Genomic DNA, 55,165 nt, shown 5'->3' with positions numbered 1-55,165 from the left:
GCGGGTGGTCGGCAACCTGCCCTACAATATCTCGACGCCGCTGATCTTCCATCTGCTCGGTGCCCGCGAAGCGATCGCCGACATGCACTTCATGCTGCAGAAGGAGGTCGTCGAGCGCCTCGCCGCCGAGCCGGGCGGCGCCGACTGGGGGCGGCTATCGGTGATGGCCCAGTACTACTGTCGCATCGACGCGCTGTTCACGGTGCCGCCGGAGGCCTTCGTGCCGCGGCCCAAGGTCGACTCGGCGATCGTCCGCCTGGTGCCGCACAAGGCGTTGCCTTCGCCGGCCGTCGACGAGACGCTGTTCGCCGATGTCGTGCGGCAGGCCTTCGCCCAGCGCCGCAAGACGTTGCGCAACAACCTCAAGACGCGGCTGTCCGGCGAGGCGCTCGAAGCGCTGGGCATCGATCCGGCGCGGCGTCCGCAGACCCTGAGCGTGGCCGAGCTGGTCGCCATCGCCAACCATCTGGCCGGAGAATCGCCTTGATCGATGAACTGAGCGAGGCCATCCACGTCGACGTCGAGCCACACTATCGCCTCGAGGAGTCGTCGCCGTCCGAACAGCGTTACGTGTTCAGCTACACCATCACCGTGCACAACCATTCGCCGCAGGCGGTGCAACTGCTGGCCCGCTACTGGAAGATCACCCAGGGCAGCGGCAAGGTGCAGGAGGTGCGCGGCAAGGGCGTGGTCGGCAAGCAGCCGATGATCGGCCCCGGCCAGAGTTTCCGCTATACCAGCCGTGCCGTGCTCGATGGCCCGGTCGGGGTGATGGAGGGCGCCTACACCTGTGTCGAGAGCGCCGCGCAGCGCCCCTTCGAGGTGAGCATAGCGCCGTTCCGCCTGGCCGGTCCCAACCAGGTGCATTGACGTCATCCTGGCGGCCCGTCAGGGTCGCGCCGTTCACCCATCGCTACCATGGCCAGAGCCGAGCAGGAGGCCCATGACTACCTACGCCATCGGAGATCTGCAGGGTTGCCACGCCGAATTCGTGGCACTGCTCGAGCGTCTGGCGTTCGATCCGCGCCGCGACCGGCTGTGGCTCGCCGGCGATCTGGTCAATCGCGGCCCGGGCTCGCTGGCCTGTCTGCGCGAGGTCAAGGCGCTGGGCGATGCCGCCCGGGTAGTGCTGGGCAATCACGACCTGCATCTGCTCGGCGTGGCGCGCGGCGGTGGCTCCCTGAAGCGTTCCGACACGCTCGAGGCGATCCTCGCCGCACCCGACCGCGAGGCGCTGCTCGACTGGCTGCAGTGTCAGCCGCTGCTGGTCGACGATGGCAGCGCCAGCCCCGAGCGTACGCTGATGGTGCACGCCGGGCTGCTGCCCCAGTGGTCGCTGGACCAGGCCCGGGCGCTTGCCGCCGAGGCCGAGGCCTGCCTGGCCGGCGAGCGGGCCGGGGCGTTTCTCGAGCGAATGTACGGCAATGCACCGGCGCGCTGGGACGACGCGCTCGAGGGCATCGACCGGCTGCGCATGATCGTCAACGCGTTCACCCGGATGCGTTTCATCGCCGCCGACGGCACCCTCGACTTCGCCGCCAAGGAGGGCCTGGACAGCGCCCCCGAAGGCTTCGAGCCGTGGTTCCGCTACCCGCGCGACGACGACCCGCGGGTGCTGTTCGGCCACTGGGCGGCACTCGAGGGCCGCACGCCCGGCGCCGAACTGCGGGCCGAAGCGCTGGACACCGGCTGCGTGTGGGGCAACAGCCTGACCGCGCTCGATCTCGACAGCGGCCGGCGGATCAGCGAGCCCTGCCGCTCGCGCGATTGAGCGACGAGACGCCCGCGAACGCGTCAATTATTGCAGCGAAAGCCCATGGAGAGCGCATGAGCCAGACCACTTTCGATCATCTCGATCACGCCACCCTCGAGCGCTGGCTGGACGGCGACCAGCCGCTGACGCTGGTGGATATCCGCGATCCGCTGAGCTTCTCCCGCGGGCACATCCCCGGCAGCCGCCATGTCGACAATGCCACGGTCGGCGATCTGGTCGACCAGGCGCCCAGCGACCAGCCGATGGTGGTGGTCTGCTATCACGGCCATTCCAGTCAGCAGGCTGCCGAATGGCTGGTCGGTCAGGGCTTCACGCGGGTCTACAGCCTGGACGGCGGCTTCGTCGACTGGCAGGCCAGGCATCCGCACCGCGTCGAGCGATGAGCGGCGATCGTCACACCGCGGGGTTGGCGGTCTACCGGGTCGGCGGCGCGGTGCGCGACGCGCGGCTGGGCTGGCCGGTGGTCGATCAGGACTGGGTGGTGGTCGGCGCCACCCCCGAGGCCATGCTCGAGCGCGGTTTCAAGCCGGTGGGGCGCGATTTCCCGGTCTTTCTGCATCCCGAGAGCCACGAGGAATATGCCCTGGCGCGCACCGAGCGCAAGGCGGGGCACGGCTATACCGGATTCGTCGTCCACGCCAGCCCCGAGGTGACCCTCGAGGAGGATCTCGAGCGCCGCGACCTGACCATCAATGCCATGGCCGAAGCCCCCGACGGTACGCTGGTCGATCCGTTCGGCGGTCAGCGCGACCTCGAGGCGCGGCTTCTGCGCCACGTTTCGCCGGCCTTCGTCGAGGACCCTTTACGGGTGCTGCGTACCGCGCGTTTCCTGGCGCGCTACCGCGGCCTGGGGTTCGCCGTCGCCGACGAGACACAGGGGCTCATGCGGTGGCTGGCCGAGAGCGGCGAGCTGGGGCACCTGGTCGCCGAGCGCATCTGGGTCGAGACCGAGAAGGCCCTCGGCGAGCCCCGGCCGCAGGCCTATTTCGGCTGTCTGCGTGACTGCGCGGCGCTCGCCGTCCTGATGCCCGAGCTGGCCGGCGACGCAACGCGTCTGCATGAGGCCCTGGAGCGCCTCGCCCAGGTGCCCGAGGCGCCGCCCTGGACAATGGCCCAGTGGCGCTGGGCGCGGCTGGTCGAGCACCTCGACGAGCCCGTGCGCGACGCGCTGCACGACCGGCTCAAGGTACCCAATGCCTATCGCGACCTGGCCCGCCAGGTGGCGTTGAGCCGGACGCTGTGGCTTGCCGACGCACCGCTGGACGCGCGACGTGCGCTGGACTGGCTCAACGCCATCGATGGCTGGCGGCGCAGCGATCGGGTGCCGGCTCTGCTGGCGCTGATCGGGCGCGAGTCGCCGGCGCTGGCCGATCGGCTGGAGCGCGGCTGGCGCGCGGCGGCACGGATCGAACCACGAGAATTGCTCGACGCGGGTTTTCGCGGTGGCGAGCTGGGGGCCGAACTGGCCCGGCGCCGCCAGGCGGCGATCGGCGAGGCGCTGGCTTGAGCGGCTGCCGGCCTCAATCGGCCTGCGAGATCAGCCGCCCCCGCCAGACGAAATTCACCGGCCACAGGCGCTGCGCGCCGGGCTCGAAGGCCGCCCACAGGTCGGCGTAGCGCCGCTTGGCGAGCGGATGGCGCGCGTCGGGCAGCAGCTCGGCGAGCGGCTGAAGCACGAAGGCATTGGCGATGATCTCGTCGCGCGGCAGCTCGACGCCGTCGATGCGCCCGGTCAGTTCGCCGATCGTGAGCAGGTCGATATCGAGCCGGCGCGGGCTGAACTTGGGGCTGTTGGCGCGGCGGCCATGGGCGAACTCCAGGCGTTTGCACCAGGCCTGCAATTCGCCCACCGACGCCTGGCTGTCGAAGGCGGCGACCAGATTGTAGAAGTTGCGGCCATCCTCGAAGCCCACCGGTTCGCTCTCGAAGACCCGCGAGATGCGCAGCGCCGTGAAGTCGGCGTCGAGAGCATCGAGGCAGCGGCGCACGTGGTGTTCGCGCTCGATGTTGCTGCCGATGCTGACCACCACCCGGGTCATGGCGCCTCCCCGCGCTCGATGCGTACGCCGACCGTGCTGGCCTCGGCCACCGCGCCCGGCTTGCGCACGGTCAGGCGCAGCCAGGCGATGGCGAACTCCTCGCGCAGCAAGGCGGCGAGATGCTCGGCGAAGGTTTCCACCAGTTGGAAGTGGCTGTGCGCGGCGAACTCGCCGATGCGCGCGCTGATGGCGGCATAGTCCAGGGTATGGCCCAGGTCGTCGCCGGCCGCCGCCGGACGGATGTCGGTGGCCAGTTCCAGGTCGAGCGACAGGCGCTGGCGAATGCTGCGCTCCCAGGCGTAGACGCCGATCACCGTCTCCACGGCCAGGCCTTCGATCAACACGCGATCCACGATCAAATAGTCCTTCGCTGGTAGTCGGGCTTCGATTGTACGTCAGCAAAGTGGCAGAATCCCGGGATTGCCGCGAGCGATTTTACGGAAGCCGCCATGCCCCCCAACGATGCTGTCGAACTCGCCGCGCTGATCGCGCTCGGCTATCTGTGCGGCGGCCTGCTGGGCGCGGTCTGGATTTGTCGCCTGGCCGGAGTGGCCGACCCGCGCTGGCGGGGCTCTCGCAACCCCGGCTTCTCCAACGTGTTGCGCCTCTACGGGCCGCGCCTGGCGCTGGCGACGTTGAGTGTCGACGCTGCCAAGGGCATGCCGGTGCTGTGGCTGGCTCGCGCCGGCGACCTGCCGCCCTGGGCCCAGGGCATGGTCGGGCTCGGCGTGCTGCTGGGGCACAGTTACCCGCTGTGCCATCGGCTGCGCGGCGGCAGGGCGGTGGCCAGTGCCTTCGGGGTGTTGCTGGTGCTGACGCCCTACGTGGCGCTGTTGTGCGCCGCGTGCTGGGTCCTGCTCGCCTGGCGGGTGCGTACCGCCGCCGTGGCTTCGTTGGGTGCGGCGCTGCTGGCGCCGCTGGCGAGCGTGTGGCTGGCGCGGGATTACGTGGCGGTGGTGATCGCCTTCGCCCTGCTGGTGCTGGTGCGCCACGTCTGGCATATCCGGCGCCTTACCGGCGATTCGCCCGGCGAGTAGACGGCACCGATTCCGGACGCTTCACTCGCTGGCGACGGGCGGCGTCAATTCGGCCAACGGCCAGCGGGGGACCGCGCGCATGGCCTCGCCGTCGCGCTCGCCGGCGAGCAGACGTTGTGCTCCCACATAGGCGATCATCGCGCCGTTGTCGGTGCAGAAACGCCCGCGCGGATAGTAGGCGTGTGCCCGGCGCTTGCCGACCTCGATGCCCAGGCGTTCGCGCAGCCGCCGGTTGGCGCTCACCCCGCCGGCCACCACCAGCCGCTTCAGGCCGGTCTGGTCGAGCGCGCGGCGGCACTTGATCACCAGCGTATCGACCACCGCCTCCTCGAAGGCCCGGGCTATGTCGGCGCGCCCCCTGTCGTCGAGTTCCCCGGCGTCGCGCAAGGCATTGGCGGTGGTCAGGGTATGGGTCTTGAGTCCCGAGAAACTGAAATCGAGCCCCGGACGGTCGGTCATCGGCCGGGGGAAGCGAAAGCGCGCCGGGTCGCCCGCCTCGGCGAGCTTCGCCACCTGCGGGCCGCCGGGGTAGGGCAGCCCGAGCATCTTGGCGGCCTTGTCGAAGGCTTCGCCGGCGGCGTCGTCGACCGACTCGCCGAGCAGCCGGTACTCCCCGAGGCCGCGTACTTCGACCAGCTGGGTATGGCCGCCGGAGACCAGTAGCGCGACGAACGGGAAGGCGGGGGCCTCGTCCTCGAGCATCGGCGCGAGCAGATGGCCTTCCATGTGGTGCACGCCGAGTACCGGGATGCCCAGCGCCCGGGCCAGGCCGTGGGCGGTACTGGCACCCACCATCAGTGCGCCGACCAGCCCCGGTCCGGCGGTATAGGCGATGCCGTCGAGGTCGCCGCGCACCAGCGCGGCGCTGTCGAGCACCTGCTGGATCAACGGCAGCAGCTTGCGGGTGTGATCCCGCGAGGCCAGCTCGGGGACCACGCCGCCATAGTCGGCGTGCATGGCGACCTGGCTGTAGAGGGCGTCGGCCAGCAGGCCGCGCTCGGTGTCGTAGAGGGCGACGCCGGTCTCGTCGCAGGAGGTCTCGATCCCCAGGATGCGCATGGTGTGACTCGTCGCTGGCGGGAGGAAAACGGCCATTCTACCGGCTTTGCCCCATCGGCGGCAGGGGCGCCGTCGGCGATGTTTGCAAAGCTCGTGGGCAGCGACTAGAATACCCGACTCTGCAAGACTGGGTCGTGCGCCCAATACCCGAGCTGAACGTCTTCCCCGATCGCCGGATGGTTCGTTTCCCTGTGAGCGGCGGGATGCGACGGTCGGATCGAGCGCACGTTCAAAACCGAACTCATGATTTCAAGGTAGGTGAGTGCTTAATGCCTTCTGTCAAAGTACGTGATAACGAGCCGTTCGACGTCGCCCTGCGTCGCTTCAAGCGGTCCTGCGAAAAAGCCGGCGTGCTCTCCGAAGTGCGTCGTCGCGAGAGCTATGAAAAGCCGACCGCAGTACGCAAGCGCAAGGCAGCGGCGGCCGTGAAGCGTCACGCCAAGAAGTTGCAGCGTGAGCGCAAGCGTTTCGAACGGCTGTACTGATACGTACTGGAGGCGGACGTCGTCTGCCTCAGAGGGACGCCAAGCGGCCGCCATCCGGTGGCCGTTTGTTTTTGTGGCGCCCGACGGCGACAGCCTTCATTGCCGATGGCCTTCACTAGACGGCCTTCATCGAGAGTCCTCGCATGGCCGGTCAGATTCCTCAGCGTTTCATCGATGACCTGCTCGCCCGCGCCGACGTGGTCGAGGTCGTCGGCGAACGCGTGACGCTCAAGAAAGCCGGGCGCAACTATGCGGGGCTGTGCCCCTTTCATCAGGAGAAGTCGCCGTCGTTCACCGTCAGCCAGGACAAGCAGTTCTATCACTGCTTCGGCTGCGGGGCCCACGGCAACGCGCTACGCTTTCTGATGGAGTACGACAACCTGCGCTTCCCCGAGGCGGTGGAGCAGCTGGCCGCGCGCCAGGGGCTCGAGGTGCCGCGGGAAGGCGCCGACGATCCGCATGCAAAGGCCCGCGAGAAAAAGCGTCAGGAAGGCGTCAACCTGCTCGAGCTGTCGGCGAGCTTCTTCCGCGAGCGCCTGGCGATGAGCGAAGGGAAGGCGGCGCGGGCCTACCTCGACAATCGTGGCCTGTCGTCCGAGGTGGTGCGCGATTTCGCGATCGGCTATGCCCCCGACAACTGGGAGGCGCTCAAGCGTCACCTGAGCGAACGCGGGGTCGGCGAGGCGGTGCAGGTGGAGTACGGGCTGCTGGTAAGCCGCGAGGACTCGGGGCGCAGCTACGATCGTTTCCGCGACCGGGTGATGTTCCCGATACGCGACTGGAAGGGCCGCACCATCGGCTTCGGCGGACGCGTGCTGGGGGACGCCAAGCCCAAGTATCTGAACTCCCCGGAAACGCCGGTGTTCCACAAGGGGCGCGAGCTCTATGGGCTGTTCGAGGCGCGCCAGGCCAATCGCCAGCTCGAGCGGCTGGTGATCGTCGAGGGTTACATGGATGTCGTGGCGCTGGCCCAGTTCGGCATTCGCAACGCCGTGGCGACGCTGGGCACCTCGACCAGCGAGGAGCACCTGCAGCGGTTGTTCCGTCTGGTCGGCGAGGTGGTGTTCTGCTTCGACGGCGACAATGCCGGGCGGCAGGCGGCGCGGCGGGCGCTGGACAACGTGCTGCCGCAGATGATCGACGGTCGCCAGGCGCGGTTTCTGTTCCTGCCCGAGGGCGAGGATCCGGACACGCTGGTGCGGCGCGAGGGTGCCGAGGCGTTCAACGATCGCATCACATGTGCCAGCCCGCTGTCGGAGTTCCTCTTCGAGCAGGCCGCCGAAGGGCGCGACCTGCAAAGAATCGAGGATCGGGAACGCTTTGCCAGTGGTGTGCTCAAAGCCTTGAAGCGTCTGCCCGAAGGGGTGCTCAAGTCGCTGTTGTTGAGCGAGCTGGCGACACGCACCGGAATCGATTCGTCGCGCTTCGAGGCGCTGCTCGAGCCCGGCGAGCGTGGGGCCGAGCCGCAGGCGCCTGCGGAAACGGAGACCTCCGCCCGGGGCGGCTCGGCTCGGAGCGAGCGGGCCGCGGCGCCGACGGGGTCGCTGGGACTGATGGCGCGTACGCTACAGTTGCTGGTGCACGAGCCGGCGCTGGTCGAGTGTCTGCCTGCAGATCTCGACTGGTGTGCCGATAATGACAGTGACGGCGTGCTGTGTCGCGAGGTCGTCCGGCTGTTGCGGGCCGGGCGCTATCGCAGCCCGCAGGTGCTGCTGGCGCATTTTCATGGCACCGCCGAAGGCCAGCGGCTGCAGGTCCTGGCGCGCCGCGAGCTGTTGATCCCGCGTGCGGCCAGGGCCGCCGAGCTCGATGGGCTGATCGAGCACTTTCGTCGCCGGAACTCGGTCGAGGCGCCGGAAACGGAAATCAACGACCTGCTCGCCAGGCAGCGTGACGGTGAGCGGCTATCGAGCGAGGAGCGTCAGCGGCTCATGGAGCTGTTCCAGATCGTCAAGCGATAGCCGCCGCCCGAACAGGATCGTGGCGGGGTTGAAATAACGCGAGACGCCCTTATCTAAAGGGCTAAGTAGAAAACGAGCGTAACCCGACAAACTAACACACCTGAATTGCGGCGCAAATAGAAGAGACTGGCGGATTATTGATCTGATCCGCTATACTAGCGGGCTAACTTAGTTTTTCTCCGCCTCATCGTTCAGGTGCTTCATTCTTCTTCGTCGATATAGGGTATCTATGGCTGGAAATGCGCAGCAGTCACGTCTGAAGGAGTTGATCGCGCGCGGCAAGGAACAGGGCTTCCTGACCTATGCCGAGGTCAACGACCACCTTCCCGAGGATATCGCCGACCCGGATCAAGTGGAAGACATCATCGGCATGATCAACGACATGGGGATCAACGTCGTTGAAGAGGCGCCCGATGAAGACGCGCTGATGATGTCCGATCATTCGACCGACGAATCGGCCGCCGAAGAGGCGGTCGCCGCGTTGGCCGCGGTGGAGAGCGATGTCGGTCGGACCACGGATCCGGTGCGCATGTACATGCGCGAGATGGGCACCGTCGGGCTGTTGACTCGCGAAGGCGAGATCGAGATCGCCAAGCGCATCGAGGAGGGCACCCGCGAGGTGATGTCCGCGCTGGCCTATCTGCCCGGTGCCGTGGAATCGATCCTCGAGGCCTACGATGCCACCCAGGACGAAGAGCAGCCCGGACGGCTTTCCGATCTGTTCTCCGGCTTCATCGACCCCGACGAGGGGATTCCCGGTGTTGCCGAGGCGGAAGTGCCCGAAGAAGTGCCCAGCGACGACGATGCCGAGAGCGATGGCGACGACGACGATGACACCGAGGCCGAGGAGGAGGAGAGCAGCGGTGGCCCGGATCCCGAGGAGGCACGCGCACGCTTCGAGCAGATTCGCGAGCAGAACGCGGCCGCCAAGGCGGCACTGGCCAAGCACGGCTCCGGTGCCGCCGAGACGGTCGCCGAACAGGCACGCCTCGCCGAACTCTTCTCGCCGATCAAGCTGGTGCCCAAGCATTTCGAGCGTCTGGTCAACCAGGTGCGGATCAGCGTCGAGCAGATTCGCGACCAGGAGAAGATGATTCTTCAGGTCTGCGTCAAGAAGGGCAAGGTGCCGCGCAAGACCTTCATCAAGAGCTTCCCGGGCAACGAGTCCAACAGCCAGTGGCTGGACGATTTCCTGGGCGGCAATCCCAGGTACGCCGACAAGCTTCAGGCGTTCCGCGGCGACATCCAGCGCGCTCAACGCAAGATCGCCTTCGAGGAAGAGCTGATCCAGTTGCCGGTGGGCGAGATCAAGGAGGTCAATCGTCGGCTGTCGATCGGCGAGGCCAAGGCGCGCCGGGCCAAGAAGGAAATGGTCGAGGCCAACCTGCGTCTGGTGATCTCGATCGCCAAGAAGTACACCAATCGCGGCCTGCAGTTCCTCGACCTGATTCAGGAAGGCAACATCGGCCTGATGAAGGCGGTGGACAAGTTCGAGTACCGGCGTGGCTACAAGTTCTCGACCTACGCCACCTGGTGGATTCGCCAGGCGATCACCCGCTCGATCGCCGACCAGGCGCGGACCATCCGGATCCCGGTGCACATGATCGAGACCATCAACAAGCTCAACCGCGTGTCGCGGCAGATGCTTCAGGAGATGGGCCGCGAGCCGACCCCGGAAGAGCTCGGCGAGCGTCTCGAGATGCCCGAGGACAAGGTTCGCAAGGTGCTCAAGATCGCCAAGGAGCCGATCTCGATGGAGACGCCGATCGGCGACGACGACGACTCGCACCTCGGCGACTTCATCGAGGACGGCACCATGTTGCTGCCGATCGACATGGCCACCGGCGAGGGCCTGATCGAAGCCACCCGCAACGTGCTGGGCGGCCTGACGGCGCGCGAGGCCAAGGTGCTGCGCATGCGCTTCGGTATCGACATGAACACCGACCATACCCTCGAGGAGGTCGGCAAGCAGTTCGATGTCACCCGCGAGCGTATCCGTCAGATCGAGGCCAAGGCGCTGCGCAAGTTGCGCCATCCGTCGCGTTCGGAGCCGTTGCGCTCGTTTCTCGACGAATGATCGGGGCCCTCCCGGCAGCACGGAGCCCGCGAGCCAAGCTCGCGGGCTTTTTCATGCGTGCGGCCCGGATCAGGCCGACTCGCGGGCCAGGCGCCGGGCGAACAGGGTCAGCTCGATGACCGCGAACAGCATCAATTGATAGCCGAACAGCTCGGTGATCTCCTCGGCCGCGCTCTTGAACAGATACTGGTAATGCGCCTGCATCAGCGTTTCCCAGAAGCTGCTGCGGCCATAGAGGCGCGAGAATACGTAGGTGCAGAGGAAGCCGCTGGCGAACAGGCCGAAGGCGAAGCTGTCGGCATAGCGGCCGAACTCGGCGATGAAGTGGCGCCGCCGGTAGATCGTCCAGCCCAGCGCCGGGACGACCACCAGCGTCACCAGCAGCTGCCAGGCGCCATCGAAAAGGTGTTCGTCGAGAATGCTGTCCTGCTCGCGAATCAGCGAGGCGAGCAGAAAGGCCATCAGCAGAAGCGCCACGTGGCGCAGCGGTCGCGAGCGGCGGGCCTGGAGCGCCAGCAGGCCGACGCTGATCGCCAGCAGCAGCGACTGGACCAGTTCGGTGATGCCAGACTCGGTGAAGCGACTGCCTTGCAGCTGGGTGCCTTCGTAGTAGACCGCCTGCATCAGCGCGGCGACGCCCATGATGTAGAGCGAAGCGCGAAAACAGACGGCCTTGAAGCCGATGCCGCGTCCCGGTGGTGGAATCCGTGCGTCCATGCGATCTCCCCGCTTGTTATGAAACAGTGTTTCTTAAGTCTTTATTATACCAGATGCGTCAGCGGCAGGGAGTCGCCCGGACGCTCCGCCCCGATCAGTTGGGTTGACGGCGCGCTTCCTCCACCAGCCAGTCGTGCACCGCGCGTACCCGCCGGTCGTCCAGGGCGCCGGGTGCGTGGACGATGCCATAGCGCTTGCCGGTGGCCACGCGCTGCGTGAACGGGGCCACGAGTTGCCCGGTCTTGAGTTCGCTGGTGATCAGCGTGCGTCGGGCGATGGCGACCCCCATGCCGTCGATGGCGGCTTCCATGGTCAACTGGTTGCGGTTGAAGGTGTAGCCGCGCCGCACATTGACGTGGCCGGCTTCGATCGCCGTGAGGTAGTGCTCCCACTCGGCGTAGTCGTGGCTGCCGCGCCAGGCGGTGATGTCGTGCAGCAGCGGGTAGTAGGCCAGGTCGTCGGGGCGCGAGAGTGGCGGTCGGCCGCGCATCAGCGCGGGGGCGCAGACCGGGAAGATCAGCTCGTCCATCAGCGGCGTGATCGAGAGCCCGGGGTAATGCCCGTCGTTGAGATCGATCGCCAGGTCGAAGTCGCCGTCGCGCAACGACAGGCTGCTGTCCTCGGCGGCAATGTGCAGCTCGATATCGGGAAAGCGCGCCTGCAGCCGCGGCAGGCGCGGCATCAGCCATTTGGCCAGGAACGAGGGCAGCGCGCGCAGGCGCAGGATGCCGCTCATCAGCCCCGAACGCAGCCGGTGGACCTCCAGGCCCACGGCCTGGTAGGCATCGTCGACCACGCCGGCCAGGCGCCGGCCCTCGTCGGTGAGCTCCAGGCGGCGCGGCAGGCGGCGAAACAGCTTGAAGCCCAGGCGCTCTTCCAACTGCTTGATCTGCTGGCTGACCGCCCCGGTGGTGACATGCAGTTCCTCGGCGGCGCGGGTGAACGACAGGTGCCGCGCACTGACCGCGAAGACCTTCAGCCAGGCATGTGTCTGGGCATTGAGTGTTCGGCTCATGGTTTAGCTATTCTAAAAGGTAGGCAAATTATTCTCGATTGTACCTCCTATACGCGGGGTTCAGGCTAGCGTCAAACCATCCATGCCAACCAGTTGGCTTTAGTGTTTTTGATCTTAAGCCTGTCGCAGACAGGGGGAGGCAACGTGGCCATCAGCGTGTTCGACCTGTTCAAGATCGGCATCGGTCCCTCGAGTTCGCACACCGTCGGGCCGATGCATGCCGCCAGCGATTTCATCGAGAGCCTGCGTGACGAGGATCTGCTGGAGCGCGTCGCGCGCATCGAAGTGCAGCTGTACGGGTCGCTGTCGGCCACCGGCATTGGCCACGGTACCGATCGCGCGGTGATCATGGGACTGATGGGCGAACGCCCCGAGCGCATCGACCCGGCGATCATCTCGCCGTGTATCGAGGAACTGCTCGAAGCGCAGGCCCTGCTGCTCGACGGCCGGCTGGCGATTCCCTTCGTCTGGGCACGCGACATGCAGCTTTACGAGCACAGCCTGCCGCACCATCCCAACGCCATGCGGCTGATCGCCCACGGCCATGCCGACGAGCTGTATCGCAATACCTACTACTCGGTGGGGGGCGGCTTCGTCATCGACGAGCGTCAGGCCCAGGCCGGCGAGCTGGATGGCGACACGACCCGCCTGCCCTACGATTTCAATTCGGCCGGGGAGCTCATGGCATTGTGCCGTCTGCACGGGTTGCGCATCAGCGAGCTGATGCTGGCCAACGAGCAGGCGTGGCGCGACGAGCCGGCGATTCGCGATGGGCTGTGGCGGATCTGGGAGGCGATGCGTGCCTGCGTCGACAAGGGCTTCGAGCAGGAGGGCATGCTGCCCGGCGGGCTCGACGTCAGGCGCCGCGCCAAGCGCCTGCACCAACGGCTGATCGCCGTCGAAGAAAGCCCCAGCCTGATTGCCTCGACGTTCTCGGCGATGGACTGGGTCAACGTCTTCGCCCTGGCGGTCAACGAGGAGAACGCTGCCGGCGGGCGCATGGTGACAGCGCCTACCAACGGTGCGGCGGGCATCATCCCTGCGGTGCTTCACTACTACATGAAGTTCCAGCCCGATGCCTGCGAGCGTGACGTGGTCGATTTCCTGCTCACCGCGGGGGCGGTCGGCATCCTCTGCAAGAAGAACGCCTCGATCTCGGGCGCCGAGGTCGGCTGTCAGGGCGAGGTCGGCTCGGCCTGCGCGATGGCCGCGGCCGGTCTCGCCGAGCTCATGGGTGGCTCGCCGGAGCAGGTCGAGAATGCCGCCGAGATCGGCCTCGAGCATAACCTGGGACTGACCTGCGACCCGATCGGCGGCCTGGTCCAGGTACCCTGCATCGAGCGCAACGCGATCGCCTCGGTCAAGGCGATCAACGCCGCGCAGATGGCGCTGCGCGGCGATGGCGAGCACTTCGTCTCGCTCGACAAGGCGATTCGCACCATGCGCGACACCGGTGCCGACATGCAGGACAAGTACAAGGAAACCTCGCGCGGCGGGCTGGCGGTCAACGCCATCGAGTGCTGAGGCTCGCGCAGCTGAACCTGCCAAGTGCAAAAGCGCCCCGAGGGGCGCTTTTTTGTGTAGCATGCTCAATCGCTACCCGCGAATCCCTGTCTGCTTGGCCCGGGGCGCCGTTACTGAAAGGCTTGATTAACCTGGGTTATCGGAAAAAAATGGGAAAATACGGCATCCTTGCGCTCCCGTGCCGTGCAAGACGCCTCTGCAGTGCGGTAGACGAGTAGCCATCCAGAAAAATAATGCTAGACGCTGAAGCGAGCCAACCGGAGACCTTGTCGAATGAACGTTCAGGACAGTTGCATCATTCGCCACTTCAGTCATTTCTGCCGCTTGTCGGACGATGACAAGAAGCTATTGCGGCGACTCGAAGAGAGTCCCGAGCAGGTGAAAGCCGGTACCGTGCTGTGGCAGGAGGAGGATCGCGCCAGCGAATTCTGCACCCTCAGTCGCGGCTGGGCCTATTCCTACCGCAACCTCGGCGACGGCAGCCGTCAGATCCTGGAAATCTACCTGCCCGGCGACATCATCGGCCTGCGCGAATTCGCCTTCTCCCAGCGTCTGGCAGGCGTGGCGATGATCGACGATGGCGTGGTCTGTCATTTCCCGCATCGCCGCCTGCTCGAGATCTTCAATCAGTCGAGCACCCTGACGGCGATCCTGTTCGCGATCTCCAGCCGCCAGCAGGCGCTGCTCACGGAACGGTTGATCAACCTTGCGCGGCGGACCGCGCATCAGAAGCTCGCTCACTTCATCTACGAGATGTTCCTGCGGCTGCTGCAGACCGGGGCGCTGAGCGACGGCGATTTTCGCCTGCCGCTGTCCCAGGAACAGCTTGCCGACACGCTGGGCCTGAGTGCCGTGCACGTCAGCAGGACCTTTTCCGCGTTCCGCGAGCAGGGGCTGGTGTTGCGCGAGCGTCACCACGTCAAGCTGCCCGACCCCGAAGCGCTGGCGCGGGTCGCCGAATTCGACGATTGCTACCTCAACGACAGCGTGCGGCCGATCTTCTTCGATGGCACCGAGGCGGCCATGCGCCTGACCAATGCCCATTCGGCGGATGAGGGGCCGGTACCCAAGTGAGCCGGGCGGCGCGTGGTCAGGTGGGTATCGTCAGGCGCTCGGCGAGAAAGTCGACGAACTGACGGACCTTGGCGGACAGATGACGGTGCCGTGGATAGACGGCCCACACCGCGGTATCGGTGAACTGATACTGGTCGAGCACCGAGACCAGCTCGCCGCTTCGCAGATCCGCCAGCACGTAATAGTCGGGAAGCTGCGCCAACCCCAGCCCCTTGCGTGCGGCGTCGAGCAGCGCCGGCCCCGAATTGGCCTGCCAGCGGCCGCCGATACGCACTTCGCGACGCTGGCCGTCGACGCTGAACAGCCAGCTGTCCCGCGAACCCACCAGGCAGTTGTGCGCGGCCAGTTCGGCCAGGCTGTGCGGGCGGGCTGTCTGTTCGAAATAGTTCCGCGAGCCCACCACGTACTCGCGTCGCCCGCACAGCCGGCGGGCGATCAGGCTCGAATCCTTGAGCGCGCCCATGCGAATCGCCACGTCGAAGCCTTCGTCGATCAAATCCACCTGGCGGTTGGTGAAGTGCATGTGTACCTCGAGCTGGGGATGCCGGCACTGAAAGTCGTTGACCAGTGGGGCGATATAGCGCTCGCCGAAGGTCGTGGCGCAGGTCAGCGACAGGGTGCCCTTGGGTCGGGCCTGAAAGTCGTCGAGCGCCGACTCGGCTTCGCGGAAGCCCTCGAACAGCGGTTGGCAATGCTGGTAATAGAGCCGTCCGGCATCGGTGAGCCCGATACGCCGCGTGGTGCGATAGAGCAACTGCGTATCGAGTCGGCTCTCGAGCTGGCCGATCAGTCGGCTGACATGCGAGGCGGAGACCCTGAGCTCGCGGGCGGCGGCGGAAAAACTGCCCTGACGCACCACTTCGACGAATGCTTCGATGCGATCCCAACGCTGCATTGTTGCTCCTCGGCAATAATCTTGTGACAACGATGACGTTTATCGGCGACCGCGGAGTGCCTAGACTGGGGGGAGGCCGACGCGCCGCGCTACGAATCCGGTGCGACGACGCGCCAACCGACCGAATCAGGAGAGTCTTTGATGAAATCACGCGCCGCCATTGCCTGGGAAGCCGGCAAGCCACTGGAACTCGCCGAAATCGACGTCGAGGGCCCCAGGGCCGGTGAAGTGCTGGTGCGCATCGTCGCCACCAGCGTCTGTCATACCGATGCCTACACGCTGTCGGGTGCGGATCCGGAGGGGCTGTTCCCCTCGGTGCTGGGCCACGAAGGCGCCGGTATCGTCGAGGAGGTCGGCGAGGGCGTCACCGGCCTGGCCCCGGGGGATCACGTGATTCCGCTGTATACCGCCGAGTGCGGCCAGTGCAAGTTCTGCCTGTCGGGCAAGACCAACCTGTGCAGCGCGGTGCGCGCCACCCAGGGCAAGGGGCTGATGCCTGACGGCACCTCGCGCTTCTCGCAGGGCAGCCAGTCGCTCCACCACTACATGGGCTGCTCGACGTTCTCGGAATACACCGTGCTGCCCGAGGTGTCGCTGGCCAAGGTTTCCAAGGCGGCACCGCTGGACAAGATCTGCCTGCTCGGCTGCGGAGTCACTACCGGCATCGGTGCGGTGCTCAATACCGCCAAGGTCGAACCCGGTGCCACCGTTGCGGTGTTCGGCCTCGGCGCCATCGGCCTGGCGGTGATCCAGGGCGCGCAGATGGCCAAGGCCTCGCGGATCATCGCCATCGACGTCAACCCCGACAAGTTCGAACTGGCCGGCCAGTTCGGCGCCACCGAGTTCGTCAATCCCAAGGACTACGACGATCCCATCCAGCAGGTGATCGTCGATCTCACCGACGGCGGCGTCGACTACTCCTTCGAGTGCATCGGCAACGTCAACGTCATGCGCTCGGCACTCGAGTGCTGCCACAAGGGCTGGGGGGAGTCGATCATCATCGGCGTCGCCGGGGCCGGCGAGGAGATCGCCACGCGCCCGTTCCAGCTGGTCACCGGGCGGGTCTGGAAGGGCTCGGCGTTCGGCGGCGTCAAGGGCCGCAGCGAGTTGCCCGGCTATGTCGAGCGCTACATGAACGGCGAGATCAAGATCGATGAATTCGTCACCCACGACATGCCCTTCGAGCAGATCAACGAGGCCTTCGAGCTGCTGCACGCCGGCAAGAGCATCCGCAGTGTGCTGCACTATTGATACGCCCGACACCGCGCGGGTGATACGCGCCCGACACCGCGCGAACAACGACACGCGGGCGCCGGCACCGGCGCCCGCCACGGCATGACACAAGGAGGATGCATGAGCATGTCCGAATCGCTGGAGCTGGTTTCCGCGACCAAGTCGTTCGGCGGCTGGATCAAGCGCTACAAGCATCATGCCCGCAGCCTGGACTGCGAGATGATCTTCGCGATCTACCTGCCTCCCCAGGCCGAGGAGCACAAGGTGCCGGTGCTGTGGTGGCTGTCGGGGCTGACCTGCAACGACGAGAACTTCATGCAGAAGGCCGGCGCCCAGCGGCTCGCCGCCGAGCTGGGCATGGCGATCATCTGCCCCGACACCAGCCCGCGCGGCCTCGACCTGCCCGGCGAGCATGACAGCTACGACTTTGGCTCCGGGGCGGGTTTCTACCTCAACGCCAAGCGTGAACCCTGGTCGCGTCACTATCGCATGTACGATTACGTCAACGACGAACTGCCGTCGGTGGCGCGCCAGCACTTTCCGCTCAACGGTCGCGAGGCGATCAGCGGACATTCGATGGGCGGCCATGGCGCGCTGGTGCTGGCCCTGCGCCAGCCCGGGCGCTTCGCCTCGGTATCGGCATTCGCCCCGGTGGTCAATCCGATGGATTCGCCGTGGGGGCAGAAGGCCTTCAAGAACTACCTGGGCGAGGAGCGTGGCGCCTGGCGCCAGTACGACGCCTGCGAGCTGGTGGTCCAGGGCGTCTCGCGGCAACCGTTGTTCATCGACCAGGGCGAGGCCGACGGCTTCCTCGACGAGCAGCTCAAGCCCGAACGCCTCGAGACGGTGTGCGAGAAGCACAACCACCCGCTGACGCTGCGCCGCCAGCCCGGCTACGACCACAGCTACTTCTTCATCGCCAGCTTCATCGACGATCATCTGCGCTATCACGCCAGGTATCTCAAGTTGATCTGATGCGTGCCGGTATCGCGATGCACAACAATGCCCCGCCTCGCGCGGGGCATTGTTGTGGCGCTGAGTGGATATCGGCATGTACTGCAGAATAGCTGACAAGCAAATGCCGAGGGCAATCCGCTTTTGGAACGCCTTCTCAGCGGCTCGAGCGAAACGCCTTGGGCGACTGGCCGGTGTGGCGCTTGAAGAAGCGGGCGAAATAGCCGGGCTCGGAAAACCCCAGCATGTCGGCGATCTGGCCGACGGTCATGTTGGTGTAGGTGAGCTGGCGCTTGGCTTCTAGCAGCAATCGTTCATGCAGGAGCTGCAGCGCGCTGCGCGCGGCCAGGCGCCGGCACAGGGTGTTGAGATGGGCGCTGGTCAGGCCAAGCTCGCCGGCCAGGGACTCGATGGTGGGTTGCTCGGCGTAACGCGCCTCGATCAGTGCCTGGAAACGCTGCACGTGGACCTGACCCCGGTCGTGGGGCAGGGCGCGACTCGGCCGGCGCCGCTCGGCACGCCGCGCGAGTTGCACGGCAAGCGCCTGGACCAGTGCATGCAGCAGCGCCTCGCGACCCGGGGCCGGCTGGCGGTATTCGCCATCGATGCGCGCTACCAGCTCGGCGACGGCGTCATGCTCGGGCTGGCCGGCGAGCGGGTAGTGCGCGGCCCGGGCAAGCACCTCGCCGAGCGGCGCGAGGCGGCGATCCAGATGGTCGGCGAGAGGCTTGGCCAGGCTGATGATATGGCCGTCGATATCGCTCGAGAAACGAAAGCCATGGATCGCCACGGCCGGTACGACGATCGACAACGGGCCCTCAAGGTCGCGTTCGTGCCCCTCCAGATGCAGCCGTACCCGCCCCGTACGGATATACAGCAGATGCAGCAGGTCGGCGTGGCGGTGCGGCTTGATGTGCCAGTCGTGCAGGCGGCTGCGCGCGGCGATCGATTCGCAGTGCAGCAGATCGGGGGTCGGCCAGTGGCCGGTCTCGCCGTACAGCTGAAAGACCGGGACGATGTCGTGCGGCCAGTCGGCCATGGTGCTTGCTCCTGCGCTGCGTGTGCCCGGCACCCGGCGATCATCGCAGACCCTAGACCAAAGTCAGGGGGCGATCTTGTGAATGTCCAGGTCTTGGTCCGGATTCTGCCTTATTCGCCGGCGCGATTCGATGAAAAATACCCTTCATCGATTAGCGAGACGCTCGCCGGGTGCGATGCACGGTTCGATCCGCGCCTTTCCGGCCAGCGTCAGGAGGCAAGCCACCATGAAGACCCAAGTCGCGATCGTCGGCGCCGGTCCGTCCGGGCTGCTGCTCGGCCAGCTGCTGCATCGTCAGGGCATCGACAACGTGATCCTGGAGCGCCGCTCCGGCGAGTACGTGCTGAGCCGTATCCGCGCGGGGGTGCTCGAGCAGGGCATGGTCGATCTGCTGCGCGAAGCCGGCGTCGATGCCCGCATGGACGCCGAGGGCCTGCCGCACAGCGGTTTCGAACTGGCCTTCGAGAACCGCCGCGTGCATGTCGACCTCGCGGGACTGACCGGCGGCAGGACGGTCATGGTCTACGGCCAGACCGAGGTCACCCGCGACCTGATGGAGGCACGCCGCGAGGCCGGGGCGAGGACGATCTACGAGGCCGACGACGTGCAGCTGCACGATGTCGACGGCGACACGCCCCATGTCACCTTCGTCAAGGATGGCCAGCGCCAGACGCTGGAGTGCGACTACATCGCCGGTTGCGACGGCTACCATGGCGTGTCGCGGCGGACCATTCCCGTCGAGCGGCTCAAGACCTTCGAGCGGACCTACCCGTTCGGCTGGCTGGGCGTGCTTTCCGATACCCCGCCGGTTTCCGACGAGCTGATCTATGCCAGCCACGAGCGCGGCTTCGCACTGTGCAGCATGCGTTCGGCGACGCGCAGTCGCTACTACGTGCAGGTACCGGAGGGCGAGAAGGTCGAGGCGTGGTCGGACGCGCGTTTCTGGGACGAGCTCAAGGCCCGCCTGCCCGACGACGTGGCGGCCAGGCTGGTCACCGGTCCCTCCATCGAGAAGAGCATCGCGCCGCTGCGCAGTTTCGTCGCCGAGCCGATGCGCTACGGGCGGTTGTTCCTGGTCGGCGATGCCGCGCATATCGTGCCGCCCACCGGGGCCAAAGGGCTCAACCTGGCGGCCAGCGACGTCAACACGCTCTATCGGGTGATGCTCAAGGTCTACCACGAGGGCAACGTCGAGCTGATCGAACGCTATTCCGAGATCTGCCTGCGGCGGGTCTGGAAGGCGGTGCGCTTCTCGTGGTGGATGACTGCCAACCTGCACAAGTTTTCCGATCGGGAGGATTTCGCCCGCCGTATCCAGCAGGCCGAGCTCGATTACTACACCGCCAGCCGGGCGGGACTGACGACCATTGCCGAGAACTACGTCGGCTTGCCCTACGAGACCGTCGAATAACCTTCGACCGCCGGGGTGCGAGCCCGCTGGACGCCCCGGCCTGCCCTCCTTGACCCGCCTGGTCCCGTGCCGGCGGGGCCTTTTCATCCCTGCCTGGCGTACGCACTCGGCGGGCGTCGGGGTCGCCAGGCCGACCGGCCGGCGCTATCCTCGATGGCTTCATCCGCCGCACGGCCTGGCTGCCCATGCAAGATCGCATAACGCCGTTTCAACTGCTCATCCTGGTGCTGTCGTTCTACGTGCTGGGCGCGCTGATCGCCGATACCTTCTTCGCGCTGGCGCCCGAGGTGTCGCGCCTGCTCCAGTACATGGACCTGGTGGTCTGCGTGTTCTTCTTCGCCGACTTCTGCGTGCGCCTGCGTGCCGCCGAGAACAAGTGGCGCTACATGCGCTGGGGCTGGATCGATCTGCTGGCGAGCATTCCCGCCGGCTGGCTGATGGGCGCCAAGGCGGTTCGCGTGGTGCAGCTCATTCGCCTGCTGCGGGCGCTGAAGTCGCTGGAGTTGATCTGGCGGCTGCTGTTCCGCAACAAGGCGCAGGGCGTGCTGGCCTCGGCGGCCGCATTGACCGTGCTGCTGCTGGCCTTCGGCGCGACCACCATGCTGCTGGTCGAGAGCCCCAATCCCGACAGCCCGATCGATACCGCCGAAGAGGCGCTGTGGTGGGCCGTCGTCACGGTCACCACGGTCGGCTACGGCGACTACTACCCGGTCACCACCCAGGGGCGCGTGGTGGCGGTAATGCTGATGATCTGCGGCGTCGGGCTGTTCGGCAGCTTCGCCGCCTATGTCAGCTCACTGTTCATCGCCGACCAGAGCGAGCGCGAAACGCGCCAGCACAAGGCGGACAGGGAAATGGTGCGCCAGCTCGGTCACCAGGTGGCACAGTTGAACGCAGAGGTGCGCGCGTTACGCGAGACGCTGGGTACGCTGCATCCGGAGCTGGATGGGCATTCGCGGGATGCCGAGGCAGAAAGGGCGACCGGCGATGACGAGGCAGGACGGGCGCCCGGCGTGGATTCGCCCGGCGTGGATTCGCCCGGCGTGGACTCGCCCGTGAGCGGCGACTCGGGCGAGCGCAAGGAATGATTGATTCGCTTTATCGCTCCAATGGCGACGATGCATTGGAGATATCGTCGGCCAGCCCCTAGGCTGACGGTGTCTGGAAGCCAACCAGACGGGCTTATGCATGATCCGAGTGCATCTAAGCTCCACCCACCTCGACCCGCGTAACCCCAACGCGGGTTTTTTTCGCGCGCCGGGTATCAACCCGGCCCGGACGATCTAGCGAAACCCGTCGCGGTCCCGCGCCTGGCGAGAGGATTCGTCGCGCACTTCGTAATCGCCCTCCAGGACGTCCTGGCGGCCTGGCCGATGGGCGTCGTGATCGGGGGCGCCGCCGATGTTCCGGGCCTGGCGGGCGCGAAACGCCTCGGCCTGCTTCTTCATGCGATGACGCACCAGCGGCAGCATCAGCCAGCCGACCAGCAGGAAGAACAGCCCCAGCACGCTCCCGACGAGCATCAGCACGCCGAACATCAGCCAGGTGAAGAACAGCCGCGGGCCGCTCATCGAGCTGGAAGGCCGCGCACGTCGCGCGCGTTCCTGCCAGTTCCGGGCCGCCTGCCAGGCGGCGTTGTTCCGGTCGGCGCCGGTGCGCGCGTCGAAGCCTTGGCGAGAGTCGTTGCGTTCAGTCATTGTCCACTCCGATGACCGAGAAATCGCTGCCGTCGAGGCGCAGATCGATCTCGCGGTGCTGGTTGTCGTACCCTTCGATTTCGAGGTGACCCGATTCATCGACATCGAGTGACTCGAATCGTTGCAGGCCGGATTGGCGTGCGACGTTCAGGGCCTGCTCGACATCGCCACCGGCAAGGCTCCACTGGGGGATGTCGCCAACTTGCTGCGCTTCGCGGGTCAGCGAGCCGTCGCTCTGCAGCATCTCGACATCGAGTTGCCAGCCGTCGTCGCGCCAGCCCTCCATCTCGATGCGCCCGCCGTCCTCGACGGCGATCTCCTCGAAGGCGGCGAAACCGTGCTGGCCCGCCGAGGCGAGCAGCGAATCCAGTTCGGCGAAGGTCACGCTGCCGTCGTCGGCCAGTGCCTGGCTCGAAAGGCCACCGGAAAAGGCCACGGGTACCATCAGCATACGCAGTGTCTTCATGTCGCGTCTCCTTTGCGGCGGTTGCCGTGTGATGTCGAGACCCGTTTTACGCCGCAGGACCTTGCTGCGATCTGAAGATGTCGTTCATGGGGCGTTCATTTTCGGACCGGCTGGCGTCGACGTTCATGGCGCGTTCATGGCGCTTTTGGCAAGCTGGGAAGATGACTATCTCCCAAGCTGCGATCGCTGTCTGTCGGGCGCTGTCGCTGGTGGCGCTGCTGGGCCTGCCGCTTGCCGCGCCGGCCGATGACGACTGGCGCCAGTTGCACGACGAGGTCCGCCAGGGGCGGCTGGTGTCGCTGCCCAGCGTGCTCGACTGGCTGCAGGCCAATTACCTCGGCCAGGTGCTCGAGGTGGAGCTCGAGCGCGACGACGACGCGACCCGGTACGAGATCGAGATGATCGGTCCCCAGGGTCAGCTGGTAGAGTTCGAGTTCGACGCCGCCAGCGGTGAGCTGCTGGAGATCGACGGTGTCAATGTCGAGGCGATGAAACGACCATGAACGGGTTGCCATGAAAGTATTGCTGGTAGAGGACGACCGGGCCCTGGCCGCGGCGCTCGGTGAGTCGCTACGCGACGCCGGCGTGCTGGTCGAGAGCGTGGACAGCGGCGGCGAGGCCGACTTCCTGGTGCGTACCGAACGCTACGACGCGGTGGTGCTCGACCTGGGCCTGCCGGATGGGGATGGCACTCGCTGGCTGGCGCAGTGGCGCGACGACGCTATCGATCTGCCGGTGCTGGTGCTCACCGCCCGCGAGCGCTGGTCGGACAAGGCCGCCGGCTTCTCCGCCGGCGCCGACGACTACGTCACCAAGCCGTTCGAGACCGCCGAGGTGCTGTTTCGCCTGCGGGCGCTGGTGCGGCGCAGCCATGGCCACGCCCATCCGGTGCTGACGCTCGGCGAGCTGGCCTTCGACACCCATACCGCCAGCGTCACCCTGGCCGGGCGTCCGGTGACCCTGACCGCCCAGGAGTCGCGACTGCTCGCCTACCTGATGCATGCCGCGCCGCGCATCGTCAGCCGCAGCGAGCTGGCCGAACACGTCTACGATCGCGACCACGAGCCCGACTCCAACGTCATCGACGTGCAGATCAGCCGGCTGCGCCGCAAGCTCGGCAGCGAGCGTATCGAGACCCTGCGCGGCCAGGGCTACCGGGTGCTGGCGATCGAGGCCGGCGAGGCTTGAGCGGCGCCGTGGCAACGCACCCATGGAGGGCGGTCAAGGCGCGTCTGCGGGCACTGGCCACGCGCCCCGCCGGCTGGTCGCTGAGCCGCCGGCTGCTGGCGGCGTCGCTGGCGCTGGTGGTGGCGATCCTGCCGCTGGCGGGGGCCGGACTGGCCTACAACTTTCGCGAATCGGTGACCGCCTCGTTCGACCAGCGGCTACGCTCGCTGCTTCAGGTGGTGCTTGCCGATCTCGATTACAATCCCGCCGAGCAGCGCCTGCAGATCTCGCGCTCGCTGGGCGACGCGCGCTTCGAGCGGGTATTTTCGGGCTGGTACTGGCAGGTCAGCGACGACCACGGCACCTCGCTGGTCTCGCGCTCGCTGTGGGATCAGCGCCTGCCGGTGTCGATGGCCGACGGGGTCACCCTGCGCAACATCACCGGGCCGCGTGGCGAGCCGTTGCGGGTCATCGAGCGTGACGTGCGCCTGGCCGGCCATCCGCAGCGCCTGCATGTCAGCGTCGCCGCCTCGCGCGAGGAGCTCGAGGCCGAGGTGGCGCGTTTCGAATGGCTGCTGGGGTTGTCGCTGCTGACCCTCGGCGCGCTGTTGCTGTGTGGCCTGGCGGTGCAGATCCGCTGGGGGCTGGCGCCGCTGCGTCGGCTGCATGCCAATCTCACGCGGATCGAGGCCGGCCAGGACCAGCGCCTGGATACCCGCCTGCCCGGCGAACTGAGCGAGCTGGCCACGGCGATGAACGAGGTGCTCGAGCGCGACCGTCGGCTGATCGAGCGCGGGCGCAGCGCCGCCGGTAACCTGGCCCATGCCCTGAAGACCCCGGTCAGCGTGCTGCAGGCGCTTTCCGACCGGCTGCCCGAGGGTGAACGGCGCCAGGTGCGCGACGAGCTGGGGCGCATCGACGAGGCGGTGCGCCATCACCTGGCGCGGGCCTCGGCCGCCGGCGGCGCGACACTGGCCGGTCGGGTGCGCCTGGGCGAGGCGATCGCGCCGGTGGTCGACGGCCTGGCTCGCCTGGCCGGACGGCGCGGGATCGCACTCGAGCGCGACATCGATGCGAGTCTCGCCGTACGCATGGACCCGCAGGACCTGCAGGAACTGGTCGGCAACCTGCTCGACAATGCGCTGCGCTGGGCCGGACGGCGGGTGAGCCTGCGCGTGACCGGCGAGGCCGGCGGGGTGCGGCTGAGTATCGAGGACGACGGCCCGGGAATGAGCGCCGAGCAGCGCGAGGCGGCGCTGGCGCGGGGCGCGCGACTCGACGAGCGGCGCTCCGGCTCGGGGCTGGGGCTGGCGATCGTCGAGGACCTGATGACCCTCTACGGCGGCACGCTGAGTCTCGACGACGCGGCGCTGGGCGGGCTCGCCGCCCATGTCTGGTTGCCCGGCGTGGCGGGCTCCAGCGGTTAGCTGCGGGCGTCGCGCGGACTCGTTTGTCACCGCGCACATATTGTCCCGCCGTGTTCGGGCTGCGATGATTCGGCGCATCGTTGCCCGGGAGGTCATGGCGTGGACAAGTATCAACTCAAGCTCGACCAGGCCGCCCGTGCGGCCTGGCTCTCCTATGTCGGCGGACGCACCCAGGACGAGATCGCCGGCCAACTGGGCGTGTCGCGGCCCGGCGTCCAGCGCCTGCTGGCCCTGGCCCGCCAGGAGGGGCTGGTCAAGGTGCATATCGACCATCCGCTGGCCAGCTGCATGGCGATGGCGGATGCGCTGGTGTCGCGCTTCGGGCTGAGCTTCTGCGACGTGGTGCCCTCCGACCCCGACAATCGCGACCCCCGCGACAACACCTCGCACTTCATCGCCCAGGCCGGTGCCGAGCGGCTGCTGCGCTACGTCGATCGCGCCGAGCCGCTGACCCTGTCGCTGGGTACCGGTCGCGCGGTGCGCGCCACCGTCGAGGCGTTGAGCCGTATCGAGCGGCCCCAGCATCGCTTCGTCTCGCTGGTCGGCAACATTGCCCGCGACGGCTCGGCCAACCGCTACGACGGGGTGATGGTGCTGGCCGACAAGACCGGCGCCGAACGCTTCCTGCTGCCCGCCCCGGTGGTCGCCGGCTCGGTGGCGGAGAAGCACGCGCTGCTCGCCCAGCCGCTGGTGCGCGCGGTCAGCGACGTGGCCATGGAGTCCGAGGCGGGGTTCATCGGCATCGGCCGCATCGACCCGCAGGCCACGCTGTTCCAGGATCACTTCATCAGCGAGGCCGAGCTGAGCGAACTGCTCGATGCCGGCGCGGTGGGCGAGCTGCTGGGCTGGCCGTTCAACGCCCGCGGCGAGCTGATCGAGTGCCCGATCACCCAGCGCATCACCAGCCTGGCGTTGCAGCGACTCGCCGCCCAGACCCTGGTGGGGCTCGCCGGCGGACGCGACAAGGGGCCGGCGATACTGGCCGCGTTGCGCGGCGGGTGGCTCAAGGGGCTGGTCACCGACGAGCAGGCGGCGCGCTATATCATTGATAATGAAGGCACTTAGGCCAAAGTATAAGAAGCGGAAATTTGCTTTTTTTGATGCCCTAAATGATCATTTGCATTGCTGTTGAGTAGATTGATCAACAAGAACCCAACACTCTCCGCCAAGGGGCATGCCATGCGGTTACAGCACAAGATTCCGCTCGCGGGGGCCATCGCCCTCGCTTCCGTCTCGGCCCACGCCGAGACCATCACCGTGGCCACGGTGAACAACAACGACATGATCATCATGCAGGGGCTGACCGACGAATTCGAAAAGGCGCACCCGGACATCGACCTTGAATGGGTGGTGCTCGAGGAAAACGTCCTGCGTCAGCGCCTGACCACCGACATCGCCACCGACGGCGGCCAGTTCGACGTCATGACCATCGGCACCTACGAAGTGCCGATCTGGGCCAAGCAGGACTGGCTGGTCGAGCTCGACGACCTGCCCGAGAGCTACAATGAACAGGACCTGCTCAAGCCGATACGCGACGGCCTGAGCCAGGACGGTTCGCTCTACGCGCTGCCGTTCTACGGCGAAAGCTCGATGATGTACTACCGTACCGACCTGTTCGAGCAGGCCGGCATCGAGATGCCCGAACAGCCGACCTGGCAGCAGGTCAGGGACTGGGCGAGCCAGGTCCACGATCCCGACAACGGCGTCTATGGCATCTGCCTGCGCGGCAAGCCGGGCTGGGGCGAGAACATGGCCTTCGTCACCACGCTGGTCAATACCTTCGGCGGCCGCTGGTTCGACGAGGAGTGGCATCCCGAAATCAACTCGCCGGAGTGGAAGGAGGCGGTCGGCTTCTACGTCGACCTGATGAACAACTACGGCCCGCCGGGGGCGACCTCCAACGGCTTCAACGAGAACCAGGCGCTGTTCTCCAGCGGCAAGTGCGGCATGTGGGTCGACGCCACGTCCGCCGCCGGACGACTCTACAATCCCGACGAGTCGCAGGTGGCCGACAAGCTGGGCTTCGCCCCGGCGCCGATCGCCAAGACCCCGAAGGGCGCCAACTGGCTGTGGTCGTGGACGCTGGCGATCCCCGCCTCGTCGGATGCCAAGGACGCCGCCAAGACCTTCATCACCTGGGCGACCTCGCAGGAGTACATCGAACTGGTCGGCGAGACCGAAGGCTGGACCAGCGTGCCGCCGGGCACCCGCGAGTCCACCTACGAGAATCCCGAGTATCAACAAGCCGCGCCGTTCGCCGACTTCGTGCTCAACGCCATCCAGACCGCCGACCCCACCGATTCGACGCTCAAGCCGAGCCCGTACATCGGCGTGCAGACCGTCAACATCCCCGAGTTCCAGGCGGTGGGGACCCAGGTCGGCCAGATGGTCGGTGCCGCCCTGTCCGGCCAGCAGCCGGTCGATGCCGCCCTCGACCAGGCCCAGCGCTCGGTCGAACGCACCATGCGCCAGGCCGGCTACTACCAGTAACGCGTGTCCCGCTTCGGCCGGATCGTCATGATCCGGCCGCTTTTACCGACTCCTCATCTTGAATGGGCTCCCCCATGCGCGAAAGAACGTCCGGACGAACCGTCGGGGGCTTCCGCAACCTGTTCCTGCAGGGCCCGGCGGTCACGCTGTTGCTGCTGTGGATGCTGGTGCCGCTGGGCATGACCCTGTGGTTCTCGTTCCAACGCTACAACCTGATCAATCCCATGATTTCCGGCTTCGCCGGCTGGGACAACTACACCTATCTGCTCACCGACCCGGCGCTGTGGACGGCGATGGGCAATACCCTGCTGCTGGTCGGCTGGGTGCTGGCGATCAGCGTGATCGGCGGCACGCTGCTGGCGGTGCTCTTCCAGCAGGAGTTCTTCGGCCGCGGCATCGCCCGGCTGCTGGTGATCGCGCCGTTCTTCGTCATGCCCACCGTCGGCGCGCTGGTGTGGAAGAACATGCTGATGCACCCCGTCAACGGGGTGTTCGCCTGGCTGAGCAACCTGCTCGGCCTGCCGGTGATCGACTGGTTCTCGGCGATGCCGCTGACCTCGATCATCATCATCGTCGCCTGGCAGTGGATGCCGTTCGCGCTGCTGATCCTGCTCACCGCCATCCAGTCGCTGGACGACGACCAGGTCGAGGCGGCGCGCATGGACGGCGCCGGGCCCCTGGCGATCTTCTGGTTCATCACCCTGCCGCACCTGAAGCGGGCGATCAGCGTGGTGATCATGATCGAGATGATCTTCCTGCTGACCGTGTTCGCCGAGATCTTCGTCACCACCTCGGGTGGTCCGGGGCTGGCCTCGACCAACCTGGCCTACTTCATCTACATCCGCGCGCTGCTGGACTTCGACGTGGGCGGCGCCTCGGCCGGCGGGGTCATCGCCATCATCCTGGCCAACATCGTGGCGATCTTCCTGGTCCGCACCGTGGCCAAGAATCTCGAGACCTGAGGCGCACTGCATGAACCCTTCGATGACCAAGAAACTGCTGCTCACGCTGCTCGCCTGGGGCATCGCGCTGATCGTGTTCTTCCCGATCTTCTGGATGGTGCTGACCGGCTTCAAGACCGAGGGCGAGGCGGTGGCGACGCCGCCCAGCCTGTTCTTCGAGCCGACCCTGGCGGGCTACAACACCGTCATGGCGCGCGCCGACTACTTGAAGTTCGCCCTCAACAGCATCGTGATCTCGTTCGGCTCGACCCTGCTGGCGTTGCTCGTGGCGATTCCCGCGGCCTATTCGATGGCCTTCCTGCCGACCAAGCGCACCCGCGGCACGCTGCTGTGGATGCTCTCCACCAAGATGCTGCCGCCGGTGGGCGTGCTGATGCCGGTCTACCTGCTGTTCCGCGACATGGGCCTGCTCGACTCGCAGCTCGGGCTGATCGTCGTCTACATGCTGATGAACCTGCCGATCGTGGTGTGGATGCTCTACACCTTCTTCAAGGACATTCCCAAGGACATCCTCGAGGCGGGACGCATGGACGGTGCCGGCACCCTGCAGGAAGTGCTCTACCTGCTGCTGCCGCTGACCCTGCCGGGGATCGCCTCCACCGGCCTGCTGTCGGTGATCCTGAGCTGGAACGAGGCGTTCTGGAGTCTCAACCTGACGACCTCCGACGCCGCCCCGCTGACCGCCTTCATCGCCTCCTTCTCGAGCCCTGAAGGGCTGTTCTGGGCCAAGCTGTCCGCCGCCTCGACGCTGGCCATCGCGCCGATCCTGATCTTCGGCTGGATGACCCAGAAACAGATGGTTCGCGGTCTCACCTTCGGCGCCGTCAAATAAGGAATCCGCCATGGCAACGCTCCAACTCAACAACATCGTCAAGGACTTCGGCGGCACCCAGGTGATCAAGGGCGTCGACCTCGAGGTCAAGGACCGCGAATTCGTGGTCTTCGTCGGCCCCTCGGGCTGCGGCAAGTCGACCCTGATGCGGATGATCGCCGGGCTCGAGAGCACCACCAGCGGCGACATCTCCATCGACGGTCAGCGCATCAACGACGTCGGTCCCGCCGACCGCGGCCTGGCGATGGTCTTCCAGAGCTACGCGCTCTACCCGCACATGAGCGTCGAGGACAACATGGGCTTCAGCCTGCGCCTGGCCAAGGTGCCCAGGGCCGAGCGCCGCGAGAAGGTGCTCGCCGCCGCGCGCATCCTGCAGCTCGAGGAACTGCTCGACCGCAAGCCCCGCGCGCTCTCCGGCGGCCAGCGCCAGCGCGTGGCGATCGGCCGGGCGATCGTGCGCAACCCGAGCATCTTCCTGTTCGACGAACCGCTGTCGAACCTCGACGCGGCGCTGCGCGTGCAGATGCGCATCGAGCTGGCGCGGCTCCACGAGGAGCTCGACGCGACGATGATCTACGTCACCCACGACCAGATCGAGGCCATGACCATGGCCGACAAGATCGTCGTGCTGCAGGGCGGCGTGGTCGAGCAGATCGGCTCGCCGATGGAACTCTACCACCACCCGCGCAACCGCTTCGTGGCCGGCTTCATTGGCTCGCCGAAGATGAACTTCCTCGACATCGAGGTGCGCGGTGCCGACGCCGAGGGGGTCGACGTGGCGCTGCCCGGCGGCGACTGCCGGGTGCCGGTCGAGGGCGGCGACGCCAAACCGGGCGACACGCTGACCCTGGGCATCCGCCCCGAACACCTGAAGCTCGACGACCGGGGCCCGCTGACCGGCCGGATCGTGGTCATCGAGCGCCTCGGCGGGGTCACCTCGCTGTATCTCGAGCACGGCGACAGCGAATGGATCCTGGTCGCCGACGGCGACGTCGCCCACCGCGTGCACGACGAGGTGCGCTTCTCCTTCGACCCGGCCTGCGCACACCTGTTCAAGGGCGACGGCACGGCGCTGGTCCACCGCCACCGTCATCCGCTGGTCGACATCGACCGCAAGGAAAACCGCGCGCCCTCCGCTTCGGAAGGCCGCTGATGGCGCCGCCCATGGAGGTGCTGATCTTCGATTGCGATGGCGTGCTGGTCGACAGCGAAGCGATCGCCGAGGCGGTGCTGAGCGAGCGCCTGGCGGCCTGGCTGCCCGACCTGCATGCCGACGATGAACTGCGCCGGGCGCTGGGCATGACCACCGAGGCGATTCTCGATCATCTCGCCGAACGCAGCGGCCACGCCTTGCCCGCCGATGCCCTGGCGCGCATCGACGCGGCGATCGAGACGCGCCTGGCCGCGGAACTCGAGGCGATGGTCGGTGTGGCGGCGGCGCTCGATGCGCTCGACCTGCCTCTGGCGATCGTCTCCAACAGCAGTCGCCGCCGGGTCGTCGCCTCGCTGGCCAACACCGGGCTCGATGCCCGGCTCGGCGATGTGCCGCTGTTCACCGCCGAACAGGTGGTCCGGCCCAAGCCGGCGCCGGATGTCTATCTCCTGGCGGCGAAAAGCCTCGGGGTCGCGCCCGGGGCCTGTCTGGTGGTCGAGGACAGCGTTTCCGGGGCCAGCGCGGCGCGTGCCGCGGGCATGACGGTGATCGGTTTCACCGGGGCCAGCCATATCGAACCCGGGCACGACGACCGGCTGCGCGAGGCCGGCGTCTGGCAGGTGCTCGAGAACATGGCGGAGCTCGGCACGCTGGTGCAGCGCTGGCGTGGCGAGCGCCAGGCCGGATGCTGAGCGGTCTCCTCTCGGGTCGCCCAAGACTTCACTCGGACAAGGAATGAAAGCGATGAAACTCGACAAGCGCACGGCGATAGTCACCGGCGGGGCTCGCGGCATCGGCCTGGCGATCGTCAAACGCTATCTGCAGGAGGGCGCGCGGGTGGCGATCGCCGATATCGACACGGCTGCCGCCGAACGGGCGGTCGCCGACATACGGGCCGCTGCGAACGATGCGCCGGTGATGGCGGTGCGTCTCGACGTGGCCGACTCCACCTCGCGGCAGGCGATGATCGATGCCGTCGAGGCGCGCTTCGGCGGCATCGACATCCTGGTCAACAACGCCGCGGTGTTCGACATGGCCCCGATCCTCGAGGTCAGCGAGGCCAGCTACGATCGCCAGTTCGGCATCAACGTCAAGGGCACCTTCTTCACCCTGCAGGCGGTGGCCGCGCACATGGTCGCGCGCGGCGCCGGCGGCAAGATCATCAACATGGCCTCCCAGGCCGGGCGCCGCGGCGAACCGCTGGTCAGCATGTACTGCGCCTCCAAGGCGGCGGTGATCAGCCTCACCCAGTCGTGCGGGCTCGGCCTGATCAAGCAGGGCATCAACGTCAACGGTATCGCCCCCGGGGTGGTCGACACGCCGATGTGGGACGAGGTCGATGCGCTTTTCGCGCGTTACGAGGGGCGTCCGGCGGGCGAGAAGAAGCGCCTGGTCGGCGAGGCGGTGCCCTATGGCCGCATGGGGCGCCCCGGGGACCATGTCGGTGCGGCGGTGTTCCTGGCAAGCGATGACAGCGACTACGTGGTGGCGCAGACGCTGAACGTCGACGGCGGCAACTGGATGAGCTGACCATGAGCGACTTCGCGTTCGATATCGTCACCGCCGGTGAAATGCTCGCCGAATTCGTCGCCGAACGGCCCGGCCAGCGCTTCGATGCACCGGGGCGCTTCCAGGGGCCGTTTCCCGGCGGCGCGCCGGCGATCTTCGCCTCCCAGGCGGCGCGCATGGGCGCGCGGGTCGCCTATGCCTGCCTGCCGACGGGAGCAAAACGATGAGTCAACTGCAATTCGATTTCAGCGACAGCGTGGTGCTGATCACCGGTGCGGCCAACGGCATCGGCAAGCGCCTCGCCGAGCGCTTCGCGGCAAGCGGCGCGCGACTGGTGCTGGCCGACAGGAGCGAGGCGGTCGAGGATGTCGCCGACACGCTCGGCGAGGCGCACCTGGCCCTGGTGATCGACGTCAGCGACGAAACGGGGGTCGAGGCGCTCGTCGCGCGGGCCATCGAGCGCTTCGGGCGCATCGACGTGCTGGTCAACAACGCCGGCATCGGCCCGCTGGCGGCGGCCGAGGCGATGGACGCCGCGTTGTGGGACGCGACCCAGGCGGTCAACCTGCGCGGTGTGTTCCTGTGTTGCCGCGCGGTGGGCCGGCAGATGCTCGAGCGCGGCTACGGGCGGATCGTCAATCTCGCCTCGCAGGCGGCCAGTGTCGGCCTGGAAGGGCACCTCGCCTACTGCGCCAGCAAGTCCGGCGTGCTGGGACTGACCCGCACCCTGGCGCTCGAGTGGGGGCCGCACGGCATCACCACCAACGCGGTCTCGCCGACAGTGGTCGATACCGAGCTGGGTCGTTACGGCTGGGCGGGCGAGAAGGGCGAGCGCATGAAGGCGCTGATTCCCACCCGACGCTTCGCCAGCCCCGACGAGATCGCCCACAGCATCCTGTTTCTGGCCTCGGATGCGGCGGCGATGATCAATGGCGCCGACCTGCGGGTGGACGGCGGCTACACGGCCTGCTGACGGCGAGGTGACCGCGTGACCCGAACGACGACACCCAACGCGAACGACGATCTCCCCATGACACCGACGCTGGACGTCATGGCCGAGCGGCTGCTGGCGAACGCCGCGCCGGAGCGACGCACCCTGGTGGCCATCGCCGGGCCGCCGGCGGCGGGCAAGTCGACCCTCGCCGAGCGGCTCCGCCAACGGCTCGACGCGTTGCGCCCGGGATTTGCCTCGGTCGTGCCGATGGATGGCTACCACTACGACAACGCGGTGCTCGAGCCGCAGGGCCGGCTAATGATCAAGGGCGCGCCGGAGACCTTCGATGTCGAGGGTCTGGCGGGCGACCTGAGGCGCCTGCGACGCGACGCGGGCACGGTGGCGGTGCCGGTGTTCGATCGTCCGCTCGACCTGGCGCGCGCCGGCGGCCGCCTGATCCTGCCCGGGCATCGCCTGGTGCTGGTCGAGGGCAATTACCTGTTGCTCGATGCGCCGGGCTGGCGCGAGCTGCATGCGCTGTTCGACCTGACGCTGTTCATCGACGTGCCCGACGCCGTGCTGGTCGAGCGGCTGCTCGATCGCTGGCAAGGCATGGGCGAGGACGAACGGGGCGCCCACCGGCGCACCCACGACAAGGACATGCTCAACGCGCGGCTGGTCAACGACCGCTCGGTGGCGCCGCACTGGCGCTGGCATTTCAACGCCGGGCTTCGACACGCGCTCGGCCCCAAGGAGTCCCTAGATGACTGAACTGACCAACGACACCCTGGCCGGATTCGGCGCCGCCGTCGCCACGCCGCGCTACGACCGTTCGCGGGTCACGCCGGGTATCGTCCACATCGGCGTGGGCGGCTTTCATCGCGCGCACCAGGCGATGTACCTCGACGAGCTGATGAACCGGGGCGAGGCGCTCGACTGGGGCATCGTCGGCGTCGGCGTGATGCCCGGCGACCGGCGCATGCAGGCCGCGCTGGCCGCCCAGGACCATCTCTACACGCTGGTGGTCAAGCATCCCGACGGCCGTTACGAGCCGCGGGTGATCGGCTCCATCGTCGACTACCTTTACGCGCCCGACGAGTGCGAGGCGGTGATCGAGCGCATGGCCGACCCGGCGACGCGGATCGTCTCGCTGACCGTCACCGAGGGCGGCTACAACTTTCATCACGTGACCGGCGAATACGACCTGACCAACCCCGACGTCGCCCACGATCTCGCCGAACCCGACGCGCCGCGCACCACCTTCGGGCTGGTGGTCGCCGCGCTCAAGCGGCGTCGCGCGCGGGACATCGAGCCGTTCACGGTGATGTCCTGCGACAACATCCAGGGCAACGGCGAGGTTGCCCGGCGCATGTTCACCGCCCACGCCCGGGCGCTGGACGGCGAGCTGGGTGCCTGGATCGAGGCCGAGGTCAGCTTCCCCAACGCCATGGTCGATCGCATCACCCCGGTGACCACGCCGGCCGACATCACGGCGCTGGCCGAGCGCTTCGGCGTCGAGGACCAGTGGCCGGTGGTCTGCGAGCCGTTCACCCAGTGGGTGCTCGAGGACCAGTTTCCGCTCGGGCGGCCGCCCTTCGAGGAGGTCGGGGTGCAGATGGTCGACGACGTGATTCCCTACGAGCTGATGAAGCTGCGGCTGCTCAACGCCAGTCACCAGGCGCTGACCTATTTCGGCTACCTGGCGGGTTACCGTTACGCCCATGAGGTCTGTCAGGATCCGCTGTTCGTCGATTTCCTGCTCGACTACATGGACATCGAGGCCACACCGACGCTGTCGCCGGTGCCGGGGGTCGATCTCGACGACTACAAGCGCACGCTGATCGCGCGCTTCGCCAACCCCGAGATCCGCGATACCCTGGCGAGGCTGTGCGCCGAGAGTTCGGACCGCATCCCCAAGTGGCTGCTGCCGGTGATCCGCGAGCAGCTCGAACGCGGCGGCGAGATCAAGCGCAGCGCGGCGGTGGTGGCGAGCTGGGCGCGCTACGCCGAGGGCCGCGACGAGCAGGGCGAGCCCATCGAGGTGGTCGATCGCCTGAGGGACGAATTGATGACGCTGGCCGCCGACAACCGCCGGGATCCACATGCGTTCATCGGCAACCGTCAGTTGTTCGGCGAGCTGGCCGAGGACGAACGCTTCCGTGCGGCCTATCTCGATGCCCTCGAGCGGCTGCATCGCGACGGCGCGCGGGCCACTGTCGAGGCGCTGGTGGGCCCGCGCTGATGTTCATTGCAGGCGTCGGCGGCTACCCTTGTACTGACTGGCGCCAGCACCGGAATGGGAGTGGGGAATGTATCTAGGCGTGGATTGTGGCACCCAGAGCACCAAGGTGGTGATCGTCGATGCGGAGCGCGCGACGATCGTCGGCGAAGGCAGCCGGGGGCATCAGCTGATCGAGGGCGACGGCGGCCGGCGCGAGCAGTCGGTCGACGACTGGCTGGCCGCGCTGCGCGGCGCGTTCGCCGAGGCGCTGGCCGAGGCGGGCATCGACGCCCGCACGATCCGCGCCATCGGCGTGTCGGGTCAACAGCACGGCATGGTCGCGCTGGATGCCCGGGGCGAGCCGGTCTATCCGGCCAAGCTGTGGTGCGACACCGAGACCGCGCTGCACAACGAGAACCTGATCGAGACGCTGGGCGGCCGCCAGGGCTGCCTCGACAAGCTCGGCCTGCTGCTGCAGACCGGCTACACCGCGTCCAAGGTCGCCTGGCTGCGCGACACCCACCCCGACGCCTATCGGCGCATCGACAGCCTGCTGCTGCCCCACGACTATCTCAATTTCTGGCTGACCGGGGAGCGGGTCACCGAATGCGGCGACGCCTCGGGCACCGGCTACTTCGATACCCGCCGTCGCGCATGGCATCACGAGGTGTTCCAGGCCGTCGCCCCCGAGCTCGATCCGAACCGGGTGCTGCCGCGGCTGATCGAATCGTCCGAGCCGGTCGGTCGGGTACGCGCCGAGGTGGCCCGCGAGCTGGGCCTGGCCGACGACGTGCTGGTCGCCAGCGGCGGCGGCGACAACATGATGGCGGCGATCGGCACCGGCAACATCGCTCCGGGGCTGGTGACCATGAGCCTGGGCACCTCGGGCACGGTATGCGCCTATGCCGAGGAGCCGGTGATCGACGCCCAGGGCATGGTCGCCAACTTCTGCGCCAGCAGCGGCGGCTGGCTACCGCTGGTGTGCACCATGAACGTGACCTCGGCGACCACCCGGGTGCGCGAGTTGTTCGGCTTCGACGTCGAGACCTTCGGCGAGCGGGTCGCCGCCGCGCCGATCGGTGCCGAGGGGGTGATGGTGCTGCCCTTCTTCAACGGCGAGCGGGTGCCGCCGCTGCCCCATGCCAGCGCCAGTTTCGTCGGCCTGACCAGCCTCAATACCAGCGCCGACAACCTGTGTCGGGCGGTGGTCGAGGGCGCGACCTTCGGCATGCGCTACGGTCTCGAGCTGCTCGGACCGCTGGCCGACCGGGTCAACGAGATCCGGCTGGTGGGTGGCGGCGCCAAGAGCCCGATCTGGCGACAGATCGTCGCCGACGTGCTGGGCGTCGAAGTGGTCTGCCCGCGCTTCACCGAAGCCGCGGCGCTGGGCGCGGCGATCCAGGCGGCGTGGTGCGACGCCCGGCACCGCGGTGACGGCGAATCGCTGGCCACGCTCAGCGAACGGCTGGTGAGTCTCGATGCCGAAACCCGTACCCGGCCTCGCAACGAGGCCGCCACGCGTTATGATGAACTCTACCTTCGCTATCGCCAGGCGCTGGCCGAACGCTACGGCGTGCCGGCCTGAGCCCGGCGCCGAGCCCATCGATCGACAGACAAGGATGATCCCATGAGCCAACTCGACGCTCTCAAGAAGCTTTCCCTGGTCGTCGCCGACACCGGCGACCTGGAAGCCATTCGCCGCTATCAGCCCCACGATGCCACCACCAACCCCTCGCTGATTCTCAAGGCGTTCGATCTGCCCGGCCACCAGGCGCTGATCGACGAGACGCTGGACATCGTCAAGCGCGAGGTCAGCGATCCCGAATCGCAGGTCGAGCAGGCGGTGGACCGGCTCTCGGTGGCGATCGGCCGCGAGATTTCGCAACTGGTGCCGGGGCGCGTGTCCACCGAGGTCCCCGCACGCTTGTCGTTCGATCGCGAGGCGAGCATCGCAAAGGCCCACCAGTTGATCGACCTCTACGAACGCCATGGCGTCGGTCGCGAGCGCATCCTGATCAAGCTGGCCTCGACCTGGGAGGGTATCCGCGCCGCCGAGACCCTCGAGCGCGAGGGCATCCAGTGCAACCTGACGCTGCTGTTCAGCGACGCCCAGGCGCGCGCCTGCTTCGACGCCGGGGTGCACCTGATCTCGCCGTTCGTCGGCCGGGTCACCGACTGGTACAAGAAGGAAACCGGCCAGGACTACACCGCGGAGCAGGACCCCGGCGTGCAGTTCGTGCAGGGTGTGTGCCGCTACGCCAGCGATTTCGGTTACGACACCGTGGTGATGGGCGCGAGCTTTCGCACCACCGGGCAGATCCTGGCGCTGGCCGGCTGCAACCGCCTGACCATCTCGCCGGCACTGCTCGAGGAACTGGCCGCCAGCGAAGGCGAGGTCGAGCGCAAGATCACCGACGTGGGCGACGCCTCCGAGCGGCTGCCGGCACTGACCGAGCCGGAATTCCGCTGGGGCCACAACAAGGATGCCATGGCCAACGACAAGCTGGCCGAGGGCATCCGGCGCTTCGCCGACGACCAGGACAAGCTCGAGAAGCTGCTCGCCGATCGCCTGCGTGGCTGAGACCGAGCGATGTTCCGTTAACGAAGAAAGCCGGCGCTAGCCGGCTTTCTTCCGTCAGGCGGTTGCCGCCGCCGGGCGATGCGTTCAGCCGCGCCGGATATCGGCGACGATCTCGAACGAGCGCCGCCGGTCGGCGGCATCAAAGACGTCGGTGACCAGCATCAGCTCGTCGGCCCGGGTTTCTTCCAGGAAGCGCTCCAGCCCCGTCTTGACGGTCTCGGGGCCGCCGACCACCGCCGCACCCAGGTGCTGGGCGACCGCGGCGCGCTCCTGTGGCGTCCAGTCGAGGTCCTCCACCGGCGGCTGGGCACGGGTGCTGCGACCGCGGATCAGGTTGAGGAACTTCTGCTGCGAGGTGGTGGCGAGGTAATCGGCGTGGGCGTCGTTGTCGGCGGCGATCAGCGGCATGCCGACCATCGCATAGGGCGCATCGAGCGTCTCCGAGGGGCGGAACTGCTCGCGGTACAGGCGCAGCGCCTCGAACAGGTAGCCCGGCGCGAACTGCGCGGCGAAGGCGAACGGCAACCCGAGCCGCGCGGCGAGCTGGGCGCTGTAGCCGCTCGAGCCGAGCAGCCAGATCGGCACATGGGTCCCCTGGCCGGGCACCGCGCGCACGCGCTGGTCGGGCGCTGCATCGCCCAGGTAACGGCGCAGTTCATCGAGCCGGTCGGGAAAGTCGCTGACGCCGGCGCGGGGATCGCGGCGCATCGCCGCCATGGTCACGCCATCGGAGCCGGGGGCGCGTCCCAGCCCCAGGTCGATGCGTCCGGGGTAGAGGGTCTCCAGGGTGCCGAACTGCTCGGCGATCACCAGCGGGGGGTGGTTGGGCAGCATGATGCCCCCCGAGCCCACGCGGATGCGCCGGGTGGCGCCGGCGATATGTCCGATCAGCACCGAGGTCGCCGCGCTGGCGATACCGTCGATGTTGTGATGCTCGGCCAGCCAGTAGCGGTTGAAGCCGAGTTCGTCGACCTGACGGGCCAGCGCGGTGCTGTCGGCGAAGGTCTCGCCGATGCTGCCGCCCTGGCGGATCGGCGCCAGGTCGAGCACGGAAAACGGGGTGTTGGCGAGTCGGGACATGGTGACCTCGGAAGCCGGATGTGACGCCATCGTTAGCGCCTTAACAATTCTCTTGTGGGGGCGCGCAGCCATGAACTCAAGAGCCGGCCGCTCAAGATGCCACCGAACCGGCGAAGGCCTTCATGCCATGAACTGGAAATACGCCCAGCCGGCGAACGCCAGCAGCGCCGCTACGCCCACCGGCCTGGAATGGCGCTGCCAGATCCGGGTCGCGCTGTCGCCGACCAGGGCGACCAGCAGCGCCAGGCCGAAGTAGCGGATGCCGCGGGCGATCAGCGCGGCCAGCAGGAACAGCGGCAATGGATAGTGGCTGGCGCCGGCCACCAGCATGGCGATCTGGAAGGGAACCGGCACGATACCCACGGCGAGAATCGCCTGGAAGCCGTTGGCGTCGAACTGGCTCTCGAAGTCGCTGTAGGCCTGTTGGCCGCCGAACAGCGAGATAAGCGTGTCCCCCCACTGCGCCATGGCCAGGCCGCCCAGTCCGTAGCCGATCAGCGCGGCGGTCAGATTGCCGGCCAGCGCCACCGCGGCCAGGCGCCATTTGGCGTTCGGCCGGCTGATCATCCACGGGATCAGGATCAGTTCGATGGGGATGGGGACGATCAGGGTCTCCATGATCGAGGCAAAGAACAGCAGCACCATGGCATGGCGGGAGTCGGCCAGCCGATCGAGCCAGGCGCTGGCGGAAGCCAGTGAAGTGAACGAGGGTAAAGGCATGAGGGAGCCCGCGGTCGTGGTACGTCCTGTGTATCATGGACGACGCTGGGTTGATTGCTAGTGCGGGAAGGGTAATGGCAAGCTGCCCTTTACGCGACAAACACCGCGCTACTCAGGACGAGGAATTCTCAATGGCCAACTTTGGACGGCAACGCGTCTTCACCATATCCGCATTGATCATCGTTGCGCTGGTGGCGGTGGGCGCGGCCTTTCCCGACCAGTTCGGCGCGGCGGCCGACGCCGCCCTGACGACGATCGGGCGCTACTTCGGCTGGTTCTATCTGTTTTCGGTGTTCGGCTTCGTGCTGTTCCTGATCTGCCTGGCGCTGAGCAAGTACGGCAAGATCCGCCTCGGCCCCCAGGACAGCACGCCGAGCTACAGCTTCTTTTCATGGGTGGCCATGCTGCTGGCGGCCGGCTTCGGCGTGGGCCTGGTGTTCTACGGCATGGCCGAGCCGATGACCCACTACCTGCATCCGCCGTTCGGCGACGTCGAGCCTGAGACAACCGAGGCGGCACGTTACGCGATCCAGTACAGCTTCTTCAACTGGGGCATCCACCAGTGGGCGGCGTTCTCGATCGTCGGCCTGATCATCGCCTACTTCCAGTTCCGCAAGGGCCAGGCCGGCCTGGTGTCGTCGGTGCTGTCATCGGTCACCGCCAAGCGTCCCAAGTTGCGCAAGTGGGCGCCGGGGCTCGACATCTTCGCCGTGGTGGCGACCATCATGGGGGTCGCCACCTCGATCGGGCTGGCCGTGCTGCAGATCAACGGCGGCCTCAAGGCGGTGTTCGGGGTCGAGGAAAGCGCCTTCTGGAAGTTCGCGATCATGGGGGCGATGTTCGTCTGCTACATGGCCTCGGCCTGGGGCGGTCTGGACAAGGGCATCAAGCGCTTGTCCAACATCAACCTGGTGCTGTGCTTCGCGCTGATGCTGTACATCCTGGTGACCGGCCCGACCCTGGCGATCCTCAAGACCATCACCCTGGGCATCGGCGACTACCTGCAGAACTTCATCGGCATGAGCCTGCGCACCTCCCCCTACGAGAACAGCAGCTGGGCCAATGAATGGACCATCTTCTACTGGGCGTGGGTGATCGCCTGGTCGCCGTTCGTGGGCACCTTCGTCGCGCGGATCTCGCGCGGGCGCACCATCAAGGAGTACGTGTTCGGCGTGCTGGTCATGCCGCCGCTGCTGGCCTGCCTGTGGATCGGCGTGTTCGGCGGCGCGGCGCTCAACATGGAGCTCAACGGTGATGTCGGCCTGGCCGCGGCGACCGACGAGAACATCACCTCGGCGCTGTTTCAGATGTTCGAGCTGATGCCGTTCACCGAGGTGCTGTCGCTGGTCGCCCTGCTGCTGATATTCATCTTCCTGGTGACCTCCGCCGACTCGGCGACCTATATCGTCGCCCAGATGACCGATGGCGGCTCGATCAATCCGCCGCTCTACAAGCGCATCGCCTGGGGGCTGCTGATCGCCGCCATCTGCCTGACGCTGCTGATCGCCGGCGGCTTGAAAGGGCTGCAGTCGGCGGCGGTGCTCGCGGCGCTGCCGTTCACCTTCATCCTCTATGGCATGGTGTTCGTGCTGCTCAAGGAGCTGCGCAGCGACCGCAAGGCGATGCTCACCGCGCTCTATCGCCGCCATGGCGATACCCCGGTCGGGGCCGACGCCTTCGAGGCCGACGAGCTCGCCGAGGCGGATCGCTATCGTCGCGCTCCCGGCGTGGTCAATCGGCGTATCAATACCCGCGAGGGCAGCTGATTGCCGTCGCCGTTCCCAAGCGCGAAGACGCCCGGTCGGCCGGGCGTCTTGCGTTGACGGGGCAGCGCCTCGCGGGGCTGGTTAAAAGCGCCGGCGGCGCTTATGTTGAGAGTGCACGGGCGGTCAGCCACAGGATGCACCATGAGCCACACATTGAAACCGCCACCCCGGCGCGGCGCGACCCGCCGCAAACCTCGCATGGCCCGCGCCGCCGGCCGGCCCCTGGACATCGATCGGCTGCTCGACGGGCTGGTGAGCGTCGCCGTGCTCGTCGCGCTGGCGGTCGGGCTCGGAGCGCTGGTGGTGAGCCTGCTCGATTAGCGCCCGGCGGGCTCGACCTCCTCGAAGCGATCGACCCGGCGCAGCGGGGCGAAACCCCACAGCCACAGACCGACCACGGCGAGGGTGCCGACGCCGCCGATCACCGCCGCGGGTACCACGCCGAACCATGCTGCACTGGTCCCGGCACGGAACTCGCCGAGCTCGTTGGACGAGCCGATGAACAGCATGTTGACGGCATTGACCCGGCCGCGCATGTCGTCCGGCGTGGCCAGTTGCAGCAGCGTCAGGCGAATGTTGACGCTGATCATGTCGGCGGCGCCGGCAATCACCAGCGCCACCAGCGACAGCCAGAACGTCTCCGATAGCGCGAACACCAGGTTGGCCACCCCGAACACCGCCACCGCGGCGAACATCACCCAGCCGACATGCCGGCGAATCGCGCGCACGCCGAGATACACGCCCATCAGCAGTGCACCCACGGCGATCGCGCTGCGCAGCGCACCCAGCCCTTCGGGGCCGACATGCAGGACTTCCTGGGCATAGATCGGCAGCAGGGCGATCACCCCGCCCAACAGCACGGCGAACAGGTCCAGCGAGATCACCCCGAGGATGATCGGCTTGGCGCGGATATAACCGATGCCGGCGGTGAAGCGCTTCCAGGCCGTGGCCTCCATGGGTCGAGCTTCCTGCTTGTAGCGCACCGGCACGTACCACAGCAGCACCAGCGCCAGCAGGAAACAGCCCAGGCAGACGGCGTAGGCCAGGCTGCCGCCGAAGGCGTAGAGCACCCCGCCGAGCAACGGCCCGCCGATCACCGCGATCTTCATGATCGCGCTGTTCAGGGCGATCGCCTGGGCCAACTGGGCGCGCGGCACGATCTGCGGCAACAGGCTCTGCAAGGTCGGCCCGGTGAAGGCGCGGGCACAGCCGAACAGCGCCAGTACGGCGTAGTACCCGGTCACGTCGCTCGAGGAGGTATACGAGAGCCATAGCAACAAGCCGCTGCATACCGCCTGGAGCGCCCAACTGGCCTGCAGGATGCGCTTGCGATCGAAGCGATCGACCAGGTCCCCGGCGGGCAGCAGCAGCACGACCATGGGCAGGAACTGGGCGAGGCCGACATAGGCCAGCGACAGCGGGTCGCGGGTGATGTCGTAGACCTGCCAGGCGACCACCACCGCCTGGATCTGCATGGCGAACACCGCGGCCAGGCGCGAGAACAAAAAGGCCAGAAACCCCGGCTGGCGATAGACCCTTGCGCTGACCGCGTCGACGGACGAGTCGATGGTGGCCTGGCCCGAACGGGATGGATTCGAAGGGGGCGGGGTGTCGCTGGGCATGGACTTTCCGGGCAAGAATGAGGCGGAAAATTCTACGCCCAGTGATGCACAAGGTCATTACGGCTAATTGATAAGTGGCTAACAATCAGTCCGCACGGCGGCTATCACGGCTTGGGTCGACTCCGGTGAGCCGGTAATCTGTTTATCGACAAACACGACAAGGACGCGTCGATGAAAGGCTTCTGGAGCATCGCCATACCGCTGTTGCTGATTGTCATAGGCATCGCCTTCGACAAGGGCGTCTGGACGATCCCCCGCGAATGGAACCCCTTCGCGCCGCTGGCCGTCAGTGATCCGCTGACCCCGGTGACCCAGTGGAAGCTCGATCGCCTGAAGGGCGACCGCGAGGCCTGTCGGGCTGTGCTCGCGTCGGCACCGCCAGGCACCCTGAGCTACACGCCGCTGGCCGATTACACCCCGGTCGCCGGCTGCCCGCTGGAAAACGTGGTGCGCATACGTGGCGGCGAGGTCGGCTTCAACGCCAGCTTCGTGGCCAGCTGTCCACTGGCGGTGGCCTGGGTGCTGTTCGAGCGCCACCGCCTGCAGCCCGCCGCCGAGGCGCACTTGGGCGAGCGAGTCGCCGCCGTTCAGCATTACGGCAGCTTCGCCTGTCGCAACATCTACCACCGCGAGAACGCCCGGCGCAGCGAACATGCCACGGCCGAGGCGCTGGATGTCGCCGCCTTCCGGCTGGCCGACGGCCGGCGCATCAGCGTGCTCGACGACTGGGGCGACGACGATGCCGCCGGCGACTTCCTGCGCGAGGCGCAATCCGGTGCCTGCGGGCTGTTCGGCACCGTCCTCGGCCCGGAGTACAACGCCGCCCACGCCAATCACTTTCATTTCGGCATGCGCGGCATGAGCTTCTGCCGCTAGACCTCGTTGCCGGGCGGTCCCGGTACGCGGCGGGCGGGCTGCTCTTGTCCACATCGGCGGGTGGCGTCACGGACTCAGTCGACGTCACTGGCCAGGGAGATGGGGCGCTCCTCGTCGCGGGGCCGCGGCCTGCGGCGGCCCTTCATCCAGGCGGTGGCTGCGATGAAGTAGAGCAGTGTGGGCAGGACGATCAGGCTCTGGAACGTGTCAAGGTGGGCCACGGCGTTATTGGTGATTCCGCCCCAGGCAGCCAGGCCGAGGATGGCCACCAGGCAGGCCACGGCGATGGCGTACCAGGGGCTGCGACGATTGACGGGCTGGTAGCCGGCGGGAGGCGTTTCCGTGGAGCGGCGTTCGAGTACCGGGCCGTAGGCCGCTTCATAGGGATCGCTGGCGTCGTTGCCCCGGGCGGCACCGGCAAGGCGGCACAGCAGCGGATAGCCGAGGAAGCCGACCAGCCACACGGGGATGAACAGTGCGAACAGATGGATGGCCTCGAGCATCAGCAGCACGATCCCCACTGCGATACCGAGTCCCCACGCGGCGAAGGCGGGCAGGTTGGTATCGCATCCTTGCTGCTCACGCCAGAAGGGGCGGATGCCCAGCCGCGGGAGTAAAAAGTGCTCCGCAGCGATGACCGCCCCCACCGGGGCTATCAGCATGATGAAGTAGGACAGCACGTTCAGCCATTGGGTGAACACGAACGGAAAACAGGCAATCACCGTCGTCGCGGCGCCGGTGGTGACGGTGACCTGGACACGCGAGAAGCGGTCGAACACGGCCTGAAAGGCCAGACCGGCGCGGTACAGGCTGGGGATGGATGTCGTCCAGCCGGCGACCACCACGGCGATCAGCCCCATGGCGCCGAGGATACGGAACGCGACACCGCCCGGGTCCATCTCGATGAGCGAGGATTTCGCCAGCAGGGCGGCGGTCGCCCCCATCAGGCCGGCGCAGATCCAGGCCATGAAATGGCCGATGTACATGCCGGCAGCGGAGAAGTAGCCATAGCTGGACTTGCGAGCGAAGCGCAGGATGCTCATGTCGCTCATGCCCAAGTGCATGGGGATGTTACATCCCCATGCCCAGGCTGCGATTATCCAGACCGAGATGCCGGAGGTTCCCTCCGGGGTCGTGCCCGTCCACACAAAAGTATCTATGACGCCCGCCAGGGTGAAGATCCCCTTTAGCTCTCCCATGTGCAGCAGCACGGGAATCGAAACCACACCACTGGCTAAAAACATCGTGGCCATCCAGGGCGAGCACACCGTCGAGAAATTGGCGATCAGCTTGAAGCCCTTGACCGTCATCCATACGGTGATGGCGCCGACGAACAGGGCCAGTGCCACGAAGCTGATGCTCTGGGGATACCAGGCGGTCTGAGGGGGGATGTCGGTCATCACGCGGAAGGCCGAGGCCGAGACCGTGACCATGGCACCGGAAACCACCGCGAAGATCAGCCCATTGAGCAGGTTGTAGGCGGTCGAGAAGTGCTTGCCGGCCAGCCTTTCCAGATACCAGTAGATGGTCATGCGCGAGCGGGTGGCAATGGGGCTGCAGACCCAGGCCCATGACAGTACGGCGAACAAATTGCCGATCAGCAGGCCCCAGATCAGGTCACTGGTGCTGACGCCCAGGGCGACCAGCGAGGCGCCGATGACGAACTCGGTGCCGGCAACGTGCTCGCCGGCATAGGCACCGAGGAAGTAGGTGCCGCTCAGTTGCTTGTCGGCGGGAACGCGCTGACGCTCGAATTCGCCGCTATCACCGGGTTCGGTAACTTTCCTTGTGCTTGAAGTCGAAGTCATTTCGTTTTCCTCTCGGGCCGGCGCTGCCAGGCCGCGATGGACGATGATGTCTTGAAGGCGTTGTTTGAATCTATAGATCGAGGAATAAACGTTCAAACCATTTGTTCTATACTTTGGTTTAAAGGAATTTTTGTTCCGATGCGGGTCAACCCTGCCGGAATAGGCATCGCCGCCATTGGACAGGGCTGCATGGGCGCTGGAGGCTGGAGGGGCCTTGCTTCAGCCGACGTGCTGCTGTGTGGCGAGAAACTGTGCCTCGCCATGGCCGAAAGACCAGTCGGCATCGGCATTTTCGGTGATCACGATCATCACGCTGGCGGGATCGACGTCGGCCTGCCTGGCCAGATCGTCGACGACGCGGCGATAGAAGGCCTGCTTTGCGCGGCTGGTCCGGCCGGCGCGCATGGTCAGTTGCAGCACGACCGCATCACAATGGCGATCCTGCAGTTCGATCTGCTCGGCCGGTAGGGTCTGGATCAGCTGGTAGCGATCGTCCGGCGGAAAATCCAGCGTCTCGATCACCGCCGCATTGACGATATCGGCAACTTTCTTGCGCCACGGCACCGGACGGTGATCGGGAACGGAAATGGTCACGAGCGGCATGACGTATTCTCCTGATTACTAGCGCTGCATTAATCGCCGAGCAGAGCAGGTCGCCAGGCGCACTTTGCGCCACCACGACCTATCCGCTCAGGCATTTGGGCAGTGTTTTTTAGTGGGTAGGCATCGTGAAGTGATTGGTCTCCTCCCGAATGCCGCTAGGCCAGCGCTGCGTTACCGTCTTCATCCGCGTGTAGAAACGCACCCCGTCGGGCCCGTGCATGTGCAACGGGCCGAACAGCGAGCGCTTCCAGCCGCCGAAGCTGTGGAAGGCCATGGGTACCGGGATCGGCACGTTGACCCCCACCATGCCCACCTGGATCTGTTCGCAGAACTGGCGCGCCGCATCGCCGTCGCGGGTGAAGATCGCCGTGCCGTTGCCGAACTCGTGGGCGTTGATCATCGACACCGCTTCGTCGAAGCTGCCCGCCCGGGCAATGGCCAGCACCGGGCCAAAGATCTCCTCGGCATGGATGCGCATTCCCGGCCTGACATGATCGAACAGCGTACCGCCGATGAAGTAACCGTTGCCGGCGGTGTCGAGCGCGGCGTCGCGGCCGTCCACCACCAGCTCGGCGCCTTCGTCCACGCCGGTCTGAATGTAGCCGCGGACTTTCTCCAGGTGCTCGCCGGTGATCAGCGGGCCCATGTCGTTGTCGGGGCCGTCGACCAGGCCGGGGCCGACGCGCAGGGTCGCGAGCTTGGCGATCAGTTTCTCGCGCAGGCGATCGGCGGTCTCCTCGCCCACCGGCACGGCCACCGAGATCGCCATGCAGCGTTCGCCCGCCGACCCGTAGGCCGCGCCCATCAGGGCATCCACGGCCTGGTCGAGGTGGGCGTCGGGCATGATCACCATGTGGTTCTTGGCGCCGCCCAGGGCCTGAACGCGCTTGCCGTGGCTCGAGGCCGTGGCATAAATGTATTCGGCGATCGGGGTGGAGCCGACGAAGCTCACCGCCTGCACGCGCTCGTCGCTGAGCAGCACGTCGACCGCTTCCTTGTCACCGTTGACCACGTTGAACACGCCATCGGGCAGGCCGGCCTCGGTCAGCAGTTCGGCCAGGCGCAGCGGTGTGGACGGGTCCTTCTCCGAGGGTTTCATGACGAAGGTGTTGCCGCAGGCCAGGGCGATGGGAAACATCCACATCGGCACCATGGCGGGGAAATTGAACGGCGAGATGCCGGCGCAGACGCCCAGCGGCTGCATCAGCGAGAAACTGTCGACGCCGGTGCCGACGTTCATGGAGTGCTCGCCCTTCTGCAGGTGCGGGATGCCGCAGGCGAACTCGACGACTTCCAGGCCGCGGGTCAGCTCGCCCTTGGCATCCGAGAAGACCTTGCCGTGCTCGCTGGAAATCAGCCGTGCAATCTCGTCGGCGTTGCGCTCGATCAGTTCCTTGAACCTGAACAGGATGCGCGCGCGCTTGAGCGGCGACGTCTTCGACCACTGGGCGAATGCCCGGTCGGCGCTGGCGATGGCCTCGCGGGTCTCGTCGGCGCAGGCCAGGGCGACTCGGGCGCTCTGCTCGCCGGTGGCGGGGTCGTAGACCGGGGCGAAGCGTTCGCTGCGGCCGGCCACGGTCGTGCCGTTGAGATAGTGGTGAATCTGGTTCATGTGATAACCCCTTGACTCGTCAGTTACTTCGCGATGGTGAAGCCCGCCTGCCCGGCCAGCGAACGCAGGTTGTCATGTCCCATGCGGGCATAGGTGAGCGGATGGGCGACCTGCGGGTCCTGCTCGGCCTCGACGACCAGCCAGCCCTCGTAGCCTGCCTCGCTGAGGTGACGGAGCGTGGACAGGAAGTCGACATTGCCGTCGCCGGGAACAGTGAACAGGCCGTCGAGTACCCCGTCGAGAAAACTCTTGTCGCGATTTCGCACGTCCTCGAGGACCGGGAAACGGATGTCCTTGCAGTGCACGTGCTTGATGCGCGAGGTGTAACGCTTGGCGATGGCCAACGGGTCGCCGCCGGCGCCCACCAGGTGGCCCAGGTCGAGGAGCAGACCCACCGAGTCGCGGGTGTTGTCCATCAGTCGCTCCACATCGGCCTGGCTTTCCACCACCGTGCCGAGATGGTGGTGGTAGGCCATGTGCACGCCCTGTTCCTTGAGATAGTCGGCGACGATGTCGAGCCCCTCGGTGAGGCGCTGCCATTCGGCATCGCCGAGGTGAGGACGCTGCGACAGCGGATGGGTCTGATCGCCATGCACGCAGTGGGTCACCTCGCAGAACACCATGACCTCGGCACCGCACTCTTTGAGCAGCGTCAGGTGGTCCTTGACCGCCTCGATCTCCTCTTCTGGGCTGCGCGCCAGCAATTGGCTGGAGTACCAGCCGGACACCAGCGACAGGTCATGTTCACCGAGGACCGTCGAAAGGGCCTCGGGAGTGCGCGGAAACTTGTTGCCCAGCTCGAAACCGCTGAAGCCCGCTTCGCGGCCCTCGGCCAGGCAGGTTTCCAACGGGGTGTCGGCGCCCAGGCTGGGCAGGTCGTCGTTGGTCCAGGTGAGGGGATTGATCCCCAGTCTTACGCTCATGGCGAACTCCCGAAAAAGGCTGTTGTTGGTGATTCGATCATTGAGAGAGCCGTTACATGTTCTGCCACTGGCGGGCCTTGTAGGATTCATAGCGGCGGCGCGCTTCCTCGACTTCGGAGCGTTCTGAAACCTCGGCCACTGCCACGTCCCACCAGGAGCCGCCGTCCTCGGTATCGACCAGCGGATCGGTGTCCAGACTGATGACATAGCTGACCGGTGACGCCTTGGCGCGCCCGAGGGCCGCCTCCAGTGCCTGGATGTTGCCGACATGCTCGGCGCGTGCGCCCAGCGCCGCGGCATGGGCGGCGAAATCGGTCTTAGGCGCGCCTTCCTCGCCGCTCAGGCAGTCGTCTAGCAGATTGTTGAAGCCGGGACCGCCGCAAGCCTGCTGCAGGCGATGGATACAGCCGTAGCCACGATTGTCGAGCACCACGGCGATGATCTTGTGGCCCAGCATCACCGAGGTGGCGATCTCCGAGTTGAGCATCAGGTAGGAGCCGTCGCCGACCATGACGAATACTTCCGAGTCGGGCCTGGCCATCTTGGTGCCCAGGCCACCGGCCAGTTCGTAGCCCATGCACGAATAGCCATACTCCATGTGGTAACCACGTGCATAGCGGGTACGCCACAGCTTCTGCAGCTCGCCGGGCAGCCCGCCGGCGGCGCACACCACGATGTCGCGTTCGCCGGCGGCGCGGTTGACGGCGCCCACCACCTCGGCATCGGTGGGCAGGTTGGTGCCACGGTCAGTGGTGGCGATATCGACGGCCTTGTTCCAGTCGCTGCGCAGCCTGGCGGCCTGCTCTATCCATTCGCTACTGGGTTGCCAGCCGGTCAGGCCGTCGGTCAGTTCGGGCAGGGTCAGGCGGGCGTCGCCGACCAGCGGCTGGGCCTTGTGCTTGATGGCGTCGAACGAGGCGACATTGAGGCACAGCAGCCTGGCCTGGGGATTGATCATCGCCCGCGAACCGGAGGCGAAGTCGCCCAGGCGGGTTCCCACGGCAATGATCAGGTCGGCATCGGCGGCCAGGGTGTTGGTGGACGACGCACCGGTGACGCCGACAGTGCCCATGTTCTGCTCGTGATCCCAGGGCAGGGCACCCTTGCCGGCCTGGGTCTCACCTACCGGCAGGTGATAGGCGGATACCATTGCATCGAGCGCCTCGCGGGCATCGGCGTAATGCACGCCGCCGCCGGCGATGACCAGGGGCCTGCTGGCCCGCTTGATCAGTTCGATGGCGCGGGCGAGTTCGTCGCGGTCGGCCGCCTGGCGACGAGGCCGATGGATCTTCTCGTCGAAGAAATGCACCGGATAGTCGAAGGCCATGGTCTGCACGTCCTGGGGCATGGCCAGGGTGACCGGGCCGCATTCGACGGGATCGGTCAGCACGCGGATTGCCTGGGGCAGCGAGGTCAGCAGCTGTTCGGGGCGGGTGATGCGATCGAAGAAACGGCTGACCGGCTTGAAGCAGTCGTTGGTGGTCAGCGTGTGGTCGTGGAAGTTCTCGATCTGTTGCAGGACCGGGTCCGGCAGGCGCGTGGCGAAGGTATCCCCAGGCAGGAACAGCACCGGCAGACGATTGACATGCGCTACCGCGGCGGCGGTGACCATGTTGGTCGAACCGGGGCCGGCGGAGGCGGTACAGGCCATCATCTGGCGCCGGTCCAGCGTCTTGGTATAGGCGATGGCGGCATGCGCCATGCCCTGCTCGTTATGGGCGCGGTAGGTCGGCAGCTGGTCGCGGACATGGTGGAGCGCCTCGCCCAGCCCGGCGACGTTGCCGTGGCCGAAGATCGCCCAGCAGCCGGCAAACAGTGGTTTTATTTCACCCTCGAGCTCGACCTTCTGGGCGGTCAGGTAGCGGATGACGGCCTGGGCCATGGTCAGGCGTACGGTTTTCATGACAGGGCATCCTCTTTCATGACAGGGCTTTCTCGGCATCGGACTGGGTGGAACGCAGCCGCTGCCACTCCTGGATCAGCTCGGCATAGTTGCCGGCGACACGATCGATGAGCTGGTCGTCGTCGAGGGTGCCCGCCAACCAGTCGCGGCTGGGGGCGGCGAACAGGGTGCGACCCACGGTGAAGCCCTTGCATTGGCCGTGGCGCGCCGCCGCGGCGAAGCCGCGCTTCATCTCCTCCATGGGCGCGTCCAGCCCCAGCAGCACCACGCCGCGACAGTGGGGGTCCTGCTCGTCGATGGCCTGGCTCACTGCCTCCCAGCCTGCGTCGGTCAGCGTCGGCAGTTTCCACCAGTCGGGACGAATGCCCAGGTGGTAGAGGCGCGCGAGGGCGCGGGCCAGGGTCCGGTCGTCGACCTCGGCCTGATTGGGCGGAATCACCTCGACCAACAGTTCCAGGCGATTGGCGCAGGCGGCCTGATACAGCTGGCGCAGGCGGGCTTCCTGCTCGAGACGCAGGGTCGGCGGGTCGTCCGGGTGGTAGAACACCAGGCACTTGATGATGTGCTCGGCCGGCCAGTGGCGGAATTCGCTGCCCAGGTCATCGCCATGCTGGAAGCGCAGCGGGCGCGAGCCGGGCAGTTCGACAGGGCGGCCGATCCACCAGTGCTTGCCGGTGGCATCGTTGAGGGCATCCTGACCGAACACGTCATCGACCAGGATGGCCGGCGATACCAGGCCGGTGCGCCGGGCGCCCTCCTCGGCGGCCCTGACCAGCAACCGCTTGAGTGCGGGAATGCGCGCCGGATCGGCCTTGGCCTCGCGGGCCATGTCGATGAGCTGGCGACGATGGTCGAAGGCCAGCCCGCACACCTCGGGCCATTCGGTCGGTACCCGGGTGGTGACGCGGTGCAGGTGGTTGAGGCGAATATCCTCGTCGGGACGCGACACCTCGTGGCGGCGGTTCAGGTAGTCGAACAGCTCCTCCTCGGTGGGCATCGCCGGGGCGCAGCCATGGCGCGACACCACCAGCGCGCCGCAGGCGTTGGCGTAGCCGGCGCTGGTCTGCCAGCTCTCGCCCTTGAGCCAGCCCCGGAGCAAGCCGCTCATAAAGGCGTCGCCGGCGCCCAGCACGTTGAGTACCTCGACCTCGACGCCCTCGACCAGGATGCCCTCCTCGAGGCGTGCGGGAATCGCGCCCTCGAACACCACGCAACCCAGCGCGCCGAGCTTGCAGACCAGGGTGGCGTCGCTGATCTTGCGTACGTTGCGCAGGGCTTCGAGGGTATCCACGCTGCCGCCGGCAATATGGAACTCCTCTTCCGTGCCCACGATCAGGTCGAAATCGCCCAGCCAGCGCTGCAGGTGCCGGGTGACCTGAGCGTCGGCGACGAAGCGGGTCTCGCCGTCGCCGGGATTGGTGAGCCCCCACAGCACCGGCCGGTAGTCGATGTCCAGCACCCGCTTCACCTCATGCCGGGCCGCGGCGTCGAGTGCCTTGCGACAGGCCCTCTGCGTGGTCTCGGTGGACAGGTGGGTGCCGGTGATGGCCAGGGCACGGGCCCTGGCGATGAACCCGGGGTCGATGGCGTCGGCGTCGATAGCCATGTCGGCGCAGTCGCGGCGGTAGAACAGCAGGGGGAAGCTGTCGCGATCCTTCAGCGCCAGGAGCACCAGGCCGGTATGGCGTTCCGGGTCGGTCTGCAGGGCGCTGGTATCCACGCCGGCGCGTCCGAGCTCCTCGCGCACGAAGTTGCCCATCTGCTCGTTGCCGACCCGGGACAGCATGGCCGACCTGAGCCCCAGGCGGGCGGTGCCGTAGGCCATGTTGCCGGAACTGCCGCCCAGGTACTTGGCGAAGCTGGAGACGTCTTCCAGACGGCTGCCGATCTGATCGGAGTACAGGTCGACGGCGACCCTGCCCAGGCAGATCAGGTCCAATGACTTGGTATCGTTCATAGCGTTTTCCTGCGTTGGGCCCTCGCCGTATGCCTGCTTGAGCCTGGTGTCAGGTACTTCCGGCCACTGAGGGTGTAGTCACGTCAAGGGGGTGTGAAAAACTATAGAATTAAAATTCCAAAATCTCAATATATAGAATATAAATTCCCTTTGCGTTCCGAACATCATCCCGAGCCGGCAAAAACGACTTTCGCGCACTGCGCGGATGGAGGAGCGGGGGCCATGCCCTGCTCGTTCGGGCATGGCTGTCCCGTGTGGATCCGCCTTCGGTTGGCAAGACGGGCCTTTAGGCTCCCAGCCCGGTTCAGGCGTAGAAGGCGGGACGCTCGGGCATCTTCACGTTTTCGATCTTTCCGCTCTCCTGCGCCTTGACGCAGGCATCGCTGGCAATCGCCGCTGCGTAGCCATCCCAGGACGACGGACCGCCGACCTTGCCGCTGGCGACACCATCGATGAAGGCCTGGAGTTCGACATCGAAGGCATCGCCGAAACGTTTCTTCCAGTCCTGCAGGATCTCGTTGGAGCGCTGTCCGGCCTGGCGGAAAGTCAGGCTCTGCGGTTCGGGCAGTCGGGCAATGCCCTCTTCGCCGACCACGTCGCACTGGATGTCGTAGCCGTACTGGCAGTTGACGAAAATCTCGACGTCGATGCGCACGCCCTGGGTGGTCTCGAGCAGCACGATCTGCGGATCCTCGACCTTGTCGTGGGCGTGGCGTGTCTTGCGCGGAAAGATCACCTGAGCGGTGGCAAAGTCGTCATCGAGCAGCCAGCGGAAGGTATCCAGCTCGTGGATCAGGGTGTCGTGGATCGCCATGGGCGTGACGTAGCGCTCCGGCACCGTCGGGTTGCGGTGCGCGGCATGGATCATCAACGGCGCGCCGAGGCGGTTGGCGCCGATGGCTTCTTTCATCAGCCGATAGCCGCTGTCGTAGCGACGCATGAAGCCGACCTGAACCCGGCGCTTGCCGGCATCGATCTCGGCATCGACGATGTTGCGACAACCCTGAGCGGTGTCGGCCAGCGGCTTTTCGCAGAACACGTACTTGCCGGCCTGGATGGCGGCAAGCACATACTCTTCGTGAGTGCCGCCCCATGAAGTCACCATGACGGCGTCGACATCGTCGGCCTGGATCAGCGCCAGGCCGCTGTCGTAGACCCTGGCATCCAGACCGAGGCGGTCGACGACCGCGCGTGCCTGGTCGGCATTGACGTCGCTGACGGCGACGATGCGTCCGCCGGTGAGGTAGTGGGTGATGCGCCGTGCATGCTCTTCGCCGATCATGCCGGTACCGATGATGCCGATTCTGACAGTCATGATGATTCCTCGTTATTTCCAGTATTTGTCGACGTAGCGCTGGATCTCCTCGCGCATGAAGCGCGAGGACTGCTCGGCGCGTTCTTCCCAGGCGAAGACGCAGGCGGTCATGATGCCGTCGAAGCCGACATCGGCGAGCGTCCTGAAGAACAGGTCCCAGTCCACCTCGCCTTCACCGATATTGAGATGCTGGTGAACGCGTGCGGTGGACCCCGGCGGGTTGATGATGTAGCGCAGCCCCGAGGAGGCCTTGTGGTTGAAGGTATCGGCGACATGTACATGGGCCAGCACCGGTGCACAGTCGCGAATCATCTGCTCCATGTCGTCGCCGAAATGGAAGGTGTGCGGTGCGCAATAGAGGAACTTGACGTTGCTCGAGTCGACCGTGCGGATCATGTCCACGGCCGGGTGCAGCGTCTCGACGAAGTCGTCGGGGTGGGGCTCGATGTTGAGCTGGATGCCTTCGCGCTCGAGGATTGGCACCAGCTCCTCCATGGAGCGCCACCAGGACGCTTCGCTGGACTCGGTGGTGGCGCCGCCCTGGCAGCAGCTCGAACAGCTGCCGCGCTCGGGATGGGGGCCGCGCCCCATCTCGGAATTCATGGTGTCCACGCCCAGTTCCACGGCGATCTCGATGGCTTTCTTCCAGTACTTCACCGCGGCCTGACGCTCGTCCTCGTGGGGACTGGCCCAGCGGTACATGGGCAGCAGCGAGGAGAGCTGGACACCGTGATCACTGAGGGACTTCTTGAAGCTGTTCAGGCGCTGGGGGTAGACGCGCGGATGCACGAACCAGTCGAGAAAATCGGCACGCGGCGACAGCTCGATATGCTCGTACCCCAGTTTGGCGGCCAGTCGCGGCAGGTCGTCGAGCGGTACATGGCGGTGCATGAACGGGTCCAGGGCGATTTTCATGCGAGGCTCCTCACGATCGGCGTTTATTTGTTGATGGCATGGTTCAGGCGGCCAGCCCGCGGCGAATCTCGTCCATGCTGCCCCGAATGGCCGTGAACGGGTCATCCAGGTTGCAGACCGCCGGTGCGAAGGGCTCGAAGGAAATGTACTGGTCGTAGCCCCCCGCGAGCAGCTGCCGCACCTGACCGATGCTGTCCAGACGGTCGCCGGGGCCGACCAGCAGACGGTGTTCGTCGAGCATGGTCTCGAAGTCGACCGACTCGTCCTCGAGGCCCGAGACATGCACCAGGCCGGTATACTCGGGGAACAGGCCCCGTTCTCCGGCGCCGGCG

The 55,165-nt window shown here is 66.7% G+C and carries 55 protein-coding genes (2 of these 55 only partly in view); 34 read left to right on the top strand and 21 right to left on the bottom strand.

Annotated features, from left to right (window positions below):
* From rsmA to HR9077_RS06355, 5 genes are all read left to right on the top strand, one after another.
* A protein-coding gene (rsmA, locus tag HR9077_RS06375) for a 16S rRNA (adenine(1518)-N(6)/adenine(1519)-N(6))-dimethyltransferase RsmA (protein ID WP_136066187.1) crosses the window boundary here: on the top strand, positions 1-487 show its 3' portion. It extends 341 nt beyond the left edge of the window; only the last 487 of its 828 coding nucleotides appear in the window; its start codon lies off the left edge, out of view; it ends in the stop codon at positions 485-487.
* Complete coding sequence (apaG, locus tag HR9077_RS06370) at positions 487-870, top strand: Co2+/Mg2+ efflux protein ApaG (protein WP_136066399.1); 384 nt, start codon at positions 487-489, stop codon at positions 868-870. Before rsmA ends, apaG begins: the two co-directional genes overlap by 1 nt.
* 73 nt (positions 871-943) lie before the next feature.
* Positions 944-1,771, top strand: a complete 828-nt coding sequence (locus HR9077_RS06365) for a symmetrical bis(5'-nucleosyl)-tetraphosphatase (RefSeq protein WP_136066186.1) — start codon at positions 944-946, stop codon at positions 1,769-1,771.
* A gap of 56 nt (positions 1,772-1,827) precedes the next feature.
* Positions 1,828-2,157: a thiosulfate sulfurtransferase GlpE gene (gene glpE / locus HR9077_RS06360; protein WP_136066185.1), complete on the top strand. Its 330-nt coding sequence runs from the start codon at positions 1,828-1,830 to the stop codon at positions 2,155-2,157.
* A complete protein-coding gene (locus HR9077_RS06355; RefSeq protein WP_280178414.1) occupies positions 2,154-3,281 on the top strand; it encodes a polynucleotide adenylyltransferase in 1,128 nt (375 codons plus the stop codon). The genes glpE and HR9077_RS06355 overlap by 4 nt, the downstream gene beginning before the upstream one ends.
* 13 nt (positions 3,282-3,294) lie before the next feature.
* On the opposite strand, the gene folK is transcribed toward HR9077_RS06355, so the two are convergent.
* Positions 3,295-3,813 carry a 2-amino-4-hydroxy-6-hydroxymethyldihydropteridine diphosphokinase gene (gene folK / locus HR9077_RS06350; RefSeq protein ID WP_136066184.1) on the bottom strand — a complete coding sequence of 173 codons (519 nt, stop codon included), beginning with the start codon at positions 3,811-3,813 and terminating at the stop codon, positions 3,295-3,297.
* Positions 3,810-4,166, bottom strand: coding sequence for a dihydroneopterin aldolase (folB, locus tag HR9077_RS06345; RefSeq protein ID WP_136066183.1), 357 nt, complete (start codon positions 4,164-4,166; stop codon positions 3,810-3,812). Before folB ends, folK begins: the two co-directional genes overlap by 4 nt.
* Before the next feature lie 96 nt (positions 4,167-4,262).
* On the opposite strand from folB, the gene HR9077_RS06340 reads away from it, so the two are divergent.
* On the top strand, positions 4,263-4,850 hold the full coding sequence (locus tag HR9077_RS06340; RefSeq protein ID WP_136066182.1) for a glycerol-3-phosphate acyltransferase: 588 nt from the start codon (positions 4,263-4,265) through the stop codon (positions 4,848-4,850).
* A gap of 21 nt (positions 4,851-4,871) precedes the next feature.
* Here the strand turns inward: HR9077_RS06340 and tsaD are convergent, their stop codons facing one another.
* Positions 4,872-5,909, bottom strand: a complete 1,038-nt coding sequence (gene tsaD, locus HR9077_RS06335; RefSeq protein WP_136066181.1) for a tRNA (adenosine(37)-N6)-threonylcarbamoyltransferase complex transferase subunit TsaD — start codon at positions 5,907-5,909, stop codon at positions 4,872-4,874.
* Between the two features lie 269 nt (positions 5,910-6,178).
* Here tsaD and rpsU point away from each other — a divergent pair, with 269 nt between their 5' ends.
* The 3 genes from rpsU (at position 6,179) to rpoD (ending at position 10,432) form a co-directional block, all read left to right on the top strand.
* Positions 6,179-6,394 carry a 30S ribosomal protein S21 gene (gene rpsU, locus HR9077_RS06330; RefSeq protein ID WP_031382407.1) on the top strand — a complete coding sequence of 72 codons (216 nt, stop codon included), beginning with the start codon at positions 6,179-6,181 and terminating at the stop codon, positions 6,392-6,394.
* A 143-nt stretch (positions 6,395-6,537) separates the two neighbouring features.
* The gene (dnaG, locus tag HR9077_RS06325) at positions 6,538-8,355 is read left to right on the top strand and encodes a DNA primase (RefSeq protein WP_136066180.1); all 1,818 of its coding nucleotides are present in this window, start codon (positions 6,538-6,540) and stop codon (positions 8,353-8,355) included.
* Between the two features lie 229 nt (positions 8,356-8,584).
* Positions 8,585-10,432 carry an RNA polymerase sigma factor RpoD gene (gene rpoD, locus HR9077_RS06320; protein WP_136066179.1) on the top strand — a complete coding sequence of 616 codons (1,848 nt, stop codon included), beginning with the start codon at positions 8,585-8,587 and terminating at the stop codon, positions 10,430-10,432.
* A 69-nt stretch (positions 10,433-10,501) separates the two neighbouring features.
* Here the strand turns inward: rpoD and HR9077_RS06315 are convergent, their stop codons facing one another.
* Entirely contained in the window at positions 10,502-11,149 is a 648-nt protein-coding gene (locus HR9077_RS06315) for a hypothetical protein (protein ID WP_136066178.1), read from the bottom strand.
* Positions 11,150-11,243: 94 nt separating this feature from the next.
* On the bottom strand, positions 11,244-12,164 hold the full coding sequence (locus HR9077_RS06310) for a LysR substrate-binding domain-containing protein (RefSeq protein ID WP_136066177.1): 921 nt from the start codon (positions 12,162-12,164) through the stop codon (positions 11,244-11,246).
* A gap of 144 nt (positions 12,165-12,308) precedes the next feature.
* Between HR9077_RS06310 and HR9077_RS06305 the strand changes: the two genes are divergently transcribed.
* Positions 12,309-13,688 (top strand): L-serine ammonia-lyase, encoded by a 1,380-nt coding sequence (locus HR9077_RS06305; protein WP_136066176.1) that lies wholly within the window; start codon positions 12,309-12,311, stop codon positions 13,686-13,688.
* Positions 13,689-13,961: 273 nt separating this feature from the next.
* Complete coding sequence (locus HR9077_RS06300; protein WP_136066175.1) at positions 13,962-14,762, top strand: Crp/Fnr family transcriptional regulator; 801 nt, start codon at positions 13,962-13,964, stop codon at positions 14,760-14,762.
* A 16-nt stretch (positions 14,763-14,778) separates the two neighbouring features.
* Here HR9077_RS06300 and HR9077_RS06295 read toward each other — a convergent pair whose 3' ends face one another.
* Positions 14,779-15,657: a LysR family transcriptional regulator gene (locus HR9077_RS06295; protein WP_136066174.1), complete on the bottom strand. Its 879-nt coding sequence runs from the start codon at positions 15,655-15,657 to the stop codon at positions 14,779-14,781.
* Positions 15,658-15,798: 141 nt separating this feature from the next.
* Between HR9077_RS06295 and HR9077_RS06290 the strand changes: the two genes are divergently transcribed.
* Both HR9077_RS06290 and fghA read left to right on the top strand, forming a co-directional pair.
* Entirely contained in the window at positions 15,799-16,908 is a 1,110-nt protein-coding gene (locus tag HR9077_RS06290) for an S-(hydroxymethyl)glutathione dehydrogenase/class III alcohol dehydrogenase (protein ID WP_136066173.1), read from the top strand.
* A gap of 102 nt (positions 16,909-17,010) precedes the next feature.
* The gene (fghA, locus tag HR9077_RS06285; RefSeq protein ID WP_136066172.1) at positions 17,011-17,865 is read left to right on the top strand and encodes an S-formylglutathione hydrolase; all 855 of its coding nucleotides are present in this window, start codon (positions 17,011-17,013) and stop codon (positions 17,863-17,865) included.
* Between the two features lie 136 nt (positions 17,866-18,001).
* Here fghA and HR9077_RS06280 read toward each other — a convergent pair whose 3' ends face one another.
* Positions 18,002-18,883, bottom strand: a complete 882-nt coding sequence (locus tag HR9077_RS06280) for a helix-turn-helix domain-containing protein (RefSeq protein ID WP_136066171.1) — start codon at positions 18,881-18,883, stop codon at positions 18,002-18,004.
* Positions 18,884-19,109: 226 nt separating this feature from the next.
* Between HR9077_RS06280 and pobA the strand changes: the two genes are divergently transcribed.
* The gene (pobA, locus tag HR9077_RS06275; protein ID WP_136066170.1) at positions 19,110-20,294 is read left to right on the top strand and encodes a 4-hydroxybenzoate 3-monooxygenase; all 1,185 of its coding nucleotides are present in this window, start codon (positions 19,110-19,112) and stop codon (positions 20,292-20,294) included.
* A 185-nt stretch (positions 20,295-20,479) separates the two neighbouring features.
* Positions 20,480-21,382: an ion transporter gene (locus HR9077_RS06270; RefSeq protein WP_136066169.1), complete on the top strand. Its 903-nt coding sequence runs from the start codon at positions 20,480-20,482 to the stop codon at positions 21,380-21,382.
* 195 nt (positions 21,383-21,577) lie between these two features.
* On the opposite strand, the gene HR9077_RS06265 is transcribed toward HR9077_RS06270, so the two are convergent.
* Complete coding sequence (locus HR9077_RS06265; protein WP_136066168.1) at positions 21,578-21,991, bottom strand: hypothetical protein; 414 nt, start codon at positions 21,989-21,991, stop codon at positions 21,578-21,580.
* Positions 21,984-22,457 (bottom strand): hypothetical protein, encoded by a 474-nt coding sequence (locus HR9077_RS06260; protein WP_136066167.1) that lies wholly within the window; start codon positions 22,455-22,457, stop codon positions 21,984-21,986. The genes HR9077_RS06265 and HR9077_RS06260 overlap by 8 nt, the downstream gene beginning before the upstream one ends.
* Before the next feature lie 161 nt (positions 22,458-22,618).
* On the opposite strand from HR9077_RS06260, the gene HR9077_RS06255 reads away from it, so the two are divergent.
* From HR9077_RS06255 to tal, 16 genes are all read left to right on the top strand, one after another.
* Positions 22,619-22,960 (top strand): PepSY domain-containing protein, encoded by a 342-nt coding sequence (locus HR9077_RS06255; protein ID WP_136066166.1) that lies wholly within the window; start codon positions 22,619-22,621, stop codon positions 22,958-22,960.
* 10 nt (positions 22,961-22,970) lie between these two features.
* Entirely contained in the window at positions 22,971-23,645 is a 675-nt protein-coding gene (locus HR9077_RS06250; protein ID WP_136066165.1) for a response regulator transcription factor, read from the top strand.
* Positions 23,646-23,653: 8 nt separating this feature from the next.
* Positions 23,654-25,051, top strand: a complete 1,398-nt coding sequence (locus tag HR9077_RS06245; protein ID WP_348532925.1) for a sensor histidine kinase — start codon at positions 23,654-23,656, stop codon at positions 25,049-25,051.
* A gap of 99 nt (positions 25,052-25,150) precedes the next feature.
* Positions 25,151-26,116 (top strand): sugar-binding transcriptional regulator, encoded by a 966-nt coding sequence (locus HR9077_RS06240; RefSeq protein WP_136066164.1) that lies wholly within the window; start codon positions 25,151-25,153, stop codon positions 26,114-26,116.
* 114 nt (positions 26,117-26,230) lie between these two features.
* Positions 26,231-27,541, top strand: a complete 1,311-nt coding sequence (locus tag HR9077_RS06235) for an ABC transporter substrate-binding protein (protein WP_136066163.1) — start codon at positions 26,231-26,233, stop codon at positions 27,539-27,541.
* Between the two features lie 74 nt (positions 27,542-27,615).
* The gene (locus tag HR9077_RS06230; RefSeq protein WP_136066162.1) at positions 27,616-28,503 is read left to right on the top strand and encodes a carbohydrate ABC transporter permease; all 888 of its coding nucleotides are present in this window, start codon (positions 27,616-27,618) and stop codon (positions 28,501-28,503) included.
* A 22-nt stretch (positions 28,504-28,525) separates the two neighbouring features.
* The gene (locus tag HR9077_RS06225) at positions 28,526-29,335 is read left to right on the top strand and encodes a carbohydrate ABC transporter permease (protein WP_458692912.1); all 810 of its coding nucleotides are present in this window, start codon (positions 28,526-28,528) and stop codon (positions 29,333-29,335) included.
* A gap of 10 nt (positions 29,336-29,345) precedes the next feature.
* A complete protein-coding gene (locus tag HR9077_RS06220; RefSeq protein ID WP_136066160.1) occupies positions 29,346-30,488 on the top strand; it encodes an ABC transporter ATP-binding protein in 1,143 nt (380 codons plus the stop codon).
* The gene (locus HR9077_RS06215) at positions 30,488-31,180 is read left to right on the top strand and encodes an HAD family hydrolase (RefSeq protein ID WP_244613068.1); all 693 of its coding nucleotides are present in this window, start codon (positions 30,488-30,490) and stop codon (positions 31,178-31,180) included. Before HR9077_RS06220 ends, HR9077_RS06215 begins: the two co-directional genes overlap by 1 nt.
* A gap of 52 nt (positions 31,181-31,232) precedes the next feature.
* Entirely contained in the window at positions 31,233-32,018 is a 786-nt protein-coding gene (locus tag HR9077_RS06210) for an L-iditol 2-dehydrogenase (RefSeq protein WP_136066159.1), read from the top strand.
* 2 nt (positions 32,019-32,020) lie between these two features.
* On the top strand, positions 32,021-32,224 hold the full coding sequence (locus HR9077_RS06205; protein WP_210725874.1) for a hypothetical protein: 204 nt from the start codon (positions 32,021-32,023) through the stop codon (positions 32,222-32,224).
* On the top strand, positions 32,221-32,970 hold the full coding sequence (locus HR9077_RS06200; protein WP_136066158.1) for an SDR family oxidoreductase: 750 nt from the start codon (positions 32,221-32,223) through the stop codon (positions 32,968-32,970). Before HR9077_RS06205 ends, HR9077_RS06200 begins: the two co-directional genes overlap by 4 nt.
* A gap of 57 nt (positions 32,971-33,027) precedes the next feature.
* Positions 33,028-33,702, top strand: a complete 675-nt coding sequence (locus HR9077_RS06195) for a nucleoside triphosphate hydrolase (protein ID WP_136066157.1) — start codon at positions 33,028-33,030, stop codon at positions 33,700-33,702.
* On the top strand, positions 33,695-35,173 hold the full coding sequence (locus HR9077_RS06190) for a mannitol dehydrogenase family protein (protein ID WP_136066156.1): 1,479 nt from the start codon (positions 33,695-33,697) through the stop codon (positions 35,171-35,173). The genes HR9077_RS06195 and HR9077_RS06190 overlap by 8 nt, the downstream gene beginning before the upstream one ends.
* 67 nt (positions 35,174-35,240) lie before the next feature.
* The gene (gene xylB / locus HR9077_RS06185; protein WP_136066155.1) at positions 35,241-36,737 is read left to right on the top strand and encodes a xylulokinase; all 1,497 of its coding nucleotides are present in this window, start codon (positions 35,241-35,243) and stop codon (positions 36,735-36,737) included.
* 42 nt (positions 36,738-36,779) lie between these two features.
* Positions 36,780-37,733 carry a transaldolase gene (gene tal / locus HR9077_RS06180; protein ID WP_136066154.1) on the top strand — a complete coding sequence of 318 codons (954 nt, stop codon included), beginning with the start codon at positions 36,780-36,782 and terminating at the stop codon, positions 37,731-37,733.
* A gap of 84 nt (positions 37,734-37,817) precedes the next feature.
* Here the strand turns inward: tal and HR9077_RS06175 are convergent, their stop codons facing one another.
* Together HR9077_RS06175 and HR9077_RS06170 are read right to left on the bottom strand one after the other, a co-directional pair.
* Complete coding sequence (locus tag HR9077_RS06175) at positions 37,818-38,813, bottom strand: LLM class flavin-dependent oxidoreductase (RefSeq protein ID WP_136066395.1); 996 nt, start codon at positions 38,811-38,813, stop codon at positions 37,818-37,820.
* 120 nt (positions 38,814-38,933) lie between these two features.
* Positions 38,934-39,533 (bottom strand): YqaA family protein, encoded by a 600-nt coding sequence (locus HR9077_RS06170; RefSeq protein ID WP_136066153.1) that lies wholly within the window; start codon positions 39,531-39,533, stop codon positions 38,934-38,936.
* A gap of 131 nt (positions 39,534-39,664) precedes the next feature.
* On the opposite strand from HR9077_RS06170, the gene HR9077_RS06165 reads away from it, so the two are divergent.
* Positions 39,665-41,299, top strand: coding sequence for a BCCT family transporter (locus HR9077_RS06165; RefSeq protein ID WP_136066152.1), 1,635 nt, complete (start codon positions 39,665-39,667; stop codon positions 41,297-41,299).
* Between the two features lie 141 nt (positions 41,300-41,440).
* Positions 41,441-41,620, top strand: a complete 180-nt coding sequence (locus HR9077_RS06160; protein ID WP_136066151.1) for a hypothetical protein — start codon at positions 41,441-41,443, stop codon at positions 41,618-41,620.
* Here HR9077_RS06160 and HR9077_RS06155 read toward each other — a convergent pair.
* Positions 41,617-42,921 carry an MFS transporter gene (locus tag HR9077_RS06155; protein ID WP_136066150.1) on the bottom strand — a complete coding sequence of 435 codons (1,305 nt, stop codon included), beginning with the start codon at positions 42,919-42,921 and terminating at the stop codon, positions 41,617-41,619. The two genes, HR9077_RS06160 and HR9077_RS06155, sit on opposite strands and share 4 nt — an antisense overlap.
* 171 nt (positions 42,922-43,092) lie before the next feature.
* Between HR9077_RS06155 and HR9077_RS06150 the strand changes: the two genes are divergently transcribed.
* Complete coding sequence (locus HR9077_RS06150) at positions 43,093-43,797, top strand: extensin-like domain-containing protein (RefSeq protein WP_136066149.1); 705 nt, start codon at positions 43,093-43,095, stop codon at positions 43,795-43,797.
* Positions 43,798-43,871: 74 nt separating this feature from the next.
* Here the strand turns inward: HR9077_RS06150 and HR9077_RS06145 are convergent, their stop codons facing one another.
* From HR9077_RS06145 to HR9077_RS06105, 9 genes are all read right to left on the bottom strand, one after another.
* Positions 43,872-45,605, bottom strand: coding sequence for a purine-cytosine permease family protein (locus HR9077_RS06145; protein ID WP_136066148.1), 1,734 nt, complete (start codon positions 45,603-45,605; stop codon positions 43,872-43,874).
* A 219-nt stretch (positions 45,606-45,824) separates the two neighbouring features.
* Positions 45,825-46,208 (bottom strand): tautomerase family protein, encoded by a 384-nt coding sequence (locus tag HR9077_RS06140; RefSeq protein ID WP_136066147.1) that lies wholly within the window; start codon positions 46,206-46,208, stop codon positions 45,825-45,827.
* 109 nt (positions 46,209-46,317) lie between these two features.
* Entirely contained in the window at positions 46,318-47,820 is a 1,503-nt protein-coding gene (locus tag HR9077_RS06135; RefSeq protein ID WP_136066146.1) for a CoA-acylating methylmalonate-semialdehyde dehydrogenase, read from the bottom strand.
* A 23-nt stretch (positions 47,821-47,843) separates the two neighbouring features.
* Positions 47,844-48,743 carry a myo-inosose-2 dehydratase gene (gene iolE, locus HR9077_RS06130; protein ID WP_136066145.1) on the bottom strand — a complete coding sequence of 300 codons (900 nt, stop codon included), beginning with the start codon at positions 48,741-48,743 and terminating at the stop codon, positions 47,844-47,846.
* A gap of 52 nt (positions 48,744-48,795) precedes the next feature.
* The gene (gene iolD, locus HR9077_RS06125; RefSeq protein WP_136066144.1) at positions 48,796-50,646 is read right to left on the bottom strand and encodes a 3D-(3,5/4)-trihydroxycyclohexane-1,2-dione acylhydrolase (decyclizing); all 1,851 of its coding nucleotides are present in this window, start codon (positions 50,644-50,646) and stop codon (positions 48,796-48,798) included.
* 16 nt (positions 50,647-50,662) lie between these two features.
* Positions 50,663-52,603, bottom strand: a complete 1,941-nt coding sequence (locus HR9077_RS06120) for a bifunctional 5-dehydro-2-deoxygluconokinase/5-dehydro-2-deoxyphosphogluconate aldolase (RefSeq protein WP_136066143.1) — start codon at positions 52,601-52,603, stop codon at positions 50,663-50,665.
* A 304-nt stretch (positions 52,604-52,907) separates the two neighbouring features.
* On the bottom strand, positions 52,908-53,918 hold the full coding sequence (locus HR9077_RS06115; protein WP_136066142.1) for a Gfo/Idh/MocA family oxidoreductase: 1,011 nt from the start codon (positions 53,916-53,918) through the stop codon (positions 52,908-52,910).
* 12 nt (positions 53,919-53,930) lie between these two features.
* The gene (locus HR9077_RS06110) at positions 53,931-54,833 is read right to left on the bottom strand and encodes a sugar phosphate isomerase/epimerase family protein (protein ID WP_136066141.1); all 903 of its coding nucleotides are present in this window, start codon (positions 54,831-54,833) and stop codon (positions 53,931-53,933) included.
* A gap of 43 nt (positions 54,834-54,876) precedes the next feature.
* Positions 54,877-55,165, bottom strand: the end of a protein-coding gene (locus HR9077_RS06105) for a TIM barrel protein (protein ID WP_136066140.1). 539 nt of this gene lie beyond the right edge of the window; the window shows 289 of its 828 coding nt (coding positions 540-828); its start codon lies beyond the right edge, outside the window; its stop codon occupies positions 54,877-54,879.

This window comes from Modicisalibacter radicis (genome assembly GCF_900961225.1).
Lineage (GTDB): Bacteria > Pseudomonadota > Gammaproteobacteria > Pseudomonadales > Halomonadaceae > Modicisalibacter.
This window is presented reverse-complemented; position numbering and strand designations above follow the sequence as displayed.

Excerpts from the sequence above, each read along its gene's own strand:
- HR9077_RS06365 (WP_136066186.1), top strand. The coding sequence starts at position 944 with ATGACTACCTACGCCATCGGAGATCTGCAGGGTTGCCACGCCGAATTC.
- glpE (WP_136066185.1), top strand. The coding sequence starts at position 1,828 with ATGAGCCAGACCACTTTCGATCATCTCGATCACGCCACCCTCGAGCGC.
- HR9077_RS06355 (WP_280178414.1), top strand. The coding sequence starts at position 2,154 with ATGAGCGGCGATCGTCACACCGCGGGGTTGGCGGTCTACCGGGTCGGC.
- folK (WP_136066184.1), bottom strand. The coding sequence starts at position 3,813 with ATGACCCGGGTGGTGGTCAGCATCGGCAGCAACATCGAGCGCGAACAC.
- HR9077_RS06340 (WP_136066182.1), top strand. The coding sequence starts at position 4,263 with ATGCCCCCCAACGATGCTGTCGAACTCGCCGCGCTGATCGCGCTCGGC.
- tsaD (WP_136066181.1), bottom strand. The coding sequence starts at position 5,909 with ATGCGCATCCTGGGGATCGAGACCTCCTGCGACGAGACCGGCGTCGCC.
- rpsU (WP_031382407.1), top strand. The coding sequence starts at position 6,179 with ATGCCTTCTGTCAAAGTACGTGATAACGAGCCGTTCGACGTCGCCCTG.
- dnaG (WP_136066180.1), top strand. The coding sequence starts at position 6,538 with ATGGCCGGTCAGATTCCTCAGCGTTTCATCGATGACCTGCTCGCCCGC.
- rpoD (WP_136066179.1), top strand. The coding sequence starts at position 8,585 with ATGGCTGGAAATGCGCAGCAGTCACGTCTGAAGGAGTTGATCGCGCGC.
- HR9077_RS06315 (WP_136066178.1), bottom strand. The coding sequence starts at position 11,149 with ATGGACGCACGGATTCCACCACCGGGACGCGGCATCGGCTTCAAGGCC.
- HR9077_RS06310 (WP_136066177.1), bottom strand. The coding sequence starts at position 12,164 with ATGAGCCGAACACTCAATGCCCAGACACATGCCTGGCTGAAGGTCTTC.
- HR9077_RS06300 (WP_136066175.1), top strand. The coding sequence starts at position 13,962 with ATGAACGTTCAGGACAGTTGCATCATTCGCCACTTCAGTCATTTCTGC.
- HR9077_RS06295 (WP_136066174.1), bottom strand. The coding sequence starts at position 15,657 with ATGCAGCGTTGGGATCGCATCGAAGCATTCGTCGAAGTGGTGCGTCAG.
- HR9077_RS06290 (WP_136066173.1), top strand. The coding sequence starts at position 15,799 with ATGAAATCACGCGCCGCCATTGCCTGGGAAGCCGGCAAGCCACTGGAA.
- fghA (WP_136066172.1), top strand. The coding sequence starts at position 17,011 with ATGAGCATGTCCGAATCGCTGGAGCTGGTTTCCGCGACCAAGTCGTTC.
- HR9077_RS06280 (WP_136066171.1), bottom strand. The coding sequence starts at position 18,883 with ATGGCCGACTGGCCGCACGACATCGTCCCGGTCTTTCAGCTGTACGGC.
- pobA (WP_136066170.1), top strand. The coding sequence starts at position 19,110 with ATGAAGACCCAAGTCGCGATCGTCGGCGCCGGTCCGTCCGGGCTGCTG.
- HR9077_RS06270 (WP_136066169.1), top strand. The coding sequence starts at position 20,480 with ATGCAAGATCGCATAACGCCGTTTCAACTGCTCATCCTGGTGCTGTCG.
- HR9077_RS06265 (WP_136066168.1), bottom strand. The coding sequence starts at position 21,991 with ATGACTGAACGCAACGACTCTCGCCAAGGCTTCGACGCGCGCACCGGC.
- HR9077_RS06260 (WP_136066167.1), bottom strand. The coding sequence starts at position 22,457 with ATGAAGACACTGCGTATGCTGATGGTACCCGTGGCCTTTTCCGGTGGC.
- HR9077_RS06255 (WP_136066166.1), top strand. The coding sequence starts at position 22,619 with ATGACTATCTCCCAAGCTGCGATCGCTGTCTGTCGGGCGCTGTCGCTG.
- HR9077_RS06250 (WP_136066165.1), top strand. The coding sequence starts at position 22,971 with ATGAAAGTATTGCTGGTAGAGGACGACCGGGCCCTGGCCGCGGCGCTC.
- HR9077_RS06235 (WP_136066163.1), top strand. The coding sequence starts at position 26,231 with ATGCGGTTACAGCACAAGATTCCGCTCGCGGGGGCCATCGCCCTCGCT.
- HR9077_RS06230 (WP_136066162.1), top strand. The coding sequence starts at position 27,616 with ATGCGCGAAAGAACGTCCGGACGAACCGTCGGGGGCTTCCGCAACCTG.
- HR9077_RS06225 (WP_458692912.1), top strand. The coding sequence starts at position 28,526 with ATGACCAAGAAACTGCTGCTCACGCTGCTCGCCTGGGGCATCGCGCTG.
- HR9077_RS06220 (WP_136066160.1), top strand. The coding sequence starts at position 29,346 with ATGGCAACGCTCCAACTCAACAACATCGTCAAGGACTTCGGCGGCACC.
- HR9077_RS06215 (WP_244613068.1), top strand. The coding sequence starts at position 30,488 with ATGGCGCCGCCCATGGAGGTGCTGATCTTCGATTGCGATGGCGTGCTG.
- HR9077_RS06210 (WP_136066159.1), top strand. The coding sequence starts at position 31,233 with ATGAAACTCGACAAGCGCACGGCGATAGTCACCGGCGGGGCTCGCGGC.
- HR9077_RS06205 (WP_210725874.1), top strand. The coding sequence starts at position 32,021 with ATGAGCGACTTCGCGTTCGATATCGTCACCGCCGGTGAAATGCTCGCC.
- HR9077_RS06200 (WP_136066158.1), top strand. The coding sequence starts at position 32,221 with ATGAGTCAACTGCAATTCGATTTCAGCGACAGCGTGGTGCTGATCACC.
- HR9077_RS06195 (WP_136066157.1), top strand. The coding sequence starts at position 33,028 with ATGACACCGACGCTGGACGTCATGGCCGAGCGGCTGCTGGCGAACGCC.
- HR9077_RS06190 (WP_136066156.1), top strand. The coding sequence starts at position 33,695 with ATGACTGAACTGACCAACGACACCCTGGCCGGATTCGGCGCCGCCGTC.
- xylB (WP_136066155.1), top strand. The coding sequence starts at position 35,241 with ATGTATCTAGGCGTGGATTGTGGCACCCAGAGCACCAAGGTGGTGATC.
- tal (WP_136066154.1), top strand. The coding sequence starts at position 36,780 with ATGAGCCAACTCGACGCTCTCAAGAAGCTTTCCCTGGTCGTCGCCGAC.
- HR9077_RS06175 (WP_136066395.1), bottom strand. The coding sequence starts at position 38,813 with ATGTCCCGACTCGCCAACACCCCGTTTTCCGTGCTCGACCTGGCGCCG.
- HR9077_RS06170 (WP_136066153.1), bottom strand. The coding sequence starts at position 39,533 with ATGCCTTTACCCTCGTTCACTTCACTGGCTTCCGCCAGCGCCTGGCTC.
- HR9077_RS06165 (WP_136066152.1), top strand. The coding sequence starts at position 39,665 with ATGGCCAACTTTGGACGGCAACGCGTCTTCACCATATCCGCATTGATC.
- HR9077_RS06160 (WP_136066151.1), top strand. The coding sequence starts at position 41,441 with ATGAGCCACACATTGAAACCGCCACCCCGGCGCGGCGCGACCCGCCGC.
- HR9077_RS06155 (WP_136066150.1), bottom strand. The coding sequence starts at position 42,921 with ATGCCCAGCGACACCCCGCCCCCTTCGAATCCATCCCGTTCGGGCCAG.
- HR9077_RS06150 (WP_136066149.1), top strand. The coding sequence starts at position 43,093 with ATGAAAGGCTTCTGGAGCATCGCCATACCGCTGTTGCTGATTGTCATA.
- HR9077_RS06145 (WP_136066148.1), bottom strand. The coding sequence starts at position 45,605 with ATGACTTCGACTTCAAGCACAAGGAAAGTTACCGAACCCGGTGATAGC.
- HR9077_RS06140 (WP_136066147.1), bottom strand. The coding sequence starts at position 46,208 with ATGCCGCTCGTGACCATTTCCGTTCCCGATCACCGTCCGGTGCCGTGG.
- HR9077_RS06135 (WP_136066146.1), bottom strand. The coding sequence starts at position 47,820 with ATGAACCAGATTCACCACTATCTCAACGGCACGACCGTGGCCGGCCGC.
- iolE (WP_136066145.1), bottom strand. The coding sequence starts at position 48,743 with ATGAGCGTAAGACTGGGGATCAATCCCCTCACCTGGACCAACGACGAC.
- iolD (WP_136066144.1), bottom strand. The coding sequence starts at position 50,646 with ATGAAAACCGTACGCCTGACCATGGCCCAGGCCGTCATCCGCTACCTG.
- HR9077_RS06120 (WP_136066143.1), bottom strand. The coding sequence starts at position 52,603 with ATGAACGATACCAAGTCATTGGACCTGATCTGCCTGGGCAGGGTCGCC.
- HR9077_RS06115 (WP_136066142.1), bottom strand. The coding sequence starts at position 53,918 with ATGACTGTCAGAATCGGCATCATCGGTACCGGCATGATCGGCGAAGAG.
- HR9077_RS06110 (WP_136066141.1), bottom strand. The coding sequence starts at position 54,833 with ATGAAAATCGCCCTGGACCCGTTCATGCACCGCCATGTACCGCTCGAC.